At 52.2% G+C, this 57,671-nt stretch carries 52 protein-coding genes, 3 pseudogenes and 1 riboswitch (1 of these 56 cut by a window edge); of the genes and pseudogenes, 38 read left to right on the top strand and 17 right to left on the bottom strand.

Annotated features, from left to right (window positions below):
• The 3 genes and pseudogenes from B0W44_RS02660 to B0W44_RS02670 form a co-directional block, all read left to right on the top strand.
• Positions 1 to 911: pseudogene (locus B0W44_RS02660) on the top strand (ISNCY family transposase) (its annotated part extends 311 nt beyond the left edge of the window); the annotation flags it as partial.
• Between the two features lie 85 nt (positions 912 to 996).
• Complete coding sequence (locus B0W44_RS02665) at positions 997 to 2,751, top strand: ABC transporter ATP-binding protein (RefSeq protein ID WP_077718653.1); 1,755 nt, start codon at positions 997 to 999, stop codon at positions 2,749 to 2,751.
• Between the two features lie 81 nt (positions 2,752 to 2,832).
• Positions 2,833 to 3,852, top strand: coding sequence for an anti sigma factor C-terminal domain-containing protein (locus tag B0W44_RS02670; RefSeq protein ID WP_077718654.1), 1,020 nt, complete (start codon positions 2,833 to 2,835; stop codon positions 3,850 to 3,852).
• 10 nt (positions 3,853 to 3,862) lie between these two features.
• Here the strand turns inward: B0W44_RS02670 and B0W44_RS02675 are convergent, their stop codons facing one another.
• Positions 3,863 to 4,909 (bottom strand): FUSC family protein, encoded by a 1,047-nt coding sequence (locus B0W44_RS02675; protein ID WP_077718655.1) that lies wholly within the window; start codon positions 4,907 to 4,909, stop codon positions 3,863 to 3,865.
• A 176-nt stretch (positions 4,910 to 5,085) separates the two neighbouring features.
• Complete coding sequence (locus tag B0W44_RS02680) at positions 5,086 to 6,381, bottom strand: glutamate-1-semialdehyde 2,1-aminomutase (RefSeq protein ID WP_077718656.1); 1,296 nt, start codon at positions 6,379 to 6,381, stop codon at positions 5,086 to 5,088.
• 632 nt (positions 6,382 to 7,013) lie between these two features.
• Between B0W44_RS02680 and B0W44_RS02685 the strand changes: the two genes are divergently transcribed.
• Positions 7,014 to 8,375 (top strand): IS4 family transposase, encoded by a 1,362-nt coding sequence (locus tag B0W44_RS02685; RefSeq protein ID WP_077718657.1) that lies wholly within the window; start codon positions 7,014 to 7,016, stop codon positions 8,373 to 8,375.
• Between the two features lie 5 nt (positions 8,376 to 8,380).
• Here B0W44_RS02685 and B0W44_RS02690 read toward each other — a convergent pair whose 3' ends face one another.
• The 3 genes from B0W44_RS02690 to B0W44_RS17980 form a co-directional block, all read right to left on the bottom strand.
• On the bottom strand, positions 8,381 to 8,662 hold the full coding sequence (locus B0W44_RS02690; protein ID WP_077718658.1) for a hypothetical protein: 282 nt from the start codon (positions 8,660 to 8,662) through the stop codon (positions 8,381 to 8,383).
• The gene (locus B0W44_RS02695; RefSeq protein WP_077718659.1) at positions 8,663 to 8,962 is read right to left on the bottom strand and encodes a DUF2089 family protein; all 300 of its coding nucleotides are present in this window, start codon (positions 8,960 to 8,962) and stop codon (positions 8,663 to 8,665) included. It abuts the gene before it with no gap.
• Positions 8,963 to 9,332: 370 nt separating this feature from the next.
• Positions 9,333 to 9,491 (bottom strand): hypothetical protein, encoded by a 159-nt coding sequence (locus B0W44_RS17980; protein ID WP_169835390.1) that lies wholly within the window; start codon positions 9,489 to 9,491, stop codon positions 9,333 to 9,335.
• A gap of 74 nt (positions 9,492 to 9,565) precedes the next feature.
• A riboswitch (FMN riboswitch) is annotated at positions 9,566 to 9,700 on the top strand.
• 178 nt (positions 9,701 to 9,878) lie between these two features.
• Between B0W44_RS17980 and B0W44_RS02700 the strand changes: the two genes are divergently transcribed.
• From B0W44_RS02700 to B0W44_RS02710, 3 genes are all read left to right on the top strand, one after another.
• Positions 9,879 to 10,460: an ECF transporter S component gene (locus B0W44_RS02700; RefSeq protein ID WP_077718660.1), complete on the top strand. Its 582-nt coding sequence runs from the start codon at positions 9,879 to 9,881 to the stop codon at positions 10,458 to 10,460.
• Between the two features lie 201 nt (positions 10,461 to 10,661).
• Positions 10,662 to 11,138, top strand: coding sequence for a PH domain-containing protein (locus B0W44_RS02705; protein WP_077718661.1), 477 nt, complete (start codon positions 10,662 to 10,664; stop codon positions 11,136 to 11,138).
• Entirely contained in the window at positions 11,095 to 12,669 is a 1,575-nt protein-coding gene (locus tag B0W44_RS02710; protein WP_149026911.1) for a PH domain-containing protein, read from the top strand. Before B0W44_RS02705 ends, B0W44_RS02710 begins: the two co-directional genes overlap by 44 nt.
• A gap of 57 nt (positions 12,670 to 12,726) precedes the next feature.
• Here B0W44_RS02710 and B0W44_RS02715 read toward each other — a convergent pair whose 3' ends face one another.
• Entirely contained in the window at positions 12,727 to 13,752 is a 1,026-nt protein-coding gene (locus tag B0W44_RS02715; protein ID WP_077721224.1) for a superoxide dismutase, read from the bottom strand.
• A 203-nt stretch (positions 13,753 to 13,955) separates the two neighbouring features.
• Between B0W44_RS02715 and B0W44_RS02720 the strand changes: the two genes are divergently transcribed.
• Positions 13,956 to 14,837 (top strand): fumarylacetoacetate hydrolase family protein, encoded by an 882-nt coding sequence (locus B0W44_RS02720; RefSeq protein ID WP_077718663.1) that lies wholly within the window; start codon positions 13,956 to 13,958, stop codon positions 14,835 to 14,837.
• A gap of 268 nt (positions 14,838 to 15,105) precedes the next feature.
• Here B0W44_RS02720 and B0W44_RS02725 read toward each other — a convergent pair whose 3' ends face one another.
• The 3 genes from B0W44_RS02725 to B0W44_RS02735 are packed head-to-tail and all read right to left on the bottom strand — an operon-like array spanning position 15,106 to position 16,951.
• A complete protein-coding gene (locus tag B0W44_RS02725) occupies positions 15,106 to 15,795 on the bottom strand; it encodes an ABC transporter ATP-binding protein (protein WP_077718664.1) in 690 nt (229 codons plus the stop codon).
• On the bottom strand, positions 15,788 to 16,159 hold the full coding sequence (locus tag B0W44_RS02730; protein WP_077718665.1) for a GntR family transcriptional regulator: 372 nt from the start codon (positions 16,157 to 16,159) through the stop codon (positions 15,788 to 15,790). Before B0W44_RS02730 ends, B0W44_RS02725 begins: the two co-directional genes overlap by 8 nt.
• A 3-nt stretch (positions 16,160 to 16,162) precedes the next feature.
• A complete protein-coding gene (locus B0W44_RS02735; protein ID WP_077718666.1) occupies positions 16,163 to 16,951 on the bottom strand; it encodes a hypothetical protein in 789 nt (262 codons plus the stop codon).
• A 339-nt stretch (positions 16,952 to 17,290) separates the two neighbouring features.
• On the opposite strand from B0W44_RS02735, the gene B0W44_RS02740 reads away from it, so the two are divergent.
• From B0W44_RS02740 to B0W44_RS02780, 11 genes and pseudogenes are all read left to right on the top strand, one after another.
• The gene (locus tag B0W44_RS02740) at positions 17,291 to 18,253 is read left to right on the top strand and encodes an ABC transporter ATP-binding protein (protein WP_077718667.1); all 963 of its coding nucleotides are present in this window, start codon (positions 17,291 to 17,293) and stop codon (positions 18,251 to 18,253) included.
• Positions 18,246 to 18,956, top strand: a complete 711-nt coding sequence (locus B0W44_RS02745) for an ABC transporter permease subunit (RefSeq protein ID WP_077718668.1) — start codon at positions 18,246 to 18,248, stop codon at positions 18,954 to 18,956. The genes B0W44_RS02740 and B0W44_RS02745 overlap by 8 nt, the downstream gene beginning before the upstream one ends.
• 12 nt (positions 18,957 to 18,968) lie before the next feature.
• Positions 18,969 to 20,387, top strand: coding sequence for a GldG family protein (locus B0W44_RS02750; RefSeq protein WP_077718669.1), 1,419 nt, complete (start codon positions 18,969 to 18,971; stop codon positions 20,385 to 20,387).
• A complete protein-coding gene (locus tag B0W44_RS18425) occupies positions 20,384 to 20,755 on the top strand; it encodes a hypothetical protein (RefSeq protein ID WP_228441429.1) in 372 nt (123 codons plus the stop codon). Before B0W44_RS02750 ends, B0W44_RS18425 begins: the two co-directional genes overlap by 4 nt.
• Positions 20,647 to 21,309, top strand: coding sequence for a DUF4340 domain-containing protein (locus B0W44_RS02755; RefSeq protein WP_228441431.1), 663 nt, complete (start codon positions 20,647 to 20,649; stop codon positions 21,307 to 21,309). Before B0W44_RS18425 ends, B0W44_RS02755 begins: the two co-directional genes overlap by 109 nt.
• A 228-nt stretch (positions 21,310 to 21,537) precedes the next feature.
• The gene (locus tag B0W44_RS02760; RefSeq protein WP_077718671.1) at positions 21,538 to 22,611 is read left to right on the top strand and encodes an AI-2E family transporter; all 1,074 of its coding nucleotides are present in this window, start codon (positions 21,538 to 21,540) and stop codon (positions 22,609 to 22,611) included.
• Positions 22,612 to 22,675: 64 nt separating this feature from the next.
• Positions 22,676 to 23,995 (top strand): TrkH family potassium uptake protein, encoded by a 1,320-nt coding sequence (locus B0W44_RS02765; protein ID WP_077718672.1) that lies wholly within the window; start codon positions 22,676 to 22,678, stop codon positions 23,993 to 23,995.
• A gap of 268 nt (positions 23,996 to 24,263) precedes the next feature.
• Positions 24,264 to 25,312, top strand: a pseudogene (locus B0W44_RS02770) (acyl-CoA synthetase); the annotation flags it as partial.
• Positions 25,313 to 25,552: 240 nt separating this feature from the next.
• Positions 25,553 to 25,813 (top strand): AMP-binding enzyme, encoded by a 261-nt coding sequence (locus B0W44_RS19025; protein WP_237087444.1) that lies wholly within the window; start codon positions 25,553 to 25,555, stop codon positions 25,811 to 25,813.
• A gap of 281 nt (positions 25,814 to 26,094) precedes the next feature.
• The gene (locus B0W44_RS02775) at positions 26,095 to 26,766 is read left to right on the top strand and encodes a response regulator transcription factor (protein WP_077718673.1); all 672 of its coding nucleotides are present in this window, start codon (positions 26,095 to 26,097) and stop codon (positions 26,764 to 26,766) included.
• Positions 26,763 to 28,151 carry a sensor histidine kinase gene (locus tag B0W44_RS02780; protein WP_077718674.1) on the top strand — a complete coding sequence of 463 codons (1,389 nt, stop codon included), beginning with the start codon at positions 26,763 to 26,765 and terminating at the stop codon, positions 28,149 to 28,151. The genes B0W44_RS02775 and B0W44_RS02780 overlap by 4 nt, the downstream gene beginning before the upstream one ends.
• A 139-nt stretch (positions 28,152 to 28,290) precedes the next feature.
• On the opposite strand, the gene B0W44_RS02785 is transcribed toward B0W44_RS02780, so the two are convergent.
• Entirely contained in the window at positions 28,291 to 29,466 is a 1,176-nt protein-coding gene (locus B0W44_RS02785; protein ID WP_077718675.1) for a MalY/PatB family protein, read from the bottom strand.
• A 169-nt stretch (positions 29,467 to 29,635) separates the two neighbouring features.
• Between B0W44_RS02785 and B0W44_RS02790 the strand changes: the two genes are divergently transcribed.
• The 11 genes and pseudogenes from B0W44_RS02790 (at position 29,636) to B0W44_RS02840 (ending at position 42,436) form a co-directional block, all read left to right on the top strand.
• Positions 29,636 to 30,550 (top strand): ABC transporter ATP-binding protein, encoded by a 915-nt coding sequence (locus B0W44_RS02790; RefSeq protein WP_077718676.1) that lies wholly within the window; start codon positions 29,636 to 29,638, stop codon positions 30,548 to 30,550.
• Complete coding sequence (locus B0W44_RS02795) at positions 30,547 to 31,275, top strand: ABC transporter permease (RefSeq protein WP_077718677.1); 729 nt, start codon at positions 30,547 to 30,549, stop codon at positions 31,273 to 31,275. The genes B0W44_RS02790 and B0W44_RS02795 overlap by 4 nt, the downstream gene beginning before the upstream one ends.
• A 76-nt stretch (positions 31,276 to 31,351) precedes the next feature.
• Positions 31,352 to 32,089, top strand: coding sequence for an ABC transporter permease (locus B0W44_RS02800; RefSeq protein WP_149026912.1), 738 nt, complete (start codon positions 31,352 to 31,354; stop codon positions 32,087 to 32,089).
• Positions 32,090 to 32,404: 315 nt separating this feature from the next.
• Positions 32,405 to 33,223, top strand: coding sequence for an undecaprenyl-diphosphate phosphatase (locus tag B0W44_RS02805; protein ID WP_077718679.1), 819 nt, complete (start codon positions 32,405 to 32,407; stop codon positions 33,221 to 33,223).
• Positions 33,224 to 33,517: 294 nt separating this feature from the next.
• The gene (gene ispG, locus B0W44_RS02810; RefSeq protein WP_077721225.1) at positions 33,518 to 34,606 is read left to right on the top strand and encodes a flavodoxin-dependent (E)-4-hydroxy-3-methylbut-2-enyl-diphosphate synthase; all 1,089 of its coding nucleotides are present in this window, start codon (positions 33,518 to 33,520) and stop codon (positions 34,604 to 34,606) included.
• Positions 34,607 to 34,731: 125 nt separating this feature from the next.
• Positions 34,732 to 36,086 (top strand): annotated as a pseudogene (locus B0W44_RS02815) (glucose-6-phosphate isomerase).
• A gap of 400 nt (positions 36,087 to 36,486) precedes the next feature.
• The gene (galT, locus tag B0W44_RS02820) at positions 36,487 to 37,473 is read left to right on the top strand and encodes a galactose-1-phosphate uridylyltransferase (RefSeq protein WP_077718680.1); all 987 of its coding nucleotides are present in this window, start codon (positions 36,487 to 36,489) and stop codon (positions 37,471 to 37,473) included.
• Positions 37,470 to 38,681 (top strand): galactokinase, encoded by a 1,212-nt coding sequence (locus B0W44_RS02825; RefSeq protein WP_418304067.1) that lies wholly within the window; start codon positions 37,470 to 37,472, stop codon positions 38,679 to 38,681. The genes galT and B0W44_RS02825 overlap by 4 nt, the downstream gene beginning before the upstream one ends.
• A 191-nt stretch (positions 38,682 to 38,872) precedes the next feature.
• A complete protein-coding gene (galE, locus tag B0W44_RS02830; RefSeq protein ID WP_077718681.1) occupies positions 38,873 to 39,859 on the top strand; it encodes a UDP-glucose 4-epimerase GalE in 987 nt (328 codons plus the stop codon).
• Between the two features lie 154 nt (positions 39,860 to 40,013).
• Entirely contained in the window at positions 40,014 to 41,105 is a 1,092-nt protein-coding gene (locus B0W44_RS02835) for a M24 family metallopeptidase (RefSeq protein WP_077718682.1), read from the top strand.
• A 119-nt stretch (positions 41,106 to 41,224) separates the two neighbouring features.
• On the top strand, positions 41,225 to 42,436 hold the full coding sequence (locus B0W44_RS02840) for an ROK family transcriptional regulator (RefSeq protein ID WP_077718683.1): 1,212 nt from the start codon (positions 41,225 to 41,227) through the stop codon (positions 42,434 to 42,436).
• Positions 42,437 to 42,563: 127 nt separating this feature from the next.
• On the opposite strand, the gene B0W44_RS02845 is transcribed toward B0W44_RS02840, so the two are convergent.
• Entirely contained in the window at positions 42,564 to 43,559 is a 996-nt protein-coding gene (locus B0W44_RS02845; protein WP_228441434.1) for a type I phosphomannose isomerase catalytic subunit, read from the bottom strand.
• 180 nt (positions 43,560 to 43,739) lie between these two features.
• Between B0W44_RS02845 and B0W44_RS02850 the strand changes: the two genes are divergently transcribed.
• The 3 genes from B0W44_RS02850 to B0W44_RS02860 are packed head-to-tail and all read left to right on the top strand — an operon-like array spanning position 43,740 to position 46,497.
• On the top strand, positions 43,740 to 44,783 hold the full coding sequence (locus tag B0W44_RS02850) for an ABC transporter substrate-binding protein (RefSeq protein WP_228441437.1): 1,044 nt from the start codon (positions 43,740 to 43,742) through the stop codon (positions 44,781 to 44,783).
• A gap of 11 nt (positions 44,784 to 44,794) precedes the next feature.
• Positions 44,795 to 45,703 (top strand): ABC transporter permease, encoded by a 909-nt coding sequence (locus tag B0W44_RS02855; RefSeq protein WP_077718685.1) that lies wholly within the window; start codon positions 44,795 to 44,797, stop codon positions 45,701 to 45,703.
• Positions 45,703 to 46,497, top strand: a complete 795-nt coding sequence (locus tag B0W44_RS02860) for an ABC transporter ATP-binding protein (protein WP_077718686.1) — start codon at positions 45,703 to 45,705, stop codon at positions 46,495 to 46,497. Before B0W44_RS02855 ends, B0W44_RS02860 begins: the two co-directional genes overlap by 1 nt.
• Positions 46,498 to 46,679: 182 nt before the next feature.
• On the opposite strand, the gene B0W44_RS02865 is transcribed toward B0W44_RS02860, so the two are convergent.
• The gene (locus B0W44_RS02865) at positions 46,680 to 47,588 is read right to left on the bottom strand and encodes a LysR family transcriptional regulator (RefSeq protein ID WP_077718687.1); all 909 of its coding nucleotides are present in this window, start codon (positions 47,586 to 47,588) and stop codon (positions 46,680 to 46,682) included.
• 279 nt (positions 47,589 to 47,867) lie between these two features.
• Between B0W44_RS02865 and leuC the strand changes: the two genes are divergently transcribed.
• A complete protein-coding gene (gene leuC, locus B0W44_RS02870; protein WP_077718688.1) occupies positions 47,868 to 49,307 on the top strand; it encodes a 3-isopropylmalate dehydratase large subunit in 1,440 nt (479 codons plus the stop codon).
• On the top strand, positions 49,294 to 49,902 hold the full coding sequence (gene leuD / locus B0W44_RS02875) for a 3-isopropylmalate dehydratase small subunit (protein WP_077718689.1): 609 nt from the start codon (positions 49,294 to 49,296) through the stop codon (positions 49,900 to 49,902). The genes leuC and leuD overlap by 14 nt, the downstream gene beginning before the upstream one ends.
• 113 nt (positions 49,903 to 50,015) lie before the next feature.
• Here leuD and B0W44_RS02880 read toward each other — a convergent pair whose 3' ends face one another.
• Positions 50,016 to 52,673, bottom strand: coding sequence for a WIAG-tail domain (locus tag B0W44_RS02880; RefSeq protein WP_169835391.1), 2,658 nt, complete (start codon positions 52,671 to 52,673; stop codon positions 50,016 to 50,018).
• Between the two features lie 70 nt (positions 52,674 to 52,743).
• Positions 52,744 to 53,460 carry an endonuclease/exonuclease/phosphatase family protein gene (locus B0W44_RS02885; RefSeq protein WP_077718691.1) on the bottom strand — a complete coding sequence of 239 codons (717 nt, stop codon included), beginning with the start codon at positions 53,458 to 53,460 and terminating at the stop codon, positions 52,744 to 52,746.
• Positions 53,461 to 53,570: 110 nt separating this feature from the next.
• Here B0W44_RS02885 and B0W44_RS02890 point away from each other — a divergent pair, with 110 nt between their 5' ends.
• Positions 53,571 to 54,848, top strand: coding sequence for a M48 family metallopeptidase (locus B0W44_RS02890; protein ID WP_077718692.1), 1,278 nt, complete (start codon positions 53,571 to 53,573; stop codon positions 54,846 to 54,848).
• A gap of 48 nt (positions 54,849 to 54,896) precedes the next feature.
• Here the strand turns inward: B0W44_RS02890 and gerQ are convergent, their stop codons facing one another.
• On the bottom strand, positions 54,897 to 55,244 hold the full coding sequence (gene gerQ / locus B0W44_RS02895) for a spore coat protein GerQ (RefSeq protein WP_077718693.1): 348 nt from the start codon (positions 55,242 to 55,244) through the stop codon (positions 54,897 to 54,899).
• Between the two features lie 25 nt (positions 55,245 to 55,269).
• Entirely contained in the window at positions 55,270 to 55,692 is a 423-nt protein-coding gene (locus B0W44_RS02900) for a cell wall hydrolase (protein ID WP_077718694.1), read from the bottom strand.
• Positions 55,693 to 55,850: 158 nt separating this feature from the next.
• Here B0W44_RS02900 and B0W44_RS02905 point away from each other — a divergent pair, with 158 nt between their 5' ends.
• Together B0W44_RS02905 and B0W44_RS02910 are read left to right on the top strand one after the other, a co-directional pair.
• Positions 55,851 to 56,792: a COX15/CtaA family protein gene (locus B0W44_RS02905; protein ID WP_169835392.1), complete on the top strand. Its 942-nt coding sequence runs from the start codon at positions 55,851 to 55,853 to the stop codon at positions 56,790 to 56,792.
• A gap of 27 nt (positions 56,793 to 56,819) precedes the next feature.
• Positions 56,820 to 57,332 (top strand): ribonuclease FAU-1 family protein, encoded by a 513-nt coding sequence (locus B0W44_RS02910; RefSeq protein ID WP_077718696.1) that lies wholly within the window; start codon positions 56,820 to 56,822, stop codon positions 57,330 to 57,332.
• A 56-nt stretch (positions 57,333 to 57,388) separates the two neighbouring features.
• On the opposite strand, the gene B0W44_RS02915 is transcribed toward B0W44_RS02910, so the two are convergent.
• Positions 57,389 to 57,589, bottom strand: coding sequence for an alpha/beta-type small acid-soluble spore protein (locus tag B0W44_RS02915; RefSeq protein ID WP_077718697.1), 201 nt, complete (start codon positions 57,587 to 57,589; stop codon positions 57,389 to 57,391).
• Between the last annotated feature and the right edge of the window lie 82 nt (positions 57,590 to 57,671).

Raw genomic sequence — 57,671 nt, forward strand, 5'->3', positions numbered from 1 at the left:
CCGTGCGTCGTATTCGCTCTGAGGCCGGCATCAAACCGAAACGCAAACGGCGCCCGCCGAAAGTGCATCGCCCGCGACAGCGCAAACCGCAGCCAGGCATGTTGGTCCAAATGGACGGCAGTCCTCACCCTTGGCTGGAAGATCGGGCAGAACCGATGTCCCTGCTTGCCGCCATTGATGATGCCACCGGTCACATTGTGGCTGCGCTTTTCCGGCCACAAGAAGACACGGAAGGTTATTTCAGGCTCACACAACAGATGATCGAGCAGAAAGGTATTCCGATGAGTGTGTATTCGGATCAACACATGATTTTCCGTTCCCCTCACGAAAAGCAAACGATCGAGCAGGAATTGGCGGGAGAACCCGTTCCGTTGTCGCCATTCGGACAAGCTTTGGAGGAGTTAGGCATAACCCACATCAAGGCCTTAACCCCCCAAGCCAAAGGTCGGATTGAACGGCTGTTTCAAACGCTACAAGACCGTTGGATTGTCGAATTGCGCCTCCGGGGGATTTACACCATTGAGGAGGCCAACACGGTGCTGCAGGAGTTCATCGAAGCCCATAATCCACAGTTTGCTGTTGCGCCACGTGATACGGAAAGTGCCTTTGTCCCCTTAGAACCAGGGCAGTCTTTAGATTTGATTCTTTGCTACCGTGATCAACGGACACTCTCCGCTGGAGAAACGATTGCTTTCGAAGGAAAAACATACAAGATCGACCGGGCAAGTGACCAACAAATGATTCCGATTAAAACGCGTGTCGAAGTGCGAGAAACATTAGACGGAAGACTATTTGTCCGGCACAAAGGGGTGGATTACCCCCTAAAGGAAACCGTACCACCAAAACGCCAGTCGCTGCCAAAACAAAAGGCGAGCTCGGAGAAACAACCTCACAAGCCCGCACTCAATCATCATCGCCTTCGGCAAACCGCACATTTTTTTGCATACATCTGCTACAATGTCTATAGGGTAGACATTGTGCAGGAGAGGATTGCCCATGGACAGTATAAAGGCGTACATGCGTTTTGTGCGCCCGTATACGAAGCAGATTGTGCTTACGCTATTCATAGGGATCTTGAAATTCGGGATCCCTTTACTCATACCTCTGTTACTCAAATACGTCGTTGATGATATCTTGCTGGAAGATCTGCCGAATGCGGTAAAGTTGGAACGTCTCGCATGGGTCATGGCAGGGGCTTTTGTTGTAATTGGCATTTTGAGGGGACCGATTGAGTACTACCGGCAATACTTTGCCCAGTGGATTGCCAGCAAGGTGTTGTACGATATACGGGACCGGCTGTTTGCCCACATTCAGAAACTGTCGTTACGCTACTACAACAATCACAAAGTCGGCGAAATTATTTCCCGGGTCATAAACGACGTCGAACAGACGAAAGATTTCGTCGTCACTGGAATGATGAACATTTGGCTCGACCTCGTCACGTTGCTGATCGCGGTAGGCGTGATGATGTACATTGACGTCAAGTTGACCCTTGTATCGATTGCTATCTTTCCGCTGTACGGTTTTGCCGTTAAGTTTTTTTACCAGCGCTTGCGCATGTATACGCGGGACCGTTCGAAAGCGTTGGCCGCCTTGCAAGGGCATTTGCACGAACGGGTACAGGGCATGTCCGTCGTGCGTTCGTTTAACTTGGAAGACTACGAGCAAGAGCGCTTTAAAGAGCGGAATGGCCACTTTTTGCATAAAGCCTTGGTCCACACGCGGTGGAACGCCCACACGTTTGCTGTGGTGAACACGTTGACCGACATCGCGCCGCTGTTCATGATTGCGTACTCGGGCTACGGAGTCATTCAGGGGACGATCACAGTGGGGACAATGGTCGCCTTTTACGGGTATTTGGAGCGCATTTACGGCCCGTTGCGCCGGTTGGTCAACTCGTCGACGACGCTGACGCAGGCGATCGCGTCGATGGACCGGGTACACGAATTTTTCACAGAACCTTACGATATTACGGACCGGGAGGATGCGCAAGAGGTGCCATTTGTCCGCGGCGAGATCCGGTTTGACAACGTCGGGTTTCGCTATGAAGTAGACGGGGAGCAAGTGTTGCGAAACATTAACCTCACCATCCTCCCTGGGGAAACGGTGGCATTTGTCGGCATGAGCGGTGGGGGAAAATCGTCCCTCGTCAGTTTGGTGCCGCGCTTTTACGACGTGACGGAAGGGCGGGTCTTGATCGACAATGTGGACATTCGCGAGATGACGTTGTCCAGCTTGCGGGATAAAATCGGGATTGTGTTGCAGGACAATATTCTGTTCAGCGGTACAGTGAAGGAAAACATTTTAATGGGAAATCCGGAAGCGGACATGGAGGAGATCGTGGAAGCGGCGAAAGCGGCCAACGCACACGATTTTGTGATGCAGTTGCCCCATGGCTACGACACGGAAATCGGCGAACGCGGGGTGAAACTGTCCGGTGGACAGAAGCAGCGTCTGGCCATTGCCCGTGTATTTTTGAAGGATCCGCGCATTCTCATTTTGGATGAAGCGACGTCGGCCCTCGATATGGAATCGGAACACTTGATTCAGCAGTCACTGGAGAGACTGGCGAAGGACCGGACGACGTTGATTGTCGCCCACCGCTTGTCTACGATAACGCACGCGGACAAAATTTGCCTGATTGAAGACGGTGAAATTCAAGAGTTGGGAACACACGAGGAACTGATGCGGCTCGACGGACATTACGCCCGTTTGTTCAATGTGCAAAATCTGGAGGCAGTTAAGGTGTAGGTGACCCGACACATAACGTGTGGGCGACCCCCCATATAAATAAATTAAACGATTGGAAGGCACCAAAGGGGGTGCGGGGTGATGTCCAGATTCACGTGTGCCGATTGTCGGGCGCACCTCCCACGTTTTCGTGAGCGGACGTTGAGTTGGCGCCTTAGCCGGCAGGTGGTGGCGCATTTGCGCCAGTGCGACGACTGTTTGCGGCGGGCCGAACAGGAAAAAGTGAAACCGGTGTTGTCAGCGGGAACGACTCCTCACACGATGAAACCGCATGCTTCTGGAACCGGACAGGGTTGGGTAACGTGGGGAGTTGTTCTCTTTGTCCTTACGTATGTTGTCGTATCCCTCATTTGCTTCGCGGTTGATCGAGGTACAGAGGAGGCAGTGGAAAAGCGTGTGCGGGACTGGGCGATATTGCGCTATCCCCACGGAGCCTTGGGAGAACGGGAAATTGACTGGACCAGTTGGCTGCCGTACTACAGGCGCGAAGTACACTATCCGCTTTTGGAACAGACCGATACCGGGTCAAACCGTCGCGGCACAGTGGTCGTCACACATCGGGCGTGGCAGCGTCTGGTGGACGTTCGGCTAGATCAAACGGAACCGGCGTTCGTCTTACGTTTGCCTGGAGAAGCTGGGGAGCGTGAGACGGAGTCGACGTGGGCGGCACTGGAGCAACTGCCCCAGTCGGTTCAAGTCGACATGGCTGTTTCCACCCGCCATTTTCTTACACCGCTCGCCATGGCGGACATGTTTGAACGGTACAGCTTCCAGTTGTCCCACATTTACACGTACGGAGGAGAAACGCTGGACGAGAGGCGAATGTTTCCACCCCTCGCTCTCGTGCTGCGGACGCCGCAAGGGGATTTGACGCTCGAGGAAAGTAGGGATACACTGCTGGCGCGACTTCAGTCCGTCGCCCGCCATCCTGTCATCGCAGAGGAACATTCCACCTGGCAAAAGCGCCATGCGTACATGGTCGAGCACGGCTTTCGGGCGTACGGTGCTCTCGTGCGGGGGACGCCTGACGAGTTAATGCGTTTGAGAGAAGTGTTGGAGTTGCAGCAAGCGTTCATTATCCGCATTGACTGGGTATACTGACCGATTGCAGTTATGTTGCCGTTTGGTTGTGAAACTTATAGTACTGTTCCACAGTACGGTTTAATTCTTCCACTTGTTCCCTGTAGTCGTGAATTTTAAACAAGACTGGCAGTACGTGGACGAACAGTGTTTCGTTGTCTTTAAATGCGGCAATCCCTTTTTCAACGGGGAGAATGGGTTCGTCGTACGCCGCATCTTCGTGATTCGCTAAGTGCGGTGTCAATTTTCCTGCATATTTCAAAAAGACCCTTTCTTGAAAAGAGGCCAGTTTTTCCAACTCGGTGCCGACGAGCTGACGTGCCGTTTCATCTGCCTGCAACACGTCGTGGTGTTTTTCCAACAGACGCAGTAAATCGAGACCTTCTTCGCACGTGTGGACCATACTCCGAAACACGACTAACTTTCGGGTGCGGGGGAACACTTTGTGATATTTGTACCGGTTTTCTTCCCGGTGCAAGGTGTACAGTTCTTTCAACTCGGACACGCGTTTTGCAAGTTGCTCTAAATCGGCGCGCACATGGTGTATTTCGCGGTCGGTTTCCACCATAAACCGCAAGTTCAGGGCAATGTTGTCTTGGATGTCGAATAGCTGTTTTCGCAGCCTTTTTTCATAGTGAGGCGGTATGAAAATGTTGATTAAAATGGAGGAAGCCACTCCGATAAATATGAGTAAAAAGCGGTCAGTGGCAATTTCCCAAAAATTGTCAGACGGACTGCTCATAATCGCCAACACGGTGACCATCGCCAGGGGAATACTTTTGTTGAATTTTAACTGTATGTTGAGGCTGGTGGCGACGATGACGCCGAGGGCGATAACGTATGGCTCAGTCCCGAGCAAAACAGCCAAAACAACACCGACGATGGCTCCGACGACGTTTGCCTGTATTTGTTGCAAACTGTTCTGCCAGGAGCGGTAAAGCGACGGCTGGACTGTGACGGTCGCGGCGATCCCGGCAAAAATAATCGGTTCCAGTCCGAGAAACCGGCTGATGTAGAGAGCTAAACCGACGGCGACTCCCGTTTTCAGAATGCGTGCGCCAATTTTCACGTTCAACACCTTTTTGCCATATCGTCAATGACGACTTTGTGAACAAACGTTAAGATATGGGATACTTTTGGCTGTTGCGTATGCTATTAGACGTAATATCAGTATACCGCACCTGTCAATACTTTTCTAAATAGACGTTTATGCCGTTTCCCATTTTATTTTAAACCCGGGATGCGGCGAAACAGTCAACGGCACATGCGCTGAAATGCTTTTTCTACGGCGGAAATCGTCACGTTCACATCTTCTTCTGTATGGGCTAATGTCAAAAACCAGGCTTCGTATTTGGACGGAGCCAAGTAGATCCCCTGCTTCAGCATGAGTTGGTGGAATTGAGCGAAGCGTTCGCTGTCACTTCGTTCCACGGCTCCGTACTCGCGAATCGGCTCGCGGGAAAAGTATACGGTTAGAGCGCCACCTAAGCGGTTAATTTGGACGGGGATGTCGGGGACGTTGTCGGCTGCCTGCCGGATGCCGGATTCCAGCATCGCTCCGAGACGCTCAAGGTGCTCATACGTTTCCGGATGAGAGAGTGTTTCCAGACAGGCAATGCCGGCCGCCATGGACGCCGGGTTGCCGGCCATCGTCCCTGCCTGGTAGACAGGGCCGAGGGGTGCCACGTTGTCCATAATGTCGGCGCGGCCTCCGTATGCGCCGATAGGCAAGCCGCCGCCTATAATTTTGCCTAGTGCCGTCAGGTCGGGGAAGACATTGAGCAGATTTTGCGCTCCCCCGTAATGAAAGCGAAAAGCGGTAATGACTTCATCGTAAATGACGAGGGCACCGGCCTTACGGGTCCATTCGTTCACGGTCTCCAAAAATCCTTCCTCTGGCATGACGATTCCGAAGTTGCCGACAATGGGTTCGACGAGTACGGCTGCGATGTCGTCTCCCCACTGTTTCAGTGCCTGTTTAAACGCGGACAAGTCATTGTACGGGACGGTAATGACGTCTCGAGCGATGCTTTCAGGGATACCGGCACTGTCCGGTACGCCGAGTGTCGACGGGCCAGACCCTGCGGCGACAAGCACCAAGTCGGCGTGGCCGTGGTAACATCCGGAAAACTTTACAATTTTGTCCCGCCCCGTATAAGCGCGTGCGACGCGGATACTGCTCATGACCGCCTCAGTGCCGGAGTTGACAAAACGGATTTTTTCACAAGACGAAATGCTGTCCCGAAGCATGCGTGCCAACTGATTTTCCAACCGGGTCGGTGTGCCGTACAGCACTCCGTTCTCTGCCGCTCGCTGAATGGCCTTTGTCACGTGGGGATGGGCGTGGCCAAGAATGATCGGACCGAAAGCTCCCAAGTAGTCGATGTAGCGGTTGTCGTCTTCGTCCCAGAAATACGCGCCGCGGGCGCGTTTCATAAAAATGGGATAGTCACCGCCGACAGCCTTAAATGAGCGGGACGGACTGTTAACGCCGCCGACGATGACGTCCTGAGCTTCTTGGTACAGTTCTCTGGATTTTTCGTGTCGCATGTGAAAAACACTCCTACTGTCAACAGTTTGCTTGCAGGTGGTGGGCGAATCCCTAGGTGCGATGTACAGGAACTATTGTATCACACGGGAGAAAGTCCGCCGCCTTTATCTGACATTTTTAAAATCGTTGCCTGTCGTCAGCACTACAGACGTTTTTTTCAAAGTGATGTCAAACGTCAGTGAAAATGTCACCTAAATTCTTCTGAGAAAATGTCACGTGTGTAGTCGGCGACGATGGGTTGACAGGGAACGTCTGGCAGTCAAGTGAAAAGGAGGGCGCTGCGGCTCCTCATGAGAGCCGCCTAAAAAAATGTGGGTATCATGTGGAAAAATGGTGCGACTTCTGAATGTTTAATGCAATGAAACAGGGATAGAGAGCCTCTTTATCCCTGTTTCACTGTTAAAAATGTGCTATACGTATTTCTAGTCTCAACTATTTGCAAGATTTTGATATAACGGTTACTCAACTTTCTCACAGTAAATTGGATTTCTAAGCCTTACGGTTAATGGGTTTGTTGGTTGTTTCGAATACTTCTTGACATAAAAATTTGCAAAAAAAAACACCTCAACTTTTGGTATAGTTTAATTGTCCAGAAAAAACATTACCAAAAGCAGGTGAGGTGTCTCTTATTATGATAACGAATAACAGACTGAACAATCAACTACCAAAAGAAGTAAAAGCTATATTTGATGAACTTGAAATCTTAAAATATTTAAGGAAAGTGGGAATTAACAAGGGTTTCGGTTATTCCTGCGCCTATTTATTCCAGCTAGTTTTTAGTTTGGTTTTTGAAGGCAAAAATTTGTTTCGACTTCTTCAAAGTAAAAAAGCTAAAGATTTGCCGGAAAAAAACGCTATTTATCGCTTCTTAAATAACCCTCAATACAATTGGCGCAGGTTTTTACTTGTTTTGAGTACTTTCACCATTATGAAGGTAAGTAGTTTAACGAGACACGACCGTCCGAAAGTGCTGATCGTGGACGACTCATCTTATGAACGAAATCGCAGTAAAAAGGTTGAACTGCTTGCTCGCTGTTTCGATCATTCTTCTCAAAAAATGCGTTATTACAAAGGATTTCGTATGCTTACACTCGGCTGGTCAGATGGTGCTACATTTTTGCCTATTGATTTTGCTTTATTAAGCTCTACGAATTCCCAAATCAATGGGATTGATAACCGAATCGATAAGCGTACATCCGGTTATAAGCGGCGTGTCGAAGCTTTACAAAAAGCGCCGGAAGTTATTCCCAATATGATTAAACGGGCACTTTCTCAAGGAATCGATGCCTCATACGTTTTAATGGATACATGGTTTACCCAACAGCCTTTGATCAAGTCCATTGTGGATCAAGGGTTGGATGTTATTGGAATGGTGAAGGATACAAAACAAAGATATCAAGTGAACGGTGAATGGGTGAGCCTAAAAAAACTATACCAAACAGCTAAACCATCACAACATCAAAAGGGTATTTTGCGCTCTATTCACACAACGATGGCAAATGGCGTACCTGTTAAAGTGGTATTTATCCGTAATCGTAATAAAAAGAGACAGTGGCTAGCTATTTTGAGTACAGACTGTACTTTATCGGATCAAGAAATCATTCGTATTTATGGGATACGTTGGGATATTGAAGTATTCTTCAAAACAGTCAAATCCTTATTGAAACTCCAAAAAGAGTTCCAAGGAAGATCTTATGATTCCATGATCAGCCATACCACTATTGTGTTTACAAGGTACATTGTTTTGTCTTGGCAAAACCGAGTAAGTACAGATTATCGAACATTAGGCGGCATTTTTTATGAACTTTGTGATGAAATCGATGAACTAGATTGGGCCTTTGCACTTCAACTACTCATTGAAATTCTTGAAGATGCACTTCAAAATGTAAATCAAAAGATTAAAAAATTCATCGAAAGTCAATTACGTAAATGGATTGTAGTTTTGCCTAATTATATCAAGGCTTATTTACCAAAATTGAGCTGCGAAAGTTGAGACGGTTATAAATCCTTTTTTTTCATTTTATTCATTTCTTCTTGACGACGGTTACGGAGTACTTTTCTACCTTTTGCCCACTCCTCGATCAATAAAATTAATCCAACAATGAGTAAAACAATATACATAATATTATTTTCGATTCTGTTTGTAATAAACAACCACGTCATAACACCTATAAATGTTACAGGCATAATGACACCCAGTATAAATGGATTTCTAGTAGCCATAAAATACTGAATGGCTGACATCCCCACAATCATGAAGAACACCGTTAACTCTGTCATTTAATTCCCATCCTTTTCTGCTTTATATTTTTTTATAATAAGTCGTGCATCTTCCAATGTTATACGCTCTTCAATGGCAAGTTTTTTTATAAAATCAACTAACGGTTCTGGTTGATTATGGTGGGATATTTTTATTTTTTGGATTAACCTATCTAACCTGAGTCGGACAGTAGGGTAAGATACACCATACTCTTTGGCAAGACTTTTCAAGGAACCAGAATTCACAATAAATTTACGTATAAATTCAATATCCTCGGAATCTAGTGATAAAATCCACGAAGGAATATCTCTTTCACTCATCCACTTCCCTCCTCGCTTCCAATGATAACACAATGTTTTAATAATGTAAATAATTATTGTCCATTATTTTTAATTTCCTTAAACATTATTTAATATAATATTGAACATTATGTTTATAGATGCGTTTATTAACTAAATAATACCATCCCTTTAGAAAGTATAAGGACATACAAACACTTATGTACCAGCATTTTTATGAGGCGAACCATAATTCAACAGATTTGCTATTGGATTTAAAGATTTCAAATTTTTATTCAAAAGTTTTAAATCATTAATTATTGTAGGCATTACTTTAGGTTTAACGTTGGATCTGCTAAGCGAATCAGTCTGTTTCACAGTCAACTTCAGCAATTAGGAATGGAAGATAGACCTATGCGACATTAGCTCGTCCTTTAATACCTTGTGCTCCTTCCGTCAGATATCGTTTTTTTAAACGCAGCAACTGTCGGGTAGAGAGTTCCAACAGCTCTGCCCCTTCCCGAACGGTGAGTGGATGGTCGATGACATTTTTTGACAATATCACTGCCATTTAACATTTTTTCAAAGTGATTGCACTTTTTTGTCTAACAGACTATAATAGGTGTACGGAATCGCATAACGTTTCGAATCCTTCGGGGCAGGGTGAAATTCCCGACCGGCGGTGATGGTGTAGCGACACCTCAGCCCGTGACCCGCGCAAGCGGTGGACTCGGTGAAATTCCGGGGCCGACAGTATAGTCTGGATGGGAGAAGGATGATAACGCGTACGAGTGGGGTAACGCATAGAGGGAGGAGTCTACTCTTTTTAAGAGAGAGTTTGTCCCTGCGTTACGCCTGTTATCTAATGCCCGAAGGAAGCGGAAATCCGCTGACTTCGGGTTTTTTAGATGGCGTACGGTTGTCATCAGATACACAAGTAAGGGAGTGTGTTCATCTGATGCAGCGGTCGTCTTCACACGTGTTAAAGCTTGTCGTGATCTCGCTTTTGTCTGCAGTAGCCTTCATCATGCAGTATTTGGATTTCCCGCTTCCAGCTTTTCCGTCCTTTTTAAAGGTTGACTTCAGCGATGTGCCCGCCCTTGTGGCTGGATTTATCTTTGGCCCGTGGATTGCCGTTCTCGTTCAGCTGATAAAGAACGGACTACACTTTATTTTTACCGGAAGCGAAGCGGGGATCCCCATTGGAGAAATGGCCAATTTTGTCGCCGGGAGTATTTTTGTCGTCTGTACCGTCCTCATAGCGCGGCAAATTTCCGGTCTCAAAGGTCTCTTGGCGGGACTTTTGACGGGGACGCTGATGATGGCTGCTGTGTTGAGTGTGTTGAATTACTTTGTGATTCTTCCGGCTTACGCCTTTTTGATTAACTGGACTGTGGAGGGGCCGGAGAAAACGGCCCTCGTCTTATTCGGCATTGCGCCGTTTAACGTCATAAAGGGACTGTTGATTGCATTCGTGTTCCTTCCCCTTTACGTGCGATTGAAACCGAAATTGGAACAACAGTTTCAAATGATCCGCTGAAGGGCTTGAAGAAGTCCAAACGCGATTCCGTCCGCGGCCGGGACGTCCCGGCCGCTGTTTACGTTGAACGGGGGAAGACCCGGAAATCTCTTGTGTGAAAGTGGAGAACGCTGTATCATATGTGGAGGGTTGTTAGGCGAAAAGGGGTCGTGAAAATGTTCCATACACGCTGTCATAACACAGCGATTGGAGAACGATTCGATGCGAGCTGAACCGAGTGGGCGTTTAGACGTCCGCGCCCTGAAAGTATGGCGCATAACGGGCGGAATTGTTTCTTTGTTCGCCTGGTTGATCGCGATCGGGGTAACGGGTTTAACGATGGCCTTTGACTGGTACTGGATTTTTCCGGCTTTGGCGGGAGCTGGAGCTTTAGTGTTGACCGTTTGCCTCATGGTCATTGTCCCGCCTGTTCGTTGGCGCAGATGGCGGTACGAGGTGAGCGAGCAGGAAGTAGATCTCAAACGCGGGGTCATTGTGATCAAGCGAACGCTGATTCCGATGGCGCGCGTCCAGCACGTTGACACCGAACAAGGGCCGATCTTGCGCCGTTACAACCTTGCGACTGTATCGGTGTCGACGGCAGCGGGCCTTCACGAAATCCCGGCCCTCCCAGTCGAAGAAGCGGACGCCCTGCGTGACAACATTGCAAGACTGGCGGGGATTGCGGATGATGTCTGAACCGCGTCGTCTCCATCCCGCCACAGTCTTGATGTATACATTGAGGTTAGTCCGCCAGTTCATCATCCCCGTTGCACTTTTCGTGTTTTTTCAGGCGAACGGAGAGGACGGTCCAGTCCTCGCCTCCGTCGCCATGGGTGTCGTCTGGTTTGCCGTTGGAGTGATCGTACTTATTGCTGGGTCCGCCGCGTGGGGATACATCGCATGGCGACACTACACGTACCGGATTGAGAACGGCGAGTTTCGCATTGAACACGGCGTGCTCAATAAGAAACGGCGTTATATCCCGCTGGAGCGCATTCAAACCGTTGACTTCGTCGAAGGCATTGTTCACCGCCTGTTCCGTGTGGTGAAAGTGCGGGTCGAGACAGCGGGAGGGACAGAACCGGAGGCGAACCTTGAGGCAGTGGCCCGTCCGGAGGCGGAACAACTTCGGCACTTCTTGAACGCGATGCGTAATGAACCGGACAGTCCATCAGCCTTTGACGGCGCCGCAGCGGGAGAACAAGGTGAAACAGATGGGCAATCTTCCGCAGCCTTCGGAGCCGATTCATGTGAACGGCGCATCACACTGCGGGAATTGCTCATAGCAGGGGTGACATCCGGAAGTGTTGGCGTGATTTTCTCCCTCGTCGGTGGGGCCTTCTCGTTTTTCGACGACTTATTGCCGCTGGACGATGTGGTAGACCGTATCGGAAACTACGTGAGCGGTCAAGTGACAGTTCCGTTTATCGCACTCATCGCCGTCACTGCCCTCGTCGTCGCGTGGCTGGCAGCGACCTTGTCCGTCGCGCTTAAGTTCGGCAATTTTCGCGTCAAGCGGGCGGGAGACTATTTATCGGTTGAGAGAGGCCTACTTGAACGGAGACGTTCGACTCTTCCAATCAAGCGGATCCAGTCGGTGCGGCTGGTAGAAGGTGTTTTGCGGCAGCCTTTCGGGTACGTCACGGTTCACGTCGTCAGCGCGGGTTACGGAGGCAGTGGGAGTGATTCATACGAAGAAGATGCGACGGTCATTTTTCCATTAATGGCCAAAAAGGACGTCGTTCCGTTTTTAGACCGTTTTGTACCGGAGTTTGCCCCGGAAGATGTGAAGTTAGAACGCTTGCCGCGTCGGGCGTGGCGCCGTTTTGTCGTTCCTGGGGTCGCGGTGTCCGCGTTGGTTGCTCTGTTGCTGTCTTATTTTTTCGATCCGTGGGGATGGCTGTCGTGGATACTTGTTCCTTTGGCAGTCGGTTACGGAACGATGTGCTACTCTGACGAAGGGTGGCACCTGGCGTACCATCACTTAGTCGTGCGCTCCCGGAGCATCGCCCGGACGACAGCTGTTGTGACGCGCCGACGGATTCAGTCCAGCACACTAAAACAGTCGCCGTTCCAGCTGAAAGCCGACCTTGCGACGTTTCAGGTGAATGTCGCTTCCGGTTCGACGGGAAAACGATTCAGCGTGAGGCACGTCGATCGGCGTGACGGCGAGCGTTTGCTAGAATGGGCGAGTCATCGTCGGAACCGCCAGGTAAAACGAAGCTGACCACATGCTAAAAGCGGTCAGCTTTTTTAGTGCGAACCATCCCCTTTGCTACAAGAACTAATACGGCCTCCACCTCACCTTCTGAGCTTCCTTGTAACGCTTGTTGACATTTTCCCAGTTGACGACATGCCACCACGCTTTAATGTAATCCTTTCGGTTGTTGTTGTACTTTAAATAATAAGCGTGCTCCCACACGTCCAGGACGAGCAGCGGGATGATGTCCTGCTGGGACAAGTTTTGGTGCTTTTCCACTTGCAAAATTTCCACCCGGTGCGAGCGCGGGGCCCAGACGAGCATAGCCCAACCTCCACCCTCAACTTTGTCGGCAGCGTGGGAGAAGTGCTGTTTGAATTTGTGAAAACTGCCGAACGTGCGGTTGATTTCCCGGGCAATCTCCCCTTGCGCTTGCCCTCCTCCCTTCGGTTTCATGTTATGCCAGAATATGGTGTGCAAATAGTGGCCAGCCCCGTTAAACGCTGCTTCCCGCTCCCAATGTTTAATGAGGGAAAAATTTCCGCTGCGCCGCGCTTTGGCCATTTCTTTTTCTGCTTTATTCAATCCTTCGACATACGATCGGTGGTGTCTGTCGTGATGCAAACGCATCGTTTTTTCATCAATGTGCGGTTCTAGCGCGTCGTACGGATAAGGAAGTGGCGGCAACACATGCTCCCCGATTGGGACGGGTTCTAACGTTACATCCCTTCTTTTTTCACCTTCCGTTTGGGCCTCTTCTCCTGCCTTCGCATCGTTCTCGTTTGCGTAGCTTGCCGTTATCGCCCTTTGCTCCAACAGCCGATCTTGCAAAAAGCGGGAAAAGTGGTAGTGCAATTGATGCGATTGTTGCAGCAAATAAGATGAGGGGTACGGTGGTTGACGGTGAAAGGACCCTTGAACGGAGGCGGATCTTTGCTGTTTTGCGCTTTGCCTCAACTGTTCGAAACGCTTTTGCCACTTTGCGTACTGTTCCTTCTTTTCAGGAGAGTCAGCTGCTTCGTTCTGTAAGATAGCGATGTACTGTTCCTGGTTACGGCTCCACTGCTCAATTTGGTAAAGGGATTCGTGTTCCCGTACCGGGTCGCCCATCGGATACAACGGATTACCTCCTTTCTGGTTAAAAGCCTATACCTCTACTGTATGCAGCGAACAGGGAGATGGGGATCACAAATTAAATTGACCGTTAGGTCAATAAGAGTACACATTTTGAAAATGTTACTTTACTGTAGCCATTGATTCCGACTAAACTGTTTTTAGGGTCATTGTGTTAAAAAAAAAGCGAGGTTCATGCGATGAAACTGTTAACTTTTCGCCAAGGTGAGAGGTTGGCATTGGGGATCAAAACAGACCGAGGGATCTTGCCTGTTCCTGACCGTGAGGGGATGGATGCTGGCCATACCGTGAAACAGTTGATCGAAAAAGGCGAGGCAGGGTTAGACGAACTAAACCGGCTGCTTGACGAGGCGGCAGGGAAAGGTGTGGAATATTTAAACGAAGCCGAACTGGACTTGGGACCGTGTGTACCAGGGCCTGGCAAAATCGTGTGTGTCGGTCTCAACTACCGCAAACACGCGGAAGAATCCAACATGGATATTCCAAAGCATCCGATTTTGTTCAACAAGTACAACAACTCCCTCGCCGGACACGGAGACCGGATTGCGTTGCCCGCTGATTCCGATCAAGTCGATTACGAGGCTGAGCTCGCCATCGTCATCGGACGTACAGCGAAGAACGTCTCCAAAGAGAATGCCCTGGACTACGTGTTCGGCTATTGTGCTGCAAACGATCTGTCCGCCCGCGATTTGCAATTCAGGTCACAGCAGTGGTTGCTCGGCAAGTCCCTCGACGGTTTTTGTCCCTTAGGACCGTATTTGGTGACGGCGGATGAAGTGGGCAATCCGAACGACTTGAACATTCGCTGTATGGTTAACGGAGAAATGCGGCAGCAGTCGAATACGTCGGATATGATTTTTCACTGCGACGACATCGTCAGCTACATCTCCCGCTACATGACGCTCGCCCCGGGCGACGTTATTTTAACCGGAACACCTGAAGGGGTCGTATTGGGCTATCCCGAAGCGGAGCGGGTCTGGTTGAAGGACGGGGATGAAGTCACCGTCGAAATCGAGGGGCTGGGCCGTCTACGCAATGTCATGGTGGCTGAGGAAACATAACGCCAGAAAAAACCTCCCGTAGAAAGATCGCACTACGGAGTTGTCAAAAAAGCAAACTGGAGACCAAACGTCGTGGCATTGTGGGAACAGGCCGTGCTGTGGAAGTGTTTAAATAGTCCTCTGGAGTCAATCGGGTGGAGAGAAACGGTTTGTTTTTCTCCACCTGAGTTGTATGGTGCACCGAAAACAGGAACGACATGGAAAAGATGACGAGAATGATAAGACGCTTTCCAGTTTGAACACGTTTTATTTATTCTTTTTGTCGCCGCTAGCCGTACAACTCCCGCATCCATTCCACAAGATTTTTTCCCTTCGTTTCGCGGATGTCTTCCACATCAGCCACTTTGAGCACCTTTCCATCGCGAATGACGGCTACCGTGTCGATCACCTGTTCCAGCTCTTGAATTTCGTGTGTGGAGACGATAAGGGTTTGTCGCGATAAATCGAGGAAAGACAGTAAGCTTTCCGCTACCGCTTCACGAACGAATGGATCGAGGCCGGAGAGCGGTTCGTCCAATAGCACGAACGGCGCATTCCGGGCGAGGGTGACCGTCATTTTCAGGCGGGCGACTCCACCTTTGGACAAATGCTTCACCCGTTGTTGCGGCTTCAAGGACATAAAGCGCATCAACTTTTCCGCTTTTTCCCGGTCGAAATCAGGGAACTGGCTAGCAAAGAATGCAATCGTCTCGCGAACCGTGAAACAATCGTACAACTCCTCCCGCTCTGATAGATAGGCGACTTTCTTGCTCGCTTTTCGTGTGACGGGTCCCCCGTCTATCGTTATGTTCCCTCGCGTCGGACTCACAAGCCCGGCCATCAGCTTCAGCAGAGTGGACTTGCCACTCCCGTTTTCCCCGATGATCCCAATGATATTCCCTGGATGAAACGTGACCGTCACATCGTCCAATGCCACTTTTCTTAAGTACCGTTTTGTCACGTGCTCGAGCTTAATCATCGACTTCCTCCTCCCACATTCGCTTTACACTCTCCTTCATCTCCTGAAGGGTAAACCCCATTTCCCGCATATCCCGTACGAATGTTGCAACGTACTCCTGTTTCAGCGTTTCGCGCAATCTCTGGATGATCTCGTCGTCTTCGATGACGAACGTTCCTTGTCCGCGCCGCACTTCTACCACTCCTTCTTGTTCAAGCTCGCGATACGTACGCTGCACTGTATTTGGATTGACGGTATACCGAATCGCCAGTTCTCTGACGGAAGGCAGCTTGTCTCCCGGGCGGAGCTGTCCGCGCACAATTTGCTTTTTCAATAAATCAGCCAACTGGGTGTAAATCGGTTGCGAAGTCAGGAATGATTCCATGTGTTACACCTCGACTTCTCTGTCAATGAGACGACATGACAGAATAAACAGCAGGCAAGCTATCCCGATGTGGAAAAACAAGTGAAGCGCGTTGACATCTCCTGGTGACACTTTTATTTCTAACGCTTCTAACGCTCCGCTAGAGCTTTCCACGTTCCCTTCAATCACCATTGGAAAATGGAATGTCGTACCTGTCCAGTGGGCCAGTTGGGCAAACCATCCGCTCGTCTCAATATGGACGATGAGCACAATGGCAGTCGCCAGTAGCCCGATCGTCACGGGCAGGCTCATTTTCTTTAAAAATCGGTTGAACACGTGAAAGACCACCCATCCGAACGTCAGCCAGATCGCGACATAACTGCCTGCGAGAAGTGTGCCAAAACCTAGTGAGACAACGTGCCGCCAATCTCGTAACAAATGGAGTTCGCTATCAAACAAAAATAGCGCGTGATACGTAGAGATGCCCATGATGACGAGGACGTTCAAGGCAATACTCGTGCCTATAGCGACGACGAACTTTGCACCTAATAACGTCCACGCAGATTGCGGGCTGTGTAGCCACAGGTGCAGTTTTTTGCGTTCGGCTTCAAAACTCTGCATCAACGTGATTGGCACAAACCAAATGCTCAACGCCACCGGAATCATGACAAAAAAACGAACATATTCTGGCTTGTAATACGTAGAGGCGACAAACAGACTGACAAAGTACAGAAATAAAACGCCAGCCGCGACCGCTGTGGCTGTCTGGACGAGGCGAAACTCCTTCTTGAGCAAGCCGCTTAAGGCCGTCATCACATGAATCTCCCACTTTCCTTTTATGTCCTTGTGTACCAGTGTACTAATTTAATAATACACTAGTACACTGGCAGGAGTCAACATGTCTTCTGTTTAAACCTGTCTTCGGGTTGACGAACCGCTCTCTATAAATACTCGGGAAAGGCATTACTGGAGGCGTTTTCTCACGTTCTTTAAGCTGGAGGGAAAACAATCACAAGCTGCTCATGACAATTCGTGATGGTTCGGATTACCTACAGTTTGTAACATGATTCCGAACTCTTAACCCCACAGGAGGGAAACAGAAGGCGTTTCGTGTACATTTAATAGGAGTGTGGTAACGGAAGGGGATGGAATGTGATTGAACTGGAACGCGTGTCCAAGTATTACGGCAACCGCGTTGGAGTGGATGATCTCAACTTGAGTGTACCGAAAGGACAGATCCTCGGTCTTCTCGGTCCGAACGGTGCCGGGAAAACGACGACGATGCGCCTGATTACCGGCTATCTGGAACCGACGAAGGGAAAGATTACGATCGCCGGTTACGATGTGGTGGAAGACGGCCTGAAGGCGCGGCGCCGCATCGGCTATTTGCCTGAAAATCCGCCGGTGTATCCGGACATGTCGGTAGAAGGATATTTGACGTTTGTGGCCCGCATCCGGGAAGTGCCGCGGTCTGAAGTCACACAAGCAGTACAGCACGTCATGGGCCGCTTAGAACTGACCAACGTCCGGAAACGGCTCATCGGGAGGTTGTCCAAAGGGTACAAACAGCGGGTCGGCTTGGCGCAAGCTATCGTTCACACCCCGGATGTGCTCGTGTTGGACGAGCCGTCTTCCGGGTTGGACCCGAAACAGATCACGGAAATTCGCGAACTCATACGTGAACTGGGAAAGGAACACACCGTCATTTTGAGTTCGCACATTCTCCCGGAAGTGAGCGCCCTGTGCGAACAAGTGGCGATTATTAATAAAGGAAAGATCGTCGCCGTTGACCGCCCGAAATCACTAGCTCAGCACATCCAAGGTTCTGCGACACTGAAGGCGACCGTGAAAGGTCCGCGGGAGGACGTGGTGCGCACAGTGCAGCAGGTAGAAGGCGTGTTGGCGGTCAAGGTGACGAAGGAAGGGGAAGGCTACGTGAGTCTGAGCCTGGACGTCGTAAAAGGAAGCGATCCGCGTGAAGAGCTGTTCTACACGTTAGCCGGACGGGACTGGCCGCTGTTGGAGCTCACTCGCCAGGAAGCCAATTTGGAAGATGTGTTCCTGCAACTGACGACAGAAGAGGCCGGAGCGAAGGAGGGACAGCGTCGTGCGTAAAACGTGGGCAGTCGCTCAGAAAGAACTCGTGTCGTACTTTTCTTCGCCCGTCGCTTATGTCATCATGGCCGTCTTTTTCCTCATCGTCAGTTACTTCTTTGTGGTGCAGCTGTTAGGAAGCCAAGTGGCGGAACCGGAATTTTTGTTTGGCAACATGAGTACCATCGTTCTGTTCATGGCACCGTTTTTGACGATGCGCCTCTTTTCTGAGGAATTCCGCAGGGGAACGGACGAGCTGCTCATGACGTCACCGCTCTCGAGCGTCCAGCTCGTCCTCGGGAAGTATTTAGCGGTGGAAATTTTGTGGGTGATCATGTTAGTCATTTCGGGAATTTATCCGATCATTATGTCCATCGTCGGCAATCCCGAAAGAGGTCAGGTGATCGGTGGGTTTGTCGGCATGTTTTTGCTGGGCAGTGCCCTTCTCGCCATCGGCTTGTTCGCCTCTGCGTTGAGCAACCACCAGATGATTGCCGGCGGCGTGGCGTTCATGTTCATGCTTTTGCTGTGGCTCATCGATACAGCGACCGGCTCCTTTTTGGGAGAGGCCCGGGACATTCTGCAGCGCTTGTCCATTTTTGAGCATTTCGACGACTTTTTAAAAGGGGTTCTCGACCTGACCCACGTCTTTTATTTCGTCAGTTTGACTATCGTATTTCTCATACTGACTTACGTCATGGTGGAACGGAAACGTTGGCAATAAGGGGGGTAAGCCGTGAAAGCATTTTTGAAGAAGACGAATGTCGTCGTGTTGGCCGTCGTCTTGATCGGAATTTTAGTGTTGGCCAACGTGGCGGTCGGAGAAGTGTCCATGCGCTACGACTTGACGGAAAATAAGGAGCATTCGCTTTCAGAGCAGACAAAAGAGACGCTGGCACAGTTGTCGCAGCCGGTGAACGTGTACTTCTTTAGCGGCGGTAGTGCCGAAGATGAAGAGATTGAATCGCTGTTGAAAGAGTACGAGAAGCTGAGCGACGACATCCACCTCGATGTCGTCGACCCGAACGAAAACCCGTCCCTCGCACAAAAATACGAAGTTCAATCGTACGGGACGACCGTCTTTGAAAGCGGAGATGAGACGAAAAAAATTGAAGCTTACGCCCTTTACACGATGGGGAGTGACCAGTTTAGCTACAACTTTACCGGGGAACAGCAATTCACCCAAGCGATCATACAAGTGACGCAAGGAGAGAGGACGACTGTGTCGTTCTTACAGGGGCACGGTGAACCGGATCCGAGACAGGCGTTCGCCCAAGCGGTGCAAATGATGGAAGGTGAGGCGTACCAGGTCGAAACGTTAAACTTGGCAACGGAAGGCAGCGTACCGGAAAATGCCGGCGTGCTCGTCATCGCTGGGCCCACTCAAGATATCGCAGCGGAAGAAGTGGAGCTGATCGACGCGTATGTGCAGGAGGGCGGACAACTCATGGTCTTCCTTCCGCCGACGGAGAGTGAACAGCCGCTGGAAAATTTAAACCGATTGTTGTCCCAGTGGGGGATTGAGCCAGAGCACAATCTGGTCATCGACCCGGAGCGCAGTTATTTCAATGATCCGCTCACCCCGATACCGGTCTTTGAGCCGCACACGATTACTCAGGAACTAGAAAGTCAGCAGCGGGCCCTCATTTTGCCGCAATCCCGGAGCCTTTCAACACAGGAAGTAGAAGGGTTGACGGTCTCACCGCTGTTGACGACGAGTGAAGCGGCCTGGGGAGAGACGGATTTCAACACTGCCGATGCGAAAAAAAGTGACGACGATATGGAAGGTCCGTTAACCCTCGCTTACGCTGTCGAATCCGATGGGGGCACTGCCACTGGAGAGACAAAAGAGGAAGGCGGGGAAGCTTCCGATGAAACGGCTAGCACGCCAAAGCTTGTCGTCCTCGGAAACGTGACAGTGCTCGATTCACAGTTGTTCACCTTGCAAGGGAACGCCGATTTTGTGTTGAACAGTTTGCACTGGCTGAGCGGAGAAGAAGACAATATCACGATTCGCCCTAAAGAGAAAACCGTTGAACCCATCACCTTGACGCCAGGACAAGCAGACGGCATTTTCCTGGCCACCGTCGTCGGGCTGCCGGCCGTCATCTTGATCAGCGGCGGCATTGTGTGGTGGAGGAGGCGAAAAATGTGAAAAAGTTTATACCGACAGTGCTCGCCATCGCCGTTTTTGTCGCCTTGTTTGTCTGGGTCAAGGTGAGCGGAATGGACGGTGAAGTGGACGAGGAAGAGGAGACGCCCGAGGAAGAAGCAGTATGGAAGGTTGACGCCCAAGACATTGAAGCGATCCGTGTCGAACGGGAAGACGGAATGCTGGTGTTCAATAAAGAAAAGGGGGGTGGCAGGCGACGGAGCCGCAGCCGTTTCCGGTGGACGGAGCGTCCCTCGATGCCGTGGCGTCCTCCATGGCGTCTCTCACGGGGAAACGCATCGAACAGTCGGATCAGGCCTTGGCTGACTTTGGCCTTGAAGACCCGTCGACTGCCGTTACGTTGCGCTTGAGCGACGGGCAAACGTACACGCTGTCACTAGGAGATGAAACGCCGGTAGACAATATGCGCTATGTGCAAGTAGAGGGCGTTTCCGCCATCTACACCGTTGACGCGTTCGCGTTGGAGGAGCTGTCGCAACCTGCCGACACCTTTATGGACAGAACGCTCTGGTCCGTCGAGGAAGACGACGTGACGTCGATCGCCCTGACGTGGGGAGACGAAGAGATCCAGATCGCCCGAGATGGTGACGAGTGGAAAGTTAACGGAAAACAGCTGTCAACCGAACAAGCAGGGGCCATCTTCAGCCAAATGAACGCTGTGACGGCCCAAGGGTTGCCTGTGGAAGCCATGCCGGACGGCTCAGACTTTCAGCTGACGATTGAAACAGAAGAAGGAGCGGAAACGTGGACCGGGGCCCGTAAGGAGGACCGGCTCTTCGTTCAAAAGGAGGGCGGGGAGTGGATTTACCCCGTTGTCCCGGCGGACATCGACCAGTTGATAGAAGACGTGCACAGTGTCCGAGAACAGAAAGAAGGGGAAAGGGAAGGTAAGGATCACGATTGAGACACATAGTGCAACAGGAAAATACAATAAAAATCAGTGTCGCATAACGTTCAAGAAGGCCCGTTTCACTTATAATGTGAAGGGCCTATTATACTTTTTGTTCAGAGAATCGATTAAAGTGATAGATTTTCGTGTATAATGGCGATTAAGGCGAGCTTTTTTAAAGCTTCTTAACGTGAGCGGACAGGGAGACTTTGTCCACGAACTTTTAAGGTAGGGATAGATGATATGGAAGTCGTTAAGGAGCGGTGGTTCCGCGTTGCTGTCGGTATCATTTTATTTTTAGTTATCATTTGGCTCCTGAACGAAGTGAAATTCATTTTTACGCCTGTCGTAATTTTTGTCCAAACACTGTTTTTGCCGTTTCTCATCGCGGGCATTCTCTTCTATTTGTGCCGTCCGCTCATTGAAATGCTTGAGAGGTGGCGGGTGCCGCGGACGATTGCGATTTTGCTCATTTTTTTGGTGGGGCTCGGGTTGTTGGTTTTGGTAGTGTCGCTCATTGGCCCCACTGTCCAGGACCAAGTCACCCGTTTAATCGACAATATTCCGGCGATGGTGAGAGCCGTCGAACAGGCCGTCGCTTACTGGCAGACAAACCAGGAGGTGATCCCCGATTTCGTGAAGGATGCTGTGAGCGACATCGGCGGGCGTCTGCAGGACATTGCTTCCCGCACCGGCGTCATGATCGCCCACTTCCTTGGAAATGTGTTCAACTTTGTCTTCGCATTAGTCGTCGTCCCCTTCATTCTCTTTTACTTGTTGAAAGATAAAGAGAAGTTTGCCCAAGGTGTGACGCGTTTTTTTCCTCGATCGAAAGAGCGGGAAATCCGCCACGTACTGCAGGATATGGACCACGCCCTGAGCAGTTACATAAAAGGACAGCTCATCGTCAGTGTGTGTGTCGGCCTTTTGCTCTTGGTCGGTTACATTTTGATCGGCCTCGATTACGCCCTGTTACTGGCGCTCATCGGGATGGTCACGAACGTCATTCCGTTTTTGGGGCCATTTTTGGCTGTAACACCAGCGGTCATCGTTGCGTGGTTTCAAGAGCCGATCATGGTACTTTTCGTCATCGTCGTCATGGTTGCAGCTCAGCAGATCGAGAGCAATCTCGTCTCCCCCCGTGTAATGGGGAAAGTGTTGAGCGTTCACCCGCTGACGATTATCCTGCTCATCCTCGTCGGAGGCAACCTCGCCGGTGTGTTGGGGATGATCCTCATGATTCCGACGTATGCCGTGGTAAAAGTCGTGGTGAAACACAGCTATCAGCTGTTGTCCATCCGCCGCAGTGAAGATTGAACAGAAGGACGGCTCGTCTTCAGCTTGTGAGCGTGTTAAGATAGAGGGCATGAGGTGAGCCGTGATGAAATTTGTCAACAAGCTGAAGCCGATCCAGGTGATCGTCGGGGGCTATCTCGTGCTGACATTGTTGGCGGCACTTTTGTTGTACTTGCCGTTCTCGCGAAAACCTGGGCAATCTTTGAGCTTCATTGACGCGTTATTCACTTCTGCCAGCGCCATTAGCGTCACTGGTCTCACTGTGACGAACACGGCAGAGACCTTTAGTTTGTTCGGCCAGATCGTGCTGCTCGTGACGATCCAGCTCGGCGGGATAGGGATTATGACTTTAGGAACGATGATATGGCTCGTATTAGGCCGAAAAATCGGCTTGCGCGACCGGTTGCTGATCCAGTTGGACCAGAACCAAATCTCGTTGGCCGGTCTCGTCCGCCTCGTTCGTAGTATTTTGGTCATCGTCCTCGTTATCGAAGCCGTCGGTGCGTTTATCCTCGGAACGTACTTTATGCGATTTTATCCGTGGCACGAAGCGCTGTACATGGGTTTGTTCCACGCTGTGGCAGGTTTTACCCACGCCGGATTCGATTTGTTTGACAACAGTTTTCTGGTGTTTCGCCACGACTACGTAGTCAATGTGACGATGATGGCGTTAATTTTTTGCGGGGCCATTGGGTTTCCCGTTCTGATCGAGTTGCTCCAGTACCCTTCCCGCAGGAGGTTGTCTTTACATAGTAAACTGTCTTTGATCGTGTATGTTCTTTTGTGGATCATCGGTACGCTCTTTATTCTCGTTATAGAGTTCGATGGAAACTTGAAACACGACGCGTGGCATGAGAAGATACTTGTCTCCGCTTTCCAATCACTGACGACGCGCAGCGCCGGTTTCGCTACAGCGGATGTGCGCACGTTTCAACTGCCGACCCTGTTGATGATGTCGTTGCTCATGTTTATCGGCGCTTCCCCTTCTTCCAGCGGCGGCGGCATTCGCACGACGACTCTTGCCACCGTGTTTTTCGCGGTGAGGAGTTTCGCCAAAGGAACGAAGGAAGTGAGTGTGTTCGGGCGGCAATTTGATCCGGCCGATGTGAGAAAAGCGTTTGTCGTCGCCGTCTTCGGGGTCTCCCTCCTCGTCACGGCACTCCTCATCCTGTCTGTGACAGAGCCGTTTGAACTGAAATGGCTCGCCTTTGAAATCGCCTCTGCGTTCGGAACGTGCGGGCTGTCTGTCGGGATCACCGGGGAACTGAGCAGTGTGGGAAAAGTCGTGCTCATGGTGATCATGCTCACGGGAAGGATCGGATTTGGCGCGATCTTACTCATGTGGCGGGACAAGGAGAAAAAGGCGCTGTACAGTTACCCGAAGGAGCGGCTCATTATCGGATAAATCCGGATGCCGTGTGTCCGGTAGTCGGCGGGTGAGAGTCTTCCAAAAGGGACGGCCGATGTGTAGTCAGGCTCATCAAGACCACTTTCCCGCGCCTCTCTCGTCCGCTATTTCGGTTGTGTTAAAGCACGTAGTTGCAAAGTCATTTTAGAAATTTCTCTCATCGAGGCAGGAATCTCTTTTCCTTTCTTGAATTGTTTAGTAAGCGCATACAATGGTGGGAGGGATACGAGTGGACCATCAGTTTCACATTCCGAGTGTTTACAACATGGCGGACGACATCGACCGGCATGCAGAAGATCCGGGAAAAACGGCAATCGTGTGGGAGGATGCCAAAGGGCGGACTGGAGAGGTGACGTATGCAGAATTAAAGGAACGGTCTGACCGTTTGGCGCAGGGGTTCTGCCAGATGGGTCTCACGAAGGGAAGCAAATTGTTCATCTTGTTACCCCGGGGGCGGAAACGTACGTCGTCTATTTGGCGGCGTTAAAAGCAGGGTGCATCGTGATGCCCGGTTCAGAGATGCTCCGAAGCGGGGATATCGCATACCGGGTGAAACACGCCGGCGCGCAGGCAGTCATCGTGTTTGACGGCATCTGGGACCGGGTAGCAAACATTCGAGGGGAATGCCCCAGTTTAAAACACGTCATTGTGACCGGGGAGAAAATGCCGGACAGTCTCCACATTGACGAAGTGGCGGCACTGGCACGAAATCAGCCGCTGCCCCGTACTCACAGTGACGACATCGCTTTTATTTCTTACACATCGGGGACGACCGGCGGACCGAAAGGGGTCATTCACCACCACAGCTGGGCGATACCGCACCGGGAAGTGGCCGGCAAACAGTGGATGGGAATCGGGGACGGTGACCGCGTTTGGGCGACAGCGGGGCCCGGATGGGCGAAATGGGTGTGGAGCCCGTTTATTTCGACCCTTGCGCTCGGTGCAACAGCTTTCGTTTACGCAGGAAAGTTTGATCCGGAAAAATACTTGTCCCTGATGCAAAAATACGACATTAACGTGCTTTGCTGCACGCCCACGGAATACCGCATGATGGCGAAAGTAGACAGGTTGGACCAGTACGACCTCTCTTCGCTCCGCCAGGCCGTCAGTGCAGGAGAGCCCTTGAACCGGGAAGTGATTGACACATTCCGGCGCTATTTCGGCGTGGAGGTGCGAGACGGGTACGGACAGACGGAAAATTCACTGCTCATCGGAACGTTAGCTGGCATGGCGATCAAACCGGGATCGATGGGGAAACCGTCGCCGGGGAACCGCGTGCAGATCATTGACGGGGAAGGGCGTCCAGTTCCCCCTGGCACCGTAGGAGACATTGCCGTGCACCGCAGTGCACCGACCTTGTTTCAAGGGTACTACCGCGATCCGGAACGGACAAAGCAAGCGTTTCGCGGCGACTGGTACGTGACCGGTGACCAAGCGAAGGAGGATGAAGACGGTTATTTTTGGTTTGAAGGTCGTGCTGACGACATCATCCTTAGTTCTGGTTACACGATCGGCCCGTTTGAAGTCGAAGACGCCCTTGTCCGCCATCCGGCCGTGCGCGAGTGTGCCGTCGTAGCCAGCCCGGATGACGTACGGGGGTCTGTCGTCAAAGCGTTCGTCGTGTTGAAAGAGCCGGAGGACGCTGGAGGGGACATGGTAAAAATGCTGCAAGACCACGTCAAACAAGTAACGGCCCCCTATAAGTATCCACGGGAGATCGAGTTCGTACCTGACTTGCCGAAAACGGCGAGTGGAAAAATACGGCGGGTTGAACTGAGGGCGCTAGAGGAGGAGAGAAAATTGAGGGGTGTTTAACCGAGGTGTGTTAGCATCGAGGTTAGGCGTCCAATCGATCGGCGCATGATCGTATCCCGTGTGCACGGCACTTCCCTCGAGCGCGTGCTTTCCCGCTGGAGGCGTCTATTCTTAAATTTAACTTAATTTCCTGCGATATATTTGATTGGCTCGCATTGCTGACTTACAATGTGGAGTAAACAAACGCCGTACATGTCGGCTTGTGTGGAGATAAAGGTGTCTCTGCCGCATCGAAGGCGAAGTGAATGAGCGCCGTATATGCAGGAAAGTTGGATTGACTGATGAAACACATCTTGTACGTTGAAGACGAAAGGGAAATAGGCGAGTGGGTGGAGCGGGATTTAACTGAGCGCGGTTACCGGGTGACGTGGTTAACCGACGGGAACCGCGTGTTGGAACATTTGGACGGTGTAGATCTGGTCATATTGGACGTGATGCTGCCGGGCTTGGACGGGTTCACTGTCGGGCACAGAATTAAACAGCGCGATCCCGACCTTCCCGTCTTGATGCTCTCAGCCCGTACCGCCGTAGAGGACAAGGTGGAAGGGTTGTCGTTCGCCGACGACTACTTGACGAAGCCGTTTCACCCAGACGAACTGGCTGCGAGGGTGGAGGTGCTGTTGCGGCGGTGCGGCACCCCTTCCGCACAGCCTGTCAAACTGCAGCACTTGGACGTTTACATGCAAGAAAACCGTGTCGTGGACAGGGAAACAGGGCGAGAGGTGACTCTGACAGGGAAGGAGTACCGCCTGCTGGACTTTTTTCTCCGCCACCCTAACCAAATTTTGACCAAGGAGCAGCTGTATGAGGCCGTCTGGGAAGAACCGTTTGCCGGCGGGGAAAATACGCTCATGGTCCACATCCGCCATTTACGGGAAAAAATTGAGCGAAACCCCAGCCGACCGACGATCATACAGACTGTGCGTGGACTCGGTTACCGGGTGAAACGATGAGCGAGCGCAAATGGCGAAAGTCGCTGTTAGCGAAGTATCTCGTCGTTGTCGTCATTTTTATTGCCCTCGTACCCCTGATCAACAGTGCGATTGTATGGGGTTATAACCGGTTTCTAGCTGTAGAACACGGTATCACGCCCAAATACGAGTATCGCGAGATTGAAAAGATGTGGCATGAGGCGGCGAGAAAGATGGCCGATGATTCCGATGCGGTACGGGTGGAGAAGCTGAAACGACTGAAGGAAACATACCCTGAAGCGACTGTGTTCTGGGTTGACGGAGAAGGAGTTACCCGGTTAAAACTGCCGCAAGACGCTGACGTCCCGGATGAGTGGACGGCTTCGATGGCGGTCGATTTTATGAAATCGAGTGTGGCTGCAGATCCGTTCACCGTCGTCGCTTTACTCGGTGAGGACGAGCAAGACGGGTTCATGACGATTCAAATACCCCTTTCCTTATTCAGCGTACCGGTCGAACAGAACATGTACACCATGCTTACGCCCATTGTGGCGTTTTTCGTCATCGTCGGTCTGAATGTCGGGTTGTTCGTCTTTCTGTCCTGGCTGTTTTTCACCCGCATTCGGCGACGGCTGACGACGCTGCAGCAGGCGATGCGGGAAGCGGAAATGACGGGGGACTTCGTGACAGTTCCAGTCAGGCGGGACGATGAAATCGCCGACTTGGAACGTTCCTTCAACCGCATGGCTGAACAGTTGAAGGAGAGCCGGGAGCGCGAACAAGCGGAAGAACAGTTGCGCCGGGAGCTGATCGCCAACTTGTCCCACGATTTGCGCACCCCCTTGACAGTGATCAGGGGCCACGCCTACTCCCTGGCCCAGGAAGAGCTGTCGGAAAAAGGAGCTCGGTCCCTCGCTGTCATCGACGATAAAATTCGCTATCTCGGCGAACTGATCGACAATTTGTTGTCCTTTTCTCTCCTCTCGGCGGGAAAATACCCGTACCGTCCAGAACGGTTAGATGTTGTACGGTTGTTGCGCGCAATCACCGCTTCGTGGTACCCCCTTTTGGAGAGAGAAGGCTTTGACATTGAGGTCACCCTCCCCGAACAAGAAATTTATTGGGAAGTCGACAGGCAGTGGTTTCAACGCATTTGGGACAATTTGTTCCAAAACGCACTGCGCTACGCCAAGGAAGGGAAATACGTCGGTGTTTCAGCCCAAATCGGAAACGAACGGACGTGTTTGACGCTGGAAGACCGCGGTCCGGGCTTAGAGAATACGCGGACGGCCTCTAAAGGGGCGGGAATCGGCCTTTCCATCGTGTCGCTGATGGCCGAAACGATGGACTTAAAATGGCACATAGAAAGCAGTGAACAAGGAACGCGCTGCTTTCTGTGCAAGGACAGTCCGTACAGCAGGAGCTAGTCTCTCCACACTCCTCTGTCAGGTTTTTATTCCTTCTCTCCGGTGTCTGTACTGTTGAAACTCTTTCACGAAGACCACACAAGAAAACTCCTCGGACACAAAATCCGGGGAGTTTCTCTTTTCCATCAGGAGATAATCCTTACGATAACATTTTGACCGCCTGTGCAATGCGTGTCAGTCCTTCCTCTAAGGTGCTCCTCGGACAGGCGATGTTGATCCGTTCAAACCCTTCTCCCCCTGTGCCAAAAATGTACCCTTCGTCGAGGGCGACTCTCGCTTTATCCCGCATCAGCGACTCTAACTCCTTGGGCGACAGTCCGAGAGAGCGAAAGTCGAGCCAGACGAGGTACGTTCCTTCCGGTTGGATGACCTTAACTTGGGGGATGTTCTGCCGGATAAAGTCTGTTAAGAACCGAATGTTTCCCTCCAAATAGTCGAGCAGTTGATCGAGCCACGCTTCGCCGTGTCGGTAGGCCGCCTCCACGGCCGGTATGGCAAACGTGTTGCCTAAATCGAGGGCAAGGGTTTTAATCGCTGTTTTAAACGTCCTTCTGTGCCGTTCGTTAGGGATGATGATGTGCGACGCCTGCAGTCCGGCCAAATTAAACGTTTTGCTCGGAGACGTGCACGTTATCGACTGCAGGGCGAGCGATTCGGAAAGGGAGGCGATCGGGGTATGGCGGTACCCTTTCCGGATGAGGTCGCAGTGAATGTCGTCGGAGACGATGAGGACATTGTGCTTGAGGCACAGTTGTCCCAGCTGTTCCAGTTCTTTCTTTGTCCACACACGGCCGACGGGGTTGTGCGGGTTGCACAAAATGAGGAGCTTTACTCCCGTTACGAGCTTCTGTTCCAGGTCGTCAAAATCGATCGTGTAACGCTCTCCGTCGAAGGCGAGGGGATTTTCTACAAGGGTCCGGCCGTTCCGCTTCACGGCCTGGGCGAACGGGTAGTAAACTGGCGGTTGAATCACGATGCTGTCACCCGGTTCTGTAAACGCTTGAACGATGACGTTCAAGGCGGGAACGATCCCGGGGCTGAACACGAGCCATTCCCGTTTCACCTCAAAGTGGTGACGCCTTTTAAACCACTGCACCACGGCGTCGTCATACGAATCGGGCCGCATCGCATAACCGTAAATGCCGTGTTCGGCTTGTCGTTTCAATGCTTCGATCACGGCCGGCGGCGCTTTGAAGTCCATATCGGCCACCCACATGGGCAGTAAGTCGGCATCCCCGAAAAATTTCCCCACCCCGTCCCACTTTACCGAATACGTATTCTTCCGGTCCCATACGCGGTCAAAGTCGTACGTCATCCCGCGCTCACTCCTTCCTCCATTTATATTATCAAAAAATGCGATAGAGAGCCCTGGCCCTGGGGAGAAATTGGACTCTCAAGGAAGGGTTTGCATTTAAGCTATTTTTAAGGAGTGGATAAGGCGCAGTTAAAGGTGTCCATGTACGATAGAGCGTGAGGTGAACAGTATGAGTGAGATGGTGATTGAAACGAACGCATTGACACGCCGTTACGGCAAGCGCACCGCCGTTGACCGTGTGGATCTCTGCGTGCCCCGCGGCGAAATTTACGGATTTTTAGGGCCTAACGGTGCAGGGAAGACGACGACGATCCGCATGCTGCTCGGCTTAATCCGCCCGACGGCGGGCACGGTGCGCCTTTTTGGCGAAAATTTTCATCGACACCGCATGTCCGTCTTGCGCCGGGTCGGCTCACTCGTAGAGTCGCCGTCGTATTACGGACACTTGACCGGAGCGGAGAATCTGGAAGTCGTGAGGCGGTTACTCGGTGCACCGAAGAAACGCATCGCGGAAGCACTGGAAATCGTGCGCTTGACAGAGGCGGCCGACCGCCCAGTGAAAGGGTACTCCCTCGGCATGAAGCAACGGCTGGGCATTGCAATCGCACTGCTCGGTCATCCGGAACTGCTCATTTTAGACGAGCCGACGAACGGACTCGATCCGGCCGGCATTCAGGAAATGCGCCGTTTAATTAAAGACATGCCCCGGAAGTACGGGATGACGGTGCTCGTCTCAAGTCATTTGCTCAGTGAGATCGACCAAATCTCGACGCAAGTCGGGATCATCCACGAGGGGAGATTAATTTTTCAAGACCGCATCGAAGCGCTCCGCCAGAAAAGCGGGCCGCGTACAGCCATTGGCGTGGATCGGATGCGTGAGGCCAGTGCCGTGCTGGAAGGGAGCGGATGGCGACCGCACATAGAAGACGGTTTGCTCTGGTTGGATGAAACGGAACCGGAGCAGGTGAGCCGGGTGAATGCCTTGCTCGTGAAGAACGGCTTTTCTGTTTACCGGCTTGAGGAAGTGAAACCGTCCCTTGAAGAGGTGTTCCTCGAATTGACGGGAAAGGGGAACAGCCTATGATGGGGCGCATTTTGTCGGCAGACCGGTTGAAGGCAAAGCGGACGTGGATCGGGATTTTAGTCGTGCTCGGCCCGTTGGGGGTCATCAGTTTACAGGCGGTGAACTACGGCTTACGCTATGACTTCTTGGTTACACCCGGTTCGGACGTGTGGGGGGATCTGGTCCGAAACATACATCAGATACTCGTTCCGACGCTGCTCCTCGGCATCACCCTGTTAGCCTCGATGTTGGCCGGGCTTGAACACCAGGCGCAGGCGTGGAAACTGATATTAGCCTTGCCCGTTTCGAAGGTTCACGTCTACGTGGGGAAATTTCTGCGACTTGCAGTCCTGTTGTTGATCTCAGCCTCCCTGGCAGGAATCGGGACGGTTTTGCTCGGTGTAAGTTTAGGATTTGGCCCGGAGATTCCGTGGGTGATGGCGTTAGGTGAAGGGTATTTCCCTTACCTTGCGGCGTTTCCGGTCATGGCCCTGCAACTTTGGGTATCTATGCTCGTGCGAAATCAAGCCTTTCCGATGACACTCGGGATTATTGGGGTTATGATGTCGTCGTCTCTGTCGTTTAATGCGTCGTTGAACTGGGTTCCGTGGGCATATCCCGTACTTGCAGCTCCTTTGGAAGCAGGACGCTACAATCCGGAAAAATGGATAGCGGTCGGGCTCGTTGTAGGTGCGGCCTTGTTGTTGATCGGGGCGCTTCACTTTGCCAAGCGAGACGTGAAGTAGTGCACTTGCGGGCTACAACTTAATTTATTGACATGCTTAAATGTATGAACAACGACGGAATGAAAGGGTGAATTCGATGTTTGGACGTGTACTCGCTGCGGAGCTGATGAAAACGAAACGTTCCCTCGTGTGGGTGCTGGTCTTAATCGGTCCGTTACTCACTTCCTTGCAAATGATGGGGATAGACCCGTCAAACCAGGTAGACGGGATGAATGAGTGGGAGACGTTGTACACTTTCTCGGTCCTTCTGTACGCCATGCTGTTCCTTCCCCTCTTGACCGGCGTGCTGTCTGCTTTTGTCTGCCGCTTTGAACATTTAAACGGCGGGTGGAAACAAGTGCTTGCCCTTCCCGTGTCCCGTTCCCACGTTTATTTGGCTAAACTGCTTGTCGTTGCCGGTTTGCTGGGAGCGACACAGTCTGTTTTCCTTCTTCTCATTCTACTCGTTGGAGTCGTAAAAGGGATCGATGTCCCTATCCCGTGGGATTTCTTGTTGAGGGGAATTGCAGGCGGTTGGATCGCCGCTCTGCCGCTAGCCGCCTTGCAAATGTGGGTTTCCGCCATCTGGCGCAGCTTCGGTGCGCCGTTAGCTCTCAACGTCGTGTTGACTCTGCCCGCGGTTCTCATCGCCAATTCGGAAACATTCGGCCCCTTTTATCCGTGGGCCCAGCCGCTTTTGGCCATGAGTCCGCAAGAAGGTGACGCCATGTTCAACGTATCGCTGGAAACGTTGTTTATCGTCATGATCGGGGGATTTCTGACGGCCCTGATCGGGGGCTGGTGGACGTTTGTGCGGCGAGATGTGACGGCTTAGACCTAACTACAATTAGACTAATGACTTTTGGAGTCACAGAGTCGTGTTAGGCCAACCCGCTTAATCAATTTGACTATCGCGGTTACAATCTTTTGGAGCCACAGAGTCGTGCGAGACCTCCCACGACGCTTCACGTTAGATGCAGTTCTCACAAGAATAGAAGGTGATATGTAATATGGATAAATCGAATCACATTCTAACTGAATGCATGCGGACATGCTATAATGGGAAAAGATTAGAGTCCAGAATCTATGAATATTGCGTGAAATTAAAAGATAGGATGTAACAGAAGCAAAAAGTTCGCGGAGGCGCCACATGACAGACGGATTCATGATCATCGTCAAGTACTTGTTTTTAGGGTTGATACAGGGAGTGACCGAGCCGATTCCCATCTCGTCCAGCGGTCACCTTGTCATTGTAGAAGCGTTGCTCGGTTTGAGAATCGAAGGGTTGAGTTTTGAAGTATTTGTCAACTTCGCTTCCCTCATTGCGGTGTTAATCGTGTTTCGGGAGGACATCGCTCGCATTGTACGCCACACGGTACGTTACAGTTTGACGCGGGACAAGGAATCGAGGTCAGAGTTTTCGTTTGCGATGTATATCGTCATCGGCACGATTCCGGCAGCCGTATTGGGGATTCTGTTTGAGGATTGGATCGAGAGCTCGGTGAAAGGCGGAGTGAAAATCGTCGGGGTGACGCTCCTCATCACAGGTGTGGCGCTCTGGCTCATTCGGAAACTGAGGGGACACAAAGGGGAAAAACATTTAACCGTCAAAGACGCCTTCATCGTCGGTCTTGCGCAAGCTGTCGCCCTCATCCCCGGCGTCAGCCGTTCCGGCGCGACGATCGTCGGCGCCATGGCCTTAGGGTTGGATCGCGATACGGCCTTAAGGTATTCCTTCTTGCTGTACATCCCGGTCAGTCTCGGCGGCATGGTCTTGAAAGCGTCGGACATCGTGACGGATCCGCTGATGGCGACGCTCGCTATTCCGTATGCGGTGGCGTTTATCGCCTCGTTTATCGCCTCGTACTTTGCCCTAAAGTGGTTTATTGACATTATGCGCAGCGGCAAGCTAGGTTATTTTTCCATTTACTGTTGGGTCGTCGGACTGCTCGTCGTCCTGTTTTTGTAATGCGGACTGTAATAACATGTCGTTCCTAAGGCAATTTCTAATGTGTGGCCTTTATGAGATCAGAACTCTGCCGGTGGATGTAAACCGTTCCTCATCGGGACCTATCTCTTCAGCTGGGGTGTCGTACAACCAGGCATCGGCGGGACCCCAGAGCATTTGTGTTCCTCGACACACTATTTCACAAAACTTGGCGGCGCCTTGAGACGTGTTATAATGGGAGGGGTGATTCAATACAGAAAGAAGGACCTTTTTTACTATATAGATGTCTCGATTTTATGGGAAAGGGCGGTCGCTATGTATCATCGCACCGAAACACGTCCAGTCCGGGTCGGAGATCTGACCATCGGGGGAAACGACCAGGTGATCATTCAAAGTATGACGACGACGAAGACGGAAGACGTGGAAGCCACGGTGGCAGAGATTCACCGACTGGAAGAAGCCGGCTGTCAAATCGTTCGCGTGGCGTGCCCAAACATGCGGGCGGCCGAGGCCATACCCGAAATTAAGAAGCGCATCCACATTCCGCTCGTCGCCGACATTCACTTTGATTACCGTTTGGCGTTAAAGGCGATTGAAGGCGGAGTGGATAAGATCCGCATCAATCCGGGCAACATCGGGAAGCGCGAACGGGTGGAAGCAGTAGTCAGAGCCGCGAAAGAGAAGGGCATCCCGATCCGCATCGGGGTTAACGCTGGTTCGCTGGAGAAGCGTATTCTAGACAAATACGGGTACCCGACGGCAGACGGGATGGTGGAAAGCGCCTTGTTCCACATCGGTATCTTGGAGGAACTCGATTTTCACGATATCGTCGTGTCACTGAAGGCGTCCCACGTTCCCTTGGCCATTGAAGCGTACGAAAAGGCGGCCGAAGCGTTTAATTATCCACTGCACCTAGGAATTACGGAATCGGGGACCCTCTTTTCCGGAACGGTTAAAAGTGCCGCCGGTTTGGGAGCCATTTTGTCGAGGGGCATCGGATCGACGATACGCATCTCCTTAAGCGCGGATCCAGTAGAAGAAGTGAAAGTCGCTCGGGAACTGTTGAAATCGTTCGGTCTCGTGTCCAATGCCGCCACCCTCGTCTCTTGTCCGACGTGCGGCCGGATCGAGATCGATTTGATTAAAGTGGCCAACGAAGTAGAAGAGTACATCGCCAATTTGCAGGTGCCATTGAAAGTGTCCGTCCTCGGCTGTGCCGTGAACGGCCCGGGGGAAGCCCGGGAAGCCGATATCGGCATCGCCGGCGGCCGGGGTGAAGGGCTATTGTTCCGTCACGGCAAAATCATCCGCAAAGTACCGGAGGAAACGATGGTGGAAGAGTTGAAAAAGGAAATCGATAAAATGGCGGAGGAGTATGCCCAGAAAAAGGAAAAAAAAGCCTAATAACGCCTTAGTGCGGACTGCTGTTGTCCCAGCCGCATTCTCTTGACGTTGAGCTGTTCGCTCGTGGGAAGGCGGCTCTTCCTTCCCCCCTTTGTTCCCCGTTATTAAATTCGGAAGGTGGTTTCATGACAAAAACATTGCGCTTTGATTACCAAACGGCCCTTCCTTTTTTTAGTGAGCACGAATTAGAGTACTTGGCCCCGCTGTCGCGTTGGCTCACGACCAACTGCACCAGCAGTCTGGGGCCGGGCGCGACTTTCTCGGATGGGTCGAGTGGCCGAACGAGTACGACCGCGATGAGTTTATGCGCATTCAACAAGCGGCGGAGCGCATCAGGCGTGACTCCGATGCCGTGGTCGTCATCGGCATTGGCGGGTCTTACCTCGGAGCAAAAGCCGCGATTGAGATGCTCACCCACTCCTTCCACAATCAACTGCCAAAAGAAAAGCGCAACACACCGGAAGTGTACTTCGCCGGACAGAACATCAGCTCGACGTACATCTCCCACTTGTTTGACGTTCTTCACGAAAAGGACGTCTCTGTCATCGTCATTTCTAAGTCGGGAACGACGACAGAACCGGCCATTGCCTTCCGGCTGTTTCGCAAATTTATGGAGCACAAATACGGCGTCGAAGAGTCGCGCAAACGGATTTACGCGACGACAGACCGCAAGCGGGGCGCTTTGAAACAGCTGGCAGATGCGGAAGGGTATGAGACGTTTGTCATCCCTGACGACATCGGCGGACGTTTCTCCGTGCTGACCCCCGTCGGAATGCTCCCGATCGCGGCGGCGGGCATTGACATCGGAGCCATCATGGAAGGAGCGAGGGAAGCCGCTGAACGCTACCGCAACCCTTCGCTAGATGAGAATGACTGTTATCAATATGCGGCCTTGCGCAACGTGTTATACCGTAAAGGCAAGACGACCGAGCTATTGGTCAATTACGAACCGGCGCTACACTACGTGGCTGAATGGTGGAAGCAACTGTACGGGGAGAGCGAGGGGAAAGACGGGAAAGGCATTTTCCCTGCTGCTGCCGACTTTTCCACCGATTTACACTCATTGGGCCAGTACATACAGGAAGGGATGCGCCACCTATTTGAAACCGTGCTGTTCGTGCAGAACGTCCGTGAACCGGTGACGATTGAAGAGGATGAAGGCAATTTAGACAAGTTAAACTACTTGGCCGGCGAGACGATGGAACATGTCAACAAGAAGGCGTTTGAAGGAACGCTCTTGGCCCACACGGACGGAGGGGTGCCGAATGTCGTCCTCGAGCTTCCGGATGTGAGCCCCCGCACGTTCGGACAACTCGTATACTTTTTTGAAAAAGCCTGCGGCGTCAGCGGATACCTTCTCGGGGTCAATCCGTTCGACCAGCCCGGCGTCGAAGCGTACAAGAGAAACATGTTTGCACTCCTCGGCAAACCGGGATTTGAACAGGAAAAGGCGGCTTTGCACAATCGGTTGGGCAGGTAATGAGGATACAACCCCAGCTTGCTCTCCACTACCGTCATACCACTTCTGGCATTTTGGGGCTTTTTGCATGGGAATGGCCATCGAGAAAGAGTCGTTAAGGTTGCACCGTCAGGGCAGCCTTTTTTGTGTCGTCACCCCCCCACTGTCTGCGGGTCTTACAGCAGCGACGGTGTGGCTACCTTTTTCGTGGAGCATGTCCTTAACTCGCTCCATGTGATCGGCAGCTGTAGCCGCTGACTTTTCCGCCGTAAGTGGACCCGTCCGTTCCGTCGGGTGTCTCGTTTGTATTGACGGCTTCTCTTTCATAGGATATGATAGCAGTAAATATAATTAATTAATTTAATAAAGAATTTTGTACGACGGTTAAACTTAGTGGTTTAGTCGGAGAGGAGGGCCTGTAGTGGCGGAATTGCGATACAACCCTTTGTTGAGAGACTGGACGATTGTCGCTTCCAATCGTCAAAAACGGCCGCATCTGCCGAAAGATTTTTGTCCGTTTTGTCCCGGATCGGGTCAAGTGCCAGACCGTTATGACGTTTACAAGTACGACAACGACTTTCCGGCTTTAATGCCTGACCCGCCTGAGCCCGACCCTGTCGGCACTCCTTTGTACAAGGCGGAGCCATCGTACGGAAAGTGTGAAGTCATTCTGTACTCTCCCGATCACACGGCGGCGTTGTCGGATTTACCCGTAGAGCACGTCGAAAAAATCGTCGCTCTCTGGACGGAACGCTTCGCTGAACTATGCCAGGACCCGCGCCACAAATACGTCATGATTTTTGAAAACCGCGGCGAGGAAGTCGGGGTGACGATGCCCCATCCACACGGGCAAATTTATGCCTACCCGGTCATACCGCTCAAAATCAAAACAGAATTAGCCAGTTGCCAAGCGCACTATGAGCAGACGGGACACTGCCTGTTGTGCGACATGAATGAAGAGGAGAAGCGCTTTGGACAGCGCATCGTTGCCGAGAACGAGCATTTTATCTGCTATTTGCCTTACTTTACCGACTACCCTTACGGCGTCTTTATCGTCAGTCGGGCGCACAAGACGGCAATTACTGATTTTAATAAGGCGGAGAGAAAAAGTCTGGCTGAGATGCTGAAGAATGTGACCGGGGCCATGGATCTTATCTACGACCGCCTGTTTCCGTACATGATGGTCATGCACCAACGCCCTGTCAGCAGTGATGTCGAAGACTACTATCACTTTCACATTGAATTTTATCCGCCCCTTAGGGACAAAGACAAGATCAAGTACTACGCGTCGTCAGAAATGGGGGCTTGGGCGGCGACCAACCCCCGTTCGGTAGAGGAAACGGCACCTGTGTTAAGGGAAGCTTATCGCCGCTTTCTGAACAGAACCGAGGGGGAGGGAGAAAGGTGACGACGGGAGAAGTGAGAGAGGCGTTGCGAGAACGCTTTATACAGACGTTTGACACCCCAGAGCTGACACGCGCTGCCAATGGGCACCGCGATGACATCAGAGTGTTTTTTGCGCCGGGGCGAGTCAACTTGATCGGAGAACACACGGACTACACGGGGGGGTATGTGTTTCCGGCGGCCTTAACGCTCGGGACGTGGGCTGCTGTTCGTCCGAGACAGGACGGAATTTACCGCTTGGCTTCTGTTCAGTTTGGCGGAGTGGTAGAATGCGGTGTTCACGATATCGCTTACAGACGGGAAGATGGCTGGGCCAATTATCCGAAAGGCGTGTTGGACGAACTCGTCAGGCGACTTGGAGCGGGCGTTTTTTCAGGGGCGGACATTTTGTACGATGGGAACATTCCGAACGGGGCCGGGCTGTCGTCGTCGGCGTCCATTGAACTCGTCACCGCAGTGGCGGTAACGACCATCGCTTCGGTTCACATCTCGATGATGGAACTAGTGAAGTTGGCGCAACGGGCAGAAAGCGAATTCGTCGGAGTAAACTGTGGCATTATGGACCAGTTTGCCGTCGGCATGGGGAAAAAGGGACGCGCCATGCTGTTGAAATGTGATACGCTTGAGTATGAGTACGTCCCCTTTGATGCAGCCGATCTCCAGCTGATCATCACGAATACGAACAAGCGGCGGGGTTTAGCCGACTCTCAATACAACACACGGCGCCGCGAGTGTGAAGAAGGACTGATGCAAGTACAACAGGTGCTGCCCCACGTTAAGTCGCTGGGACGTTTGCGGTACCGGGAGTGGGAGCGCATTCGCGACAAGATCCCACCAGGGGCCGTGCGCGACCGGGTGGAACACGTAACGGGCGAAAACGCACGCGTTTTGGCAGCTGTTGAAAGCTTGAAACAAAATGATTTTGAGACGTTCGGACACCTGATGAAAGAGTCCCACGCCTCGTTGCGCGATTTGTTTGACGTCACAGGGAAGGAGCTGGATGCCCTTTACGAAGCTGCATGCCGCGTGGACGGGTGTATGGGGACGCGCATGACGGGAGCGGGATTTGGCGGGTGTACAGTGAGTCTCGTCCGAGAGGACAGCGTCGATCGCTTTAAAGAGCAAGTAGCCGACGTATACACAGAAAGAACGGGTTTAACCCCCACATTTTATACGTGTGACATCGGCGGCGGCGCACGGGAAATAACGTAGGGGAGTTTCTTTGACGCTTTGGGTCCGCGACGGAATGCGTTGCGACAACAGCGAGTTTCGCTGTTTTCCCGGCCCACTTTCGTTCGTCGCCTCACTTTGTTGTCCCGTCAAGGAGCAGAAAGTTCTACCTGCCCCTTCGCTGACTGGTAGCTCATGACTAGAATTCCATTGGCAGCACAGGAGGTGTATCCGTGGCTGTTTTAGTGACAGGAGGTGCCGGCTACATCGGCAGCCATACGACAATCGAGTTGCTCGAGCGGGGAGAAGACGTCATCGTCGTGGACAATTTACAAACTGGTCACGAAAAGGCCGTCGTCGGAGGCACTTTTTACCTGGGAGACATACGGGACCGTTCGTTTTTAGATCGAGTATTCAGTCAGCATGAAATTGAAGCCGTCCTTCACTTCGCCGCCAGTTCGTTAGTCGGCGAAAGTGTAGAACAGCCGCTCGTTTACTACGAAAACAACGTCATCGCCGCCCACACCCTCCTCTCGGTTATGTTGGATCACGGCGTAAAGTGTATCGTGTATTCGTCCACGGCGGCTACTTACGGAGAACCGGGACAACTCCCTATTCGGGAAGAGAGCGCGACAGTGCCGACCAATCCGTACGGCGAGACAAAATTAGCCGTAGAAAACATGTTTCGCTGGTGTGACCGAGCTTATGGATTGAAGTCGATTTCGCTCCGCTACTTCAATGCGGCAGGCGCCCACCCGGACGGGACGATCGGGGAAGATCACGACCCTGAAACTCACCTCATCCCGATCGTCATGCAAGCGGCACTCGGACAGCGCGAAAAGGTACACATCTTCGGCGATGACTATCCGACCGAAGACGGAACGTGCATACGCGACTACATTCACGTGACGGATTTGGCGAACGCCCACTGGCTGGCGCTTGAACACTTGCGCCGCCACCACAGGAGCGGCGTGTACAACCTGGGGAACGGCCGAGGATTCTCGGTGAAAGAAGTCATTGAGACAGTGAGGGATGTCACCGGACAACCGATTCAGGCGGACATTTCACCGCGAAGGTCGGGAGATCCGGCGATCTTAATTGCATCGCCAGAAAGAGCGATAAGAGAACTCAACTGGAAGCCGAAATACGACAACTTGCACACGATTGTCGAAACGGCGTGGAAGTGGCACAAAGCCCATCCGAACGGGTACGGGGATTAAATAGACCACCACTGTGCCCGTCTCAAATGAACATCATGTAACGCGGTGTGGGGAGGGGGTTGTCGGAAGACATGATGTAACTGAAAAGTGATCGCAACAGATGACGTAATGCGAGATAAGGTTGGCTTCGATCAAGTAATGGGAGGGGATGAGTATGACGTTCACTGTAAGTGAACCGTTGGAGAAAGTTCGGGCATTTTTAACTGAACAGGCGTTGGACGGTGTCCTTTTACGGACGCGTCGCAACTTTTCCTGGGTCACGGGAGGGAGGGACAACCACATCGAGTTGGCGACTGAGCTCGGAGTTGCCGACTTACTGATTTTTCGCGACATCCAGTACTGCGTTACGACAAAAATGGAATCTCTCCGTCTCTACGAAGAGGAACTTGAAGGGTTGGGTTACGAATTCGTCACACCTGAGTGGTACGAAGGTACCGAAGGCGCCATCCTCCAACTGTGTAAAGGGAAAAGGGTCGGGAGCGACGTCCCGTTTGCCCACTTTCCCCATGTGGAGCAAGAGCTGGCACCCCTTCGGTACAGCCTTTCCACCGGAGAAATCGACCGCTACCGCTGGCTGTCGCAAAAGGCCGCCCGGGCGGTAGAGGCGACGTGCCGTGACATCGAACCAGGTTGGACGGAGCACCAAATCGCGGCTAGTCTGGCGGCCAGAGTGTTGCAAGACGGCATTCAGCCGACGGTGTTGCTCGTGGCGACTGACGACCGCATCTTTAAATACCGGCACCCAATCCCGACGGACAAACGGTTGCAGTCGTACGCGATGCTTGTCCTGTGCGCAGAAAAGTGGGGCCTGATCAGCAATGTGACCCGCTTTGTTCACTTTGGAACACTTCCGCAAGAACTGGAGGAAAACAAGTGGAAACTGGCACAGATTGATGCCGCGATGAATGCCGCGACCAGGCCGGGCGTTCCGATTAAAGATGTGTTTCAAACCGGCCTCGATACATACGCCAAAGTGGGTCACGGAGACGACTGGCGTTATTTACACCAAGGTGGGCCGACGGGGTATAAGGCGCGGGAGTTTTTCGCCACACCAGAAGTGTCTGGAAACGTAGAGCTTAACCAGGCGTTCGCCTGGAATCCGGCCATTCGCGGGATCAAGTCGGAAGACACTCTCCTGGTGGGAGAGAGGGAAAACGAATTTCTCACCCACACGGGCGACTGGGTTTACATGGAAGTGGAAGAGAACGGAGTCACTTACTTGCGCCCCGATATCTTGATCCGATAAGATACCCATAGAATGAGGGGAACAGTGTACACTCGGGACAAAACCCGACCGGTTAATGGAAATTGAGGCCATCCGGTTGAGTCACCGGTTGCCCCGTGTTTTCTCCTAGGAGGAGTTGTATGGCCAACCACTTAGTTGGAAGCTTTCAATTGATGAAGTCGCTCAACAAAACGCTGATTCTCAATGTCATCCGCACGGACGGGCCGATCTCACGGGCGGAGATCGCGAAAAAAACGAATCTCACGCCTCCGACGGTGACGAACATCGTCAGTGAGTTGATCTCTTCCGGCCTTGTCATCGAACGCAACCTCGGCGAGTCGAAAGGCGGGCGGAAACCGATCATGCTCACCATCAACACATCGGCTTTTCACGTGGTCGGTGTCGACGTCGGCAGCCGACAGATCAGCATTGTGGTCACGGATCTGAATGCGTCGGTTTTCGAATCTCACCAGGTCGATCTTCCGCACCCGTTATCGGAAGGTCGATTTATGACTTTACTCAAAAACGGGATTCGCACTGTCATGGATAAGCCATTGAAAGAAGGCAGCATTGTGGGGATCGGCATCGGGATGCACGGCTTGGTCAATCCCGACAAGGGGGTCGCCATTTTCGCCCCGAATTTAAACCTTCGCAACATGGCACTGCGTGAACAGTTGGAAGCAGAATTTCACGTACCGGTTGAAGTTGACAACGACGTGCGGGCGATGGCGTTGGGAGAGAGCTGGTTCGGCAACGGCCGAGGGATCGACAACTTTATTTGCGTAAACGTGGGCAACGGAGTGGGAGCCGGAATTATACTGGATCAAAAACTGTTTCGAGGGGCGAGTTTTACGGCTGGTGAAGTGGGGCATACGACTGTCGATCCCGATGGTCCACCATGTACGTGTGGGAATAACGGCTGTCTACAGACGCTCGTTTCGGGTCCAGCTGTGGCGGCCCGGGCGAGGGAGCAGATTCAAGCGGGAAGAAGCAGTGTACTCGAAGGAAAGGACATCACAGGAGAAGCAATCTACCATGCGGCGTTGGAGGGGGACGCCCTCGCTCTCGACATCTTGCGGCAGACGGGGCGCTACCTCGGAATCGGGTTGGCCAATCTCATCAATACGCTCAATCCAGAACGAGTCATCGTCGGCGGCGGCGTGGCAAAAGCCGCTCAGTTCATCATGGGGCCGCTAAAAGATACAGTGGCAGCGAGAGCCTTGGACACTCCCGCCAGGTCGACGACGATCGTGACGGCTAAACTGGGTGACCAGGCCACGGTCATCGGGGCTGTTACTCTCGTGTTGCGCAAACTGTTTACACCCGAATACAGCCAGTCCGACGTGTCGTAAAAGAACGCTAGCAACTCTGGTGAGAGGCCCGTTTCTAGGGACCTCTGTCATGGAGTAGCCGGCGTCCACATCGACGTTTCCGTCTCCCACTCTTCCATTGATGCGGTATTTGATGCCAAAGACATCGTTAGTAATAGGCCCGGAGTAACGTGATCTCACCGTGTGGTTCGACTTCGTAAACGTCCAGATTGGCCGGTACGAGCAGCGTGTCACCTTGTGATATGGGCAGTGCGTGACCTCCGTCGTATGCGAGAAGGCCTTTTCCCTGGGCACATATGAGCACGTCTGGCTGTCCTTTTTTTCCGAGGGGAACGGCGTGTGGAGCGGAAAGCTCCCACTTGTCGATCGTAAAGTACGCGCACTGGATTAAATGTTCTTGCACAACTTCCGCGGTGTCAAAGACGATATGCCGTTCATCGGGGACGGTCTGCGCTTCGTAGCGCAGGACATCGGCGGCCTGATCTGTGTGCAGTTCACGCGGTTTCCCGTTGGAATCCACCCTGTCCCAGTCGTACACTCGGTAGGTGACATCCGACGTCTGTTGCACTTCGATCAACATCACGCCGCCCATAATGGCGTGGAGGGTGCGGGAAGGAACAAAAATAAAGTCGTCTGCGGCCACTTCTACGTATCGCAAATAGTCTTTCACTGTGCCTTCTCGAACGGCTTTTTCGTATGTGGTCCGGTTCGGAAAGGTGTGCCCGTAGTGGACGGTTGCCCCTGGATCGGCCTCGACGATGTACCACGCCTCTGTTTTACCGTAATCCCCCTCGTGCTTTTGGGCGTATGCGTCGTCCGGGTGAATTTGTACAGACAAGTCTTGTTCAGCGTGGATAAACTTCACTAACAGCGGAAAACAGTCTCGGTCCGTACGCCCTAAATAGAAACCAGGGTATTGCGCGACAATGTCTGGCAGCGTTTGTCCCGCTAGAGGGCCGTTGACGCACACACTCGTCCCGTGAGGGTGTCCGGAAAGCGTCCAAACCTCTCCGATTTTACCGTTTTCATCAAGTTGAAAAAAAGGGGCGAGACGGTCTCCGCCCCACACGCGCTCTTTTGCAATCGGGCGAAATTTCAACGGGTATGAATGAAGACTTGACAAGTCCATTGCGACGTTATCCACCTTTCGCGATTCGTCCTGATCCCATTATACATGAAAACGAGGGAACGTAACCGACATGAAAATTCATAGTCCAACAGTCCCTGATCTTGTGGTAAGATAAAGGATAAGTTTATCGTTCAACGCGTTACAGTGTGTAGGCGTTAACGCGCTATTTTAAAAAAGGGGAGGAAGACGTGTACGATGAAAAAGAGATGGGGGCCCTTAACCCTTGTTCTGCTAGCGCTCATGCTCGTGTTGGCGGCATGCGGACAGCCGTCTTCTGACGCGGGAGAGACTGAAGAAAACGCTGCGGAAACGGGCGAAGGCGATGAAGCGACGAGTGAAGGCGATGAGTCGGTCACAATCGGCATCAACCAGCTCGTTGAGCATCCATCCCTCGATGCCGCTCGGGAAGGGTTTATGCAGGCGTTTGCCGACAACGGATATACCGAAGGGGACAATGTGACATTCGATGTGCAGAACGCTCAAGGAGATCAGTCAACCGCCACCTCCATCGCCAACAAGTTCGCTTCTGACGGAGTCGATCTCGTTCTGGCCATCGCCACCCCTGCGGCACAAGCGACTGCGCAAGCGATCACGGATATCCCGGTGTTGATCACGGCAGTGACAGAGCCGGTTGAGGCTGGATTGGTGGAAAGTTGGGAAGCGCCAGGAAGCAATGTCACTGGGACGAGCGATTTAAATCCAGTGGCAGATCAGCTGTCTCTCATCCCGGAAATTGCCCCTGATGCCAAAACTGTAGGGATCGTGTACAGTTCCGGCGAAGTGAATTCGGAAGTACAGGTCGAATTGGCACAGGAGGCAGCGGACGAACTTGGTTTGGAGTTGGAACTGGCGACGGTGAGCAATAAAAGTGAAGTGTTGCAGGCGGCCCAGTCGCTGGCAGGAAACGTCGACGCCTTCTACGTTCCGACAGACAACACGATTGTCGACGCGTTAGAGTCGATGATTCAAGTTGCGGAAGAATCGCAAATTCCCCTCATTGTCGGAGAAGGGGACAGCGTTGAGCGCGGCGGATTGGCGACGTGGGGCATTAACTACGAAAAACTCGGTTACCAAACCGGGGAGATGGCCATTAAAATATTAGAGGGTGAAAACCCAGCGGATATGCCAGTGGAGACGCTGGAAGATATCGAATTGAGCATCAATGTGTCCGCTGCGGAGCGCATGGGGGTCGACATCCCTCAGGAGCTGCTGGACCAAGCGGACAACGTCATTGAGTAGGAGAGGGTTAGATGGGCACAGCGATAGACCTAGGACTCATATACGCGGTCATGGCTCTCGGCGTGTACTTGACATTTCGCATTCTGGATATGCCGGATTTGACCGTAGACGGCAGCTTTACGACGGGAGCCGCTGTCGCCGCGAAACTCATCATCAGCGGTGTGCCCCCCCTTTGGGCGACGCTGGCCGCCGTCGTGGCGGGCATGATCGCCGGGTGGATCACTGGAATCCTACACACCAAGGGGAACATTAACGGTTTGCTCGCTGGGATCTTGACGATGATCGGCCTGTATTCGATTAACTTGCGCATTATGGGCGAGGCGAATTTATCGTTGCTCCGCGAGGATACATTGATCACACCGTTGAGGGACGGGGGCTATCTGGGAACCTGGCTTTCCATAGTCCTCTTAGCCCTGATTGTCGTGGTCATTAAACTGTTGCTCGACTGGCTGTTGCATACGGAGATCGGCTTGAGTGTGCAGGCCACTGGCGACAGTCCCGAAATGATTAAAAGTCTCGGTGTGAATACAGACCATACGAAAATGTTAGGCCTCAGCCTTTCCAACGGATTGGTGGGCTTAAGCGGCGCTCTCATCGCCCAGTACCAAGGGTTTGCCGACATCGGAATGGGGATCGGTTTAATTTTGGTCGGGCTAGCTTCGGTTATCATCGGCCAAGTGCTGTTCGGCAACCGTAGCATTGTCGTGTCGACCCTGGCGGTCATTCTCGGTTCGATCGTCTACCGCATTGTCATTACGTTGTCGCTGGAACTGGGATTCAATCCGTCGGACATGAAACTCATTTCGGCCGTTCTCGTCGTTCTCGCGCTCACTTTGCCCCAGTGGTCCCTATTTCGGCGTCTGCCGCGGTTTAGCGTCGCAGGCAGTGTCCGCTCACAGGCGAAGGGAGAGGAGCGCTAATGTTACGACTGGAAAACGTCTCGAAAACGTTTTTCGCCGGCACTGTCAATGAAAAGAAGGCGCTAAACGGGATTAATCTTCACCTGGAGGCCGGTGATTTTGTCACGGTCATCGGAAGTAACGGAGCGGGAAAGTCAACGTTGCTGAATGTTATCGCCGGTCGGCTGAAAAGCGACGAAGGGACTGTTGCGATTAACGGCGAAAATGTGACGGCTCTAACGGAACACGAGCGCGCCCGTTACATCGGACGGGTCTTTCAAGATCCGATGGCTGGCACGTCCCCAAGTATGACTATCGAGGAAAACTTGGCCCTCGCTTACCGGCGCGGGAAAAAGCGGACGCTCAAATTAGGGGTGACAAAGGCAAAACGCGATTTTTTCCGGGAACATCTGTCGATACTGGAACTCGGGTTAGAGGACCGCTTAAAGGCGAAAGTCGGGTTGCTTTCTGGCGGTCAGCGTCAGGCGCTGTCGTTGCTCATGGCCACTTTTACCCAACCGGAAATTTTGCTTCTGGACGAACACACGGCGGCCCTAGACCCGAAGCGGGCAGCGTTAGTGACGCAGCTCACCCGCGATATCGTGGCCAAATTTTCCTTGACGACCTTAATGGTGACACACAACATGGAACAAGCCCTTCAGCTCGGCAACCGGCTGATTATGATGCACGAAGGCCGAATAATTCTCGACATTCCCCCTGAACAGAAAAAATCGATGCAAACAGACGATTTGCTGCGGGCTTTCGAAGAAGTGAGGGGCGAAGCGTTTGCCGAGGACCGGTACATCCTGCAGTGACGCATCGACAGCGGGTGTTTTGGACAGACACAGTGTTCAAACAACCGCTGAGATGCAAGAGAAGCAGATGATATGGGAGTTTCTGTTGTGCTGAATTTCCTTATTTCGGTACGGACGGCTCAAGGGTGGGGTGTCTTAGTCGATCCTGATCCTTTCTCTGAACCGTTCGTACTTTTTTTGTTTTAGTGACGTTTACTCTCCTGTGTGACTCTATCATACAGGTCAAGAAATGAACGGGCAGCGTTGGGAAGGTAGCGGTCTTTGTGATAAGCGAAGACGAGCGTTCGCGTCGGTTTGGAAGCGAGGGACAAGTACACGGGCCCGATGTTGTTCCGGGCCACCATTTCGGGGACGAGGGTGACGCCTAACCCGTGCTTCACAAAGGAAAGGGCTGTTTGGATGCTGCTCGTTTCATAAGCGACGCGCGGTTGGAAGCCGCTTTCAGCACACAGGCCGAGCACAGTTTGTCGGAAACCGTAGCCCCGCTTTAACAAAATAAACGGGGCGCCGGCAAGTTCTTCCAGACGGACGGATGGTGTTTGGCGAGTTAGTCCCTCCGGCAACCATGCTTCGTCCGTTGTCGGCAGTGCAAGGAACAGCGGTTCGGTGAGCATTGTCTTCGTGGTTAAGCGGGAGTCCTCCACAGGAAGAGACAGAATGGACACATCAACGTGCCCTTTGACCGTAAGTTCGGTTATCGTCTCTGTCGACTCCTCCACAAGCCGCACGGTGACTTGCGGGTATTGGACTTGGTAAGACTGGAGGAGTGGCGGCAACACATGGCCGCCCGTGATGACCGTCGTACCAATGATCAAGTCGCCCGTCGCGCCTTCGCTCTGCTCCCGCATCTCGCGTTCAAGGTCTTCATGCAGTTGGAGGATGTGCTCGGCTCGTTTGAAAAAGCGTATCCCTTCCGGTGTCGGTGTCACTTTGTTGCGGTCTCGGAAAAACAGCCGGACTCCGAGGTCTCGCTCCAGTTTGGCAATTTGTTGGCTGAGGGACGGCTGGGCGATGTTTAACGCTTTGGCAGCCTGGGTAAAGCTCTGTTTGCGGTATACTTCGCAAGCGTATTTGAGCAATCGCGTTTCCATGAAATGTCTCCTTAATGATAGTTTGTACCTATCGTCATTATACAATATATATCTTGGACTAATAGAATTTTTTGCGGTAGGATAAGAGTACGGCAAACGTGGTCGTTGCAGAAAGTTTTGTTGCGTCAGGTTGAGGTCAGGCAGATCAACGGAGTAAACGGCGGGACCCGCGTTGACGCGTTATGTCAATGTCGTGGTTCCCGTTTCGTGTCAATGTTGGTAAAATAGAGGATAATTTCTGTCGTGTTTAGCAACTTTTAAAATAGGTGGGGTGAGGGTATGAAACCGAGGACAATGTTTGAGAAGATCTGGGATCGACACGTCATTCACGAAGAGCCGGGGAAACCGAGCATCTTGTACATCGATCTCCACATGGTCCACGAAGTGACGTCGCCGCAAGCGTTTGAAGGGTTGAGGTTGTCCGGGAGACGCGTGCGCCGGCCGGACTTGACGTTTGCGACGATGGACCACAACGTTCCGACGACGGACCCGAAATTGGGAGTAGAAGATGAGATTTCCGCCAAGCAGATGGAGACGTTGAAGAGGAACTGCGAGGAGTTCGGCATTGAGCTGGCCGATTTCTTCAGTGCCAGACGGGGGATCGTGCACGTCATAGGGCCGGAGCTCGGCTTAACTCTTCCGGGCAAAACGATTGTGTGCGGGGACAGTCACACGTCGACTCACGGAGCCTTCGGCGCCTTAGCCTTCGGCATCGGCACGAGTGAAGTCGAGCACGTACTGGCCACCCAATGTTTGCAGCAAGCGAAGCCGAAAACGATGGAAGTGCACGTAAAGGGTGATCTCCAACCGGGAGTCAAAGCGAAAGACTTGATCTTGGCCATTATCGCCAAATTCGGCACGGACTTTGCCACCGGCCACGTCATTGAGTACACCGGCGAAGCTTTGGAAAAAATGTCGATGGAAGAGCGGATGACGATATGTAACATGTCGATTGAAGCCGGGGCGCGCGCCGGCATGATTGCACCGGACGAAACGACGTTTGAGTATTTGCGCGGTCGTGAACGGGCACCGAAAGGGGAACTGTTCGACAAGGCGGTGGAAGAGTGGAAAGCGTTGCGCACAGACGAAGGGGCCGAATTTGACAGCCGTGTCGAAATTGACGCCTCTGAAGTGGCGCCGCAAGTGACGTGGGGCACCAGTCCGGGCATGGGGACCGACATTAACGGGGTTGTCCCGGACCCGGCTTCTTTCGACAACCCGACGAAGCGCAAAGCCGCCGAGTTGGCGCTGGAGTACATGGATCTAAAGCCCGGTACACCGATGACGGAAATTCAAATTGACCGGGTGTTTATCGGCTCGTGTACGAACGGCCGGATTGAAGATCTGCGCGAAGCGGCGAAAGTCGTTCGCGGGCGGCGGGTCGCTCCCAACGTGAGGGCGATGGTCGTGCCCGGCTCACAACAAGTGAAACGACAGGCAGAAAAAGAAGGGCTGGATAAAGTGTTTAAAGCGGCTGGATTTGAATGGCGCCAAGCGGGGTGCAGCATGTGTCTCGGCATGAACCCCGATATTTTGCAGCCGGGTGAGCGGTGTGCGTCGACGTCGAACCGCAACTTTGAAGGTCGACAGGGCCGCGGCGGCCGCACGCATTTAGTGAGTCCGGCGATGGCGGCAGCAGCCGCAATTGAAGGCCACTTCGTGGACGTGCGCAAGTGGAAATTCGTGGAAGAAGAGGTGTCTGAACATGGAGCCGTTTAAACGACATACCGGGTTGGTCGCGCCGCTAGACCGAGCCAACGTGGACACGGACGCCATTATACCGAAACAATTTTTAAAGCGCATCGAACGGACCGGTTTCGGGCAGTTTCTCTTTTACGACTGGCGTTTCGACGAAGCGGGAAACGAAAACCCCGAATTCGAGCTAAACAAACCTCAATACAGAGGGGCCAGCATTTTGCTCGCCAGGGACAATTTTGGCTGCGGTTCTTCGCGGGAGCACGCGCCGTGGGCCCTTCTCGACTACGGATTTAAAGTGCTGATCGCCCCGTCTTTCGCCGACATTTTTTACAACAACTGTTTTAAAAACGGCATTTTGCCCATCCAGTTGCCGGCGGAGACCGTCGATGAGCTGTTTCAAAAAGCAGGGCAAGAAGGGTTTACGCTGACGGTGGATTTAGAAAAGTGCACCATTTCAGACGACCGTGAGTTTCACGTCACATTTGACGTGGACGGCTACCGGCGCCAGTGCCTGTTACAAGGCCTGGACGATATCGGCGTGACGTTGCAGTACGAAGATAAAATCAAGGCATTTGAGAAGCAGTATCCGGCCTACTATCAACCGCAAACGGGCTGAGCGTAGGACATAAAGTGAAACCTCCCAGCCGCTTCAACGTTTTCTGGCTTTAAGTGAAATGCGTAAGGTGAAAGGGGCGTCTGCCAACCGACCGCCCCTTTAAATTTTTGTTTTTACGTGTCGTCCTCCTCTGTCGACGTCCAATGGACCGTGAACGTCACTTCATCGGATGCGGCATCCATATCTTCTGCGTGAGTGGATTGGGCGCTGCTTTCGGCCGTAGCGTCGACCTCTTCTGCGTCACTCGTTGAAGTGTCGACTTCATGGTTGGAAGACAGAGTGTAGATTGGCTCCGAGTCGTCCAAATGTGTTTCGGCTGCGCCCTCCTGTGCTTGTGCCAACGGTTCCTCATCCCCTTGCGATTCGAAGGCGGAAATGGAATCACGCTCTTTTGCATTGCCTGCCTCAGCAGATTGGGCGGCATGGCTTCCGACCGCAATCCAGAAGAATGTCCCTTCCACCGCAGTCTCTGCTGGTTCCGATGGCGTCTGAATGCGGATGGAAAACGAGTCTGTTCGGCGTTCTTCTAAGCTGGCCGTGCACCCCGGGCGATCGGTCATGGCGACGACGGCGTATTCAGGTGAAGAATACGGTCGGTTGAACTGAACATCGAGGAAAACCTCGCTTTCGTTTTCCCTAATCCGAAATGTGCCCACACCGAACTGGCTGTTGTTTTGACTGTAAGTGTGGAAAGGGTTGAAAGACAGTTTCTCCAGTCCGATGGAGTGGTCAGCGATTTTATCGCCGGTTACGGCTCCGTCTGCGATGGTGTCCGTCATGACCGCTTCCTTGGCCAGGTGGGCACTTTCGACTGAACGGCTGCGGATGTGACGCGCTTCTACCGTTTCAGCGGCCATGTGCCTCGCTTGTATCGATTCAGAAGCGATCTTATTCCCCGTAACGGTTTGTTCCTGTAAGTGACGAGTGTTGACAGATTCCTCCGCCAGTTTATCCGCTGTGACAGCAGCATCGGAGATGTGGGCTGACCGGATGGATTCTGAAGCGATCTTCGGTGATGTGACAGAACCGTCGACAAGGTGATCCTGCCGGATGACCCAAGACTGCAAGTGATCACTGTGGATACAATCAGGTGCTAAGTGATGACTGTGAATTTCTTCCGATGCGATGTGCGATTGGCGAACGGCTTCCTCTGCCAATTTGTCGTTGGTGACCGCCTGGGCTTGAATGTGCCGCGATTCTATGACTTCCGGTGCCAATTGGACAGATGTGATCGTTTCATTGGCGAGGTGGTCTCGAGTGACCGACTTGTTTTGAATGTGGCGGCTTTGGATCGCGTCGTCCGCGATGTGATGTGCCTGAACAGCTTCTTCGGTCAACTTTTCACTGGCGACGGAATGGTCTCGCAAGTGGGCAGTCTCGACAGAATCGGGTGCGATTTTGGAAGACGTGACGGAACTTTCGCCTAACTTCGCGGTGGTGATGGCGTAATCGATCATTTTGTCCGTTGAAACCGATTCAGGTGACAGTTTAGACGTGGTGACAGACTTATCTGCCAGTTTGGACCCAAATACGCTGTTTTCCGCCAAGTGGTGTTCGTGAATGCTCCCTTCTTTGATGTGGGAGCTCCCGACGGACCTCTGTTCAAGGTGGTGTTCCTGAATGGCCTTCGGCACGATGTGTGTGCTCGTCACCGCATCATCTTCGATGATGTGGCTGTCGACGGATTTTGGGGCGATTTTGGCTTTGGTGACAGCGTGTTCAGCCAGGTGTTTTTCGGAAACGCTTCCCGGAGAGAGATGTTTTCCGGAAATCGTCTGTTCTTCCAACATGTCTCCTTGAATGGACGCAGGGGAGATGGCCCTTTTCGTCACGGCTTTGTCCGCTAAATGGTGCATTTCGATAGCCTGTTGTTGGATGTGATGACTTTGGACGGCTTGACGCTTGATAGCGTCCGAGTGGATGCTATTGGCAGACACTTTCTCTTCCGTAACAGCTTTGTCCGCCAAGTGATGCGTTTGGACGGATTGGTCGGCGATGTGTTTTCCTTTTACAGAGGCTTGATCCAATTTGCTCGAGGTAATGGCTTCTCTACTGATTTTGTCACTTGTGACAGCACCGTCTTGCAGCTTGGCGGTGGAGATGACGCCGTCTTTCAACTTTGCCTGATCCACACAGCTGTTGGCTAGGCTGTTGGCCGTAATCGATCCGCTCTTAATCTTCTGCGACGTGATGGCTTGATCGGCAATGTGTTCTCCCTGCACATGACCGGCAGCCAGATGGCGAGAGTGGATGGACCTGTCTTTCAACTTTGTGTCGTCGATACTGTAGTCGACGAGCCGGTCGCCTGTAATGTTGTTTTCCATTAAGTGTTTAGATTGAATCGTCTCGCGTTTGATTTTTTCCCCGCTGATGGATCCGGAAGCGATGTGTTGCTCTTTGACAGCGCCCGGCACGATTTTGGGGGCGGTCACGGACCCGTTTTCCAGTTTGGACGTGTTCACGATGTTGTCCGAAAGGTGATCGCGCTGTACGGCATTGTTTTTAATTTTGGAACTGGTTACGGATTGATTTGCCAGCTTTTCACTCGTCACTGATTCATTGGACAAATCACCCGTGTAAATGTAAGGTTTGGAAATGCGTTCGATGGAGGCGGGGGTTTTTGTGCTGGCGGTGTGCAGTTGGGCAGAATCGTGATCTTGTGGTGTGTCAAGATCGTTTCGGTTCACGATGTTGTCTATGATCCACTCATCATCGATCGGAATCTGTCGCTTTTTTTTGCGGACAGGCTTTCTCGGCTTTCGGTTCCTCACCTTGATCATCCTTCCTGTTATCATCTTTCACCCATAGGTATATTCACTAGAGGCAAACGTGGAAACATAATTATTGAAAATGGGTGTATACCTTGATGACGAGTGGCAGATGGTCGGACGCTTCCGGTAGAGTCTTCACGACGTCGGCTTGGACAACGCGAAAGGCCGGGCTCAAAAAGATGTAATCCAACCGGGCGCGGGGCCGATATGAAGGATAAGTACATCCGGCTCCCTCTCCCGCTTCCTGCCAGCTGTCGATCAAGTGACGGGTGACGTTGCACCATGGGGAACTGCCCGGTTTCATGTTCCAGTCTCCAGCCAACATGACAGGCAGTCGGGTTTCTTTCACTTTGTTCAAAATAAACGACGTTTGTCGTCTGTGGGTGATTCTGTCCAGGCTGAGGTGAGTGGCATACAGTTTAATCGGTTGAGCGTCGATGAGACACGTGACATCCAGTAGGGCACGGTCTTCAACGAGGCGGTAGTGTAAGCGATAGTTTTGAATGTCCGCAATGGGATAGCGGGATAGGACAGCGTTCCCGAACTCTCTATTCTCTCCACGGTGTACGGCAGGGCCGAACGCGTAGTCCATCTGTAAATAGTGTGCCAGCCAGTCAATTTGGTCGATGTAGTCACTTCGGCTGGAAAAGTTCCGGTCCACTTCGTTCAAGACGGCCAGATCTACATCGCACGCTGCAATTAAGTCGGCTATGCGTTGCAAGTTGAGGACACCGTCTGTACCTCTGCCGTGATGGATGTTAAAGGACATGATCGTTATGTAGGACATCGAAGTTTTCCTCCTCATGTTGGACAGGCAGGCGAGGAAGTCTCACTCATGATTTGCCTGGCCAAGCATACGAATGAAAACAAAACAGCCAAAGTAGGTGGACGGTCGCCATGGACAACAAATCCGTACGATGGTTCGTCGTGCTCTTTATCGTGTATGCTATTGCGTTGGCAGTCGGTTTATTCAGTGTGCAGCGCCCTGTCCCGGTACCGGACGGTTGGGTGGGGACGGTAGCCGATCCTAAGACCTTCATTCCAGAAGGTGAACTTGAGGAAAATGCCCTTTTCGCCCGGATACGGGACCTGCTTTATTTTTTGCAGACACCGTTGATGTGGCTGTTGGTGCTGATTGGTCTGTTTGCCGGTTGGTTTCGAAGGGCAAAAGAGTGGCTAGACCGTCGCATCAAGTTGCGGATATGGTCCGGTACGGCTTTTGCCGTTGCGGTCTTGACGGCGGTGGAACTGATCCAACTGCCGTTTCATGGGGCTTACTACGCGTTGTCCCGCTATTCTGGCGTGTCGAATATGAGTGTCGGGTTTTGGCTGACAGATCAGCTGAAAGCGTCGTTGCTGTCCGTCGCCATGTCCCTGCCTGTCGTGTTCCTCCTGTTTTTCTTCATACGGAACAGCCCCAGGAGATGGTGGGCCTGGATGGGTCTAATCTCCGTACCGCTCACGCTGTTTTTTGTCTTTATCCAACCCGTCGTCCTCGATCCGCTGTTTAACGATTACACGCTGCTGCGTGAATCAGAGTTGAAAGCCGACATTCTCGCCCTGGCCGATCAGGCCGGTATACCGGCGGACAACGTGTACGAAGTGAACATGTCGGAACGGACCAATGCGTTGAACGCCTACGTGACCGGAATCGGATCTAATGCGCGCATCGTTTTGTGGGACACGATGCTTGAACAGATGTCGACAGAGGAAATTTTGTTCACGATGGCGCACGAAATCGGACATTATCAGATGAGACACGTTTACTGGGGTACCTTTTTCAGCATTGCAGGGACCTTTTTGTCGCTGTACCTTGTCTTTCGCGGTTCGAGATGGCTGCTCGCGAAGTTCGGATGGCTGTGGGACATTCCGTCCCTTTCACGTGTCACGGCGCTCCCGGTACTGTTACTCGTTTTTTCTGTCGTCCATTTCGTGGCGACCCCAGTAAATACTGGAATTTCCAGGGTTATGGAAACGTCGGCCGACGAGTACGCGCTCCAGATGACAGGCGCTCCGGAGGCTGGGATCAGCGGTTTTCAGCAGTTAGCCCGTAAAGGGAGGTCGGAAACGTATCCCCCTCGCTTCATTAGATGGTGGCGTTATACGCATCCTTCCATTTCCGAACGGCTACACCGCTTTGAGTCGGAGAGAGGCAGCGGTTCTGCCTTGGAGTAGCAGCCGCTGCCCCTCTGTTTCTAAACTTAGCTCATGTGCACGAATCGGTCATCCCTGTTCAGGGGGCGTAAAGGCGATGTCGTCAAATACAAAGTAATCCACGTTAATCATGCGGAATAAGTAATCTTTGTTGGTCTCCCGATCTCTGAGCAACAAATAGTCTCGTCCTGCTGCCCTTAATGTTCCCGTGACGACCTTGGCGTTCCATTCGCGGTTGTTCTCGTACGTCAAGTAGATCGTCACCACTTTGCCGATATTCAGGCGCAAAATATTTTCAATGTACGACTCTTCCATCTGTTGGCTCGCTTCCGCCCCCATTTGACTGGGATAAAAACTGTCGCAGTTGACATAAGGCGACGGATGAGATGGCGGGATATGTCCGTCGTAACGGTACATGGGATCCTCTCCTTTTTTTAAATAGCTAGAATACGTTCGGACAGTCTTCTTGCCTGGGAATATAGAAACAGTGGCTTTTGTAGCGGCCGCTGTGTTGTTGGTTGTACCACGTCGGAGGGCAACTTCCGGATGGTTTGAAGAACCACAGCGCGTATGTGGCGGGATCGTACCGCTCTCCGCGGATGACTTGTCGGGCTAACCGAATGTCTCGTTCCCTGGGGGGCTGGTAAAAGTACGAATGCTGTACAGCTTCAAAACCGCCCGGCGACTGAAACACCATTTGTTCAATGGTGCGAATGCCGACGAAGTCCAAACAGTTGGCGACGACGCGATTGACGCCGACGTTTCCGACCATGAGCATTCCCAATTCCAAGTCACCCTCTGCTTCGGCACGCATTAATTGGGCGAGCAGCCTCACGTCTTGTTCTCTGGCAGATACGCGTGACATGGGTCACCTCCGTCTACATCCAGCTTCTCCAACAGTATATTGGGCTTCTGCTGGAAGCGTTCCGTCACAACGTGAAAAAATGTTCATGATTCAGGCGAGTGTTTCTCATCGTTTGTGGTATATTGAATAGTACAGACATGCTGAAACGTGGTGTTTTAATGATGAAGAGATGGCTGAAGTCTTTCGGTATTTTAACGACGTTCGGGACGTATCTCATCCTCGTTATGGGGGCGGTTGTGACCAAAACAGAATCCGGTGAAGGGTGCGGCGATTCGTGGCCCCTTTGTCACGGCGAACTGATCCCGTCTTCCGTCAATCTCGAACTGGTCATCGAGTACAGCCACCGCATCGTTTCTGGCATTGTGGGTCTGCTCGTACTGATTTTTGCGATCTGGGCAGTTGCCGCAATGCGGAAAAGTCGAGCTGTCAAATGGTTTGCCATCGGTAGCGTGTTTTTCATCGCATTTCAAGGGGCGCTCGGCGCGATGGCTGTCGTCTTCGGCCAGTCGGATGCCGTCCTGGCTTTGCATTTCGGTTTTTCTCTGCTCTGCTTCACATGCGTCCTTCTTTTGACTATGCTCGTGTTCCGAGGGGATCAACCGCACGAAGTGCGCCTGACCGATGTGACCGACTCATTTCGCTACTTAATCTGGTCGGCGGCTGTCTTCATTTACTTAGTCGTCTACACGGGTGCTTACGTGCGCCACGCCGATGCGAGCATGGGCTGTGCTGACTGGCCGTTGTGTAACGGACAGCTGATTCCGCCCCTCTCGGGCATTGAAGGGATTCAGTTTGGCCACCGTGTCGCGGCGGCCCTGTCGTTTATCTTTATCGCCTACATTACGTATGTGGCGATCCGTCACTACAGAGACAGAAAAGACGTTTACTGGGGCAGTGTGGCATCGTTCGCCCTCATTGTGTTACAAGTGGTGAGCGGCGGTTTGACGGTGCTGACAGGAATCCAGTTGATGGTGTCCATTGTCCATACTACCATCGTGTCGTTCTTGTTCGGAGTGATGTGCTACATGGCCTTTCAAGTCCGTAAACCCGCCGGGCAGCGCCAGGGGGGTATGATAGAGACAAAACGGGTGTTGACGTGACGGTATATGTGATAAGGGTGTGATGCGATGCACGTCATCGAGCGCAAAAAGCGGTACGACGGAACGGTGACGGAGTACCGTTGCCGACTGGTCAGAAGGCGCGAGAGGGAAATGGTGCTGCTGTACGCCATTCCACAACCGTTCAAGCTGAATGCCGCGTCCTGGACCGTTCACATCCCGGCCGGAACGTACACCGTCGCCTATTACTGGGAGCACTTGCCTTACAACGTCTACCATTGGCGGACGCCGGCCGGCATCTCCTTAGGATCGTACTTTAACATTGTGAAAGATACATGCATAGCGGAAAACTGTGTGTCATACACCGACATGATCGTCGACGTGATGGTCATGCCTAATGGGGATTACGCTGTTCTCGACGAAGATGAACTTCCTGCTCCGCTTGACGTTTTTGAAAATGGCCGCGTGAAGTCAAGTGTCGACCAGCTCTTGCGTCACCTCGATGAAGTGATGCGTTACCTATACGAGGAAACGGACCGTCTGATCGAAGCAGGGAATATCAAAGGAATCGTTCGCTTGTAAAAGACCCGTATCACCTTAAGTGTGATACGGGTCTTTACCTTACGAGTCGCTCGATTTTATATACCGCTGCTCAGTTGTTGTTCTGCCAGAGCGACCAATCGCTTCGTAATTTCTCCTCCGACAGATCCGTTGGCACGGGAAGTGGTGTCAGGACCTAATTGGACGCCAAACTCTTGGGCGATTTCGAATTTCATTTGGTCCAGTGCTTGTCTCGCAGCTGGTGCCAAAAGTTGGTTTGTATTGCGGCTGTTTGCCATTTTCATCACCTCCACTTTATATCTATAATGTGTACCAATTGATGCCAAAGATGTACGGAGCGTGTATGTAAATGTTGGAAAA

The organism is Novibacillus thermophilus, from assembly GCF_002005165.1.
Lineage (GTDB): Bacteria > Bacillota > Bacilli > Thermoactinomycetales > Novibacillaceae > Novibacillus > Novibacillus thermophilus.

What these genes read in the sequence shown, in the direction of transcription:
- B0W44_RS02665 (WP_077718653.1), top strand. Translation starts at nt 997, where the DNA reads ATGGACAGTATAAAGGCGTACATGCGTTTTGTGCGCCCGTATACGAAG.
- B0W44_RS02670 (WP_077718654.1), top strand. Translation starts at nt 2,833, where the DNA reads ATGTCCAGATTCACGTGTGCCGATTGTCGGGCGCACCTCCCACGTTTT.
- B0W44_RS02680 (WP_077718656.1), bottom strand. Translation starts at nt 6,381, where the DNA reads ATGCGACACGAAAAATCCAGAGAACTGTACCAAGAAGCTCAGGACGTC.
- B0W44_RS02685 (WP_077718657.1), top strand. Translation starts at nt 7,014, where the DNA reads ATGATAACGAATAACAGACTGAACAATCAACTACCAAAAGAAGTAAAA.
- B0W44_RS02690 (WP_077718658.1), bottom strand. Translation starts at nt 8,662, where the DNA reads ATGACAGAGTTAACGGTGTTCTTCATGATTGTGGGGATGTCAGCCATT.
- B0W44_RS02695 (WP_077718659.1), bottom strand. Translation starts at nt 8,962, where the DNA reads ATGAGTGAAAGAGATATTCCTTCGTGGATTTTATCACTAGATTCCGAG.
- B0W44_RS17980 (WP_169835390.1), bottom strand. Translation starts at nt 9,491, where the DNA reads ATGGCAGTGATATTGTCAAAAAATGTCATCGACCATCCACTCACCGTT.
- B0W44_RS02700 (WP_077718660.1), top strand. Translation starts at nt 9,879, where the DNA reads ATGCAGCGGTCGTCTTCACACGTGTTAAAGCTTGTCGTGATCTCGCTT.
- B0W44_RS02705 (WP_077718661.1), top strand. Translation starts at nt 10,662, where the DNA reads ATGCGAGCTGAACCGAGTGGGCGTTTAGACGTCCGCGCCCTGAAAGTA.
- B0W44_RS02715 (WP_077721224.1), bottom strand. Translation starts at nt 13,752, where the DNA reads ATGGGCGACCCGGTACGGGAACACGAATCCCTTTACCAAATTGAGCAG.
- B0W44_RS02720 (WP_077718663.1), top strand. Translation starts at nt 13,956, where the DNA reads ATGAAACTGTTAACTTTTCGCCAAGGTGAGAGGTTGGCATTGGGGATC.
- B0W44_RS02725 (WP_077718664.1), bottom strand. Translation starts at nt 15,795, where the DNA reads ATGATTAAGCTCGAGCACGTGACAAAACGGTACTTAAGAAAAGTGGCA.
- B0W44_RS02730 (WP_077718665.1), bottom strand. Translation starts at nt 16,159, where the DNA reads ATGGAATCATTCCTGACTTCGCAACCGATTTACACCCAGTTGGCTGAT.
- B0W44_RS02735 (WP_077718666.1), bottom strand. Translation starts at nt 16,951, where the DNA reads ATGACGGCCTTAAGCGGCTTGCTCAAGAAGGAGTTTCGCCTCGTCCAG.
- B0W44_RS02760 (WP_077718671.1), top strand. Translation starts at nt 21,538, where the DNA reads ATGGAAGTCGTTAAGGAGCGGTGGTTCCGCGTTGCTGTCGGTATCATT.
- B0W44_RS02765 (WP_077718672.1), top strand. Translation starts at nt 22,676, where the DNA reads ATGAAATTTGTCAACAAGCTGAAGCCGATCCAGGTGATCGTCGGGGGC.
- B0W44_RS02775 (WP_077718673.1), top strand. Translation starts at nt 26,095, where the DNA reads ATGAAACACATCTTGTACGTTGAAGACGAAAGGGAAATAGGCGAGTGG.
- B0W44_RS02780 (WP_077718674.1), top strand. Translation starts at nt 26,763, where the DNA reads ATGAGCGAGCGCAAATGGCGAAAGTCGCTGTTAGCGAAGTATCTCGTC.
- B0W44_RS02785 (WP_077718675.1), bottom strand. Translation starts at nt 29,466, where the DNA reads ATGACGTACGACTTTGACCGCGTATGGGACCGGAAGAATACGTATTCG.
- B0W44_RS02790 (WP_077718676.1), top strand. Translation starts at nt 29,636, where the DNA reads ATGAGTGAGATGGTGATTGAAACGAACGCATTGACACGCCGTTACGGC.
- B0W44_RS02795 (WP_077718677.1), top strand. Translation starts at nt 30,547, where the DNA reads ATGATGGGGCGCATTTTGTCGGCAGACCGGTTGAAGGCAAAGCGGACG.
- B0W44_RS02800 (WP_149026912.1), top strand. Translation starts at nt 31,352, where the DNA reads ATGTTTGGACGTGTACTCGCTGCGGAGCTGATGAAAACGAAACGTTCC.
- B0W44_RS02805 (WP_077718679.1), top strand. Translation starts at nt 32,405, where the DNA reads ATGACAGACGGATTCATGATCATCGTCAAGTACTTGTTTTTAGGGTTG.
- ispG (WP_077721225.1), top strand. Translation starts at nt 33,518, where the DNA reads ATGTATCATCGCACCGAAACACGTCCAGTCCGGGTCGGAGATCTGACC.
- B0W44_RS02835 (WP_077718682.1), top strand. Translation starts at nt 40,014, where the DNA reads ATGACGTTCACTGTAAGTGAACCGTTGGAGAAAGTTCGGGCATTTTTA.
- B0W44_RS02840 (WP_077718683.1), top strand. Translation starts at nt 41,225, where the DNA reads ATGGCCAACCACTTAGTTGGAAGCTTTCAATTGATGAAGTCGCTCAAC.
- B0W44_RS02850 (WP_228441437.1), top strand. Translation starts at nt 43,740, where the DNA reads ATGAAAAAGAGATGGGGGCCCTTAACCCTTGTTCTGCTAGCGCTCATG.
- B0W44_RS02855 (WP_077718685.1), top strand. Translation starts at nt 44,795, where the DNA reads ATGGGCACAGCGATAGACCTAGGACTCATATACGCGGTCATGGCTCTC.
- B0W44_RS02860 (WP_077718686.1), top strand. Translation starts at nt 45,703, where the DNA reads ATGTTACGACTGGAAAACGTCTCGAAAACGTTTTTCGCCGGCACTGTC.
- B0W44_RS02865 (WP_077718687.1), bottom strand. Translation starts at nt 47,588, where the DNA reads ATGGAAACGCGATTGCTCAAATACGCTTGCGAAGTATACCGCAAACAG.
- leuC (WP_077718688.1), top strand. Translation starts at nt 47,868, where the DNA reads ATGAAACCGAGGACAATGTTTGAGAAGATCTGGGATCGACACGTCATT.
- leuD (WP_077718689.1), top strand. Translation starts at nt 49,294, where the DNA reads ATGGAGCCGTTTAAACGACATACCGGGTTGGTCGCGCCGCTAGACCGA.
- B0W44_RS02885 (WP_077718691.1), bottom strand. Translation starts at nt 53,460, where the DNA reads ATGTCCTACATAACGATCATGTCCTTTAACATCCATCACGGCAGAGGT.
- B0W44_RS02890 (WP_077718692.1), top strand. Translation starts at nt 53,571, where the DNA reads ATGGACAACAAATCCGTACGATGGTTCGTCGTGCTCTTTATCGTGTAT.
- gerQ (WP_077718693.1), bottom strand. Translation starts at nt 55,244, where the DNA reads ATGTACCGTTACGACGGACATATCCCGCCATCTCATCCGTCGCCTTAT.
- B0W44_RS02900 (WP_077718694.1), bottom strand. Translation starts at nt 55,692, where the DNA reads ATGTCACGCGTATCTGCCAGAGAACAAGACGTGAGGCTGCTCGCCCAA.
- B0W44_RS02905 (WP_169835392.1), top strand. Translation starts at nt 55,851, where the DNA reads ATGATGAAGAGATGGCTGAAGTCTTTCGGTATTTTAACGACGTTCGGG.
- B0W44_RS02910 (WP_077718696.1), top strand. Translation starts at nt 56,820, where the DNA reads ATGCACGTCATCGAGCGCAAAAAGCGGTACGACGGAACGGTGACGGAG.
- B0W44_RS02915 (WP_077718697.1), bottom strand. Translation starts at nt 57,589, where the DNA reads ATGGCAAACAGCCGCAATACAAACCAACTTTTGGCACCAGCTGCGAGA.